General features: G+C 66.5%; 53 protein-coding genes (1 of these 53 running past the window's edge). 26 read left to right on the forward strand and 27 right to left on the reverse strand.

The genetic code is table 11. The features are described 5' to 3' along the window. Positions 1 to 295: 295 nt before the first annotated feature. Together AC07M9_RS07965 and AC07M9_RS07970 are read left to right on the forward strand one after the other, a co-directional pair. Complete coding sequence (locus tag AC07M9_RS07965; protein WP_494882775.1) at positions 296 to 460, forward strand: hypothetical protein; 165 nt, start codon at positions 296 to 298, stop codon at positions 458 to 460. A 187-nt stretch (positions 461 to 647) separates the two neighbouring features. Further along, positions 648 to 1208 (forward strand): MarR family transcriptional regulator, encoded by a 561-nt coding sequence (locus AC07M9_RS07970; protein ID WP_494882777.1) that lies wholly within the window; start codon positions 648 to 650, stop codon positions 1206 to 1208. A 210-nt stretch (positions 1209 to 1418) separates the two neighbouring features. Here AC07M9_RS07970 and eno read toward each other — a convergent pair whose 3' ends face one another. Continuing rightward, positions 1419 to 2705 carry a phosphopyruvate hydratase gene (gene eno, locus AC07M9_RS07975; protein ID WP_494882779.1) on the reverse strand — a complete coding sequence of 429 codons (1287 nt, stop codon included), beginning with the start codon at positions 2703 to 2705 and terminating at the stop codon, positions 1419 to 1421. Positions 2706 to 2885: 180 nt separating this feature from the next. Between eno and AC07M9_RS07980 the strand changes: the two genes are divergently transcribed. The 5 genes from AC07M9_RS07980 to AC07M9_RS08000 all read left to right on the forward strand — a co-directional run bounded on the left by AC07M9_RS07980 (position 2886) and on the right by AC07M9_RS08000 (position 5102). Beyond that, positions 2886 to 3398 carry a hypothetical protein gene (locus AC07M9_RS07980; protein ID WP_494882780.1) on the forward strand — a complete coding sequence of 171 codons (513 nt, stop codon included), beginning with the start codon at positions 2886 to 2888 and terminating at the stop codon, positions 3396 to 3398. A 28-nt stretch (positions 3399 to 3426) separates the two neighbouring features. Then, entirely contained in the window at positions 3427 to 3810 is a 384-nt protein-coding gene (locus AC07M9_RS07985) for a phage holin family protein (protein WP_494882782.1), read from the forward strand. 16 nt (positions 3811 to 3826) lie between these two features. Next, on the forward strand, positions 3827 to 4120 hold the full coding sequence (locus tag AC07M9_RS07990; RefSeq protein ID WP_494882784.1) for a hypothetical protein: 294 nt from the start codon (positions 3827 to 3829) through the stop codon (positions 4118 to 4120). Positions 4121 to 4131: 11 nt separating this feature from the next. Continuing rightward, complete coding sequence (locus AC07M9_RS07995) at positions 4132 to 4752, forward strand: hypothetical protein (protein WP_494882786.1); 621 nt, start codon at positions 4132 to 4134, stop codon at positions 4750 to 4752. 128 nt (positions 4753 to 4880) lie between these two features. Next, positions 4881 to 5102 (forward strand): DUF4170 domain-containing protein, encoded by a 222-nt coding sequence (locus tag AC07M9_RS08000; RefSeq protein WP_494882788.1) that lies wholly within the window; start codon positions 4881 to 4883, stop codon positions 5100 to 5102. A 73-nt stretch (positions 5103 to 5175) separates the two neighbouring features. Here AC07M9_RS08000 and greA read toward each other — a convergent pair whose 3' ends face one another. The 4 genes from greA to carA form a co-directional block, all read right to left on the reverse strand. After that, positions 5176 to 5652: a transcription elongation factor GreA gene (gene greA, locus AC07M9_RS08005; protein WP_494882790.1), complete on the reverse strand. Its 477-nt coding sequence runs from the start codon at positions 5650 to 5652 to the stop codon at positions 5176 to 5178. A 135-nt stretch (positions 5653 to 5787) separates the two neighbouring features. Continuing rightward, positions 5788 to 9111: a carbamoyl-phosphate synthase large subunit gene (gene carB / locus AC07M9_RS08010; protein ID WP_494882792.1), complete on the reverse strand. Its 3324-nt coding sequence runs from the start codon at positions 9109 to 9111 to the stop codon at positions 5788 to 5790. Positions 9112 to 9159: 48 nt separating this feature from the next. Beyond that, complete coding sequence (locus tag AC07M9_RS08015) at positions 9160 to 9537, reverse strand: hypothetical protein (protein ID WP_494882794.1); 378 nt, start codon at positions 9535 to 9537, stop codon at positions 9160 to 9162. Between the two features lie 149 nt (positions 9538 to 9686). Continuing rightward, positions 9687 to 10853, reverse strand: coding sequence for a glutamine-hydrolyzing carbamoyl-phosphate synthase small subunit (carA, locus tag AC07M9_RS08020; protein WP_494882796.1), 1167 nt, complete (start codon positions 10851 to 10853; stop codon positions 9687 to 9689). Between the two features lie 176 nt (positions 10854 to 11029). On the opposite strand from carA, the gene AC07M9_RS08025 reads away from it, so the two are divergent. From AC07M9_RS08025 to rpoD, 3 genes are read left to right on the forward strand one after another with little or no spacing between them, the layout of a single operon-like run. After that, positions 11030 to 11482 carry a GatB/YqeY domain-containing protein gene (locus AC07M9_RS08025; protein ID WP_494882798.1) on the forward strand — a complete coding sequence of 151 codons (453 nt, stop codon included), beginning with the start codon at positions 11030 to 11032 and terminating at the stop codon, positions 11480 to 11482. 22 nt (positions 11483 to 11504) lie between these two features. Then, positions 11505 to 13394: a DNA primase gene (dnaG, locus tag AC07M9_RS08030; RefSeq protein ID WP_494882800.1), complete on the forward strand. Its 1890-nt coding sequence runs from the start codon at positions 11505 to 11507 to the stop codon at positions 13392 to 13394. 40 nt (positions 13395 to 13434) lie between these two features. Further along, positions 13435 to 15462 (forward strand): RNA polymerase sigma factor RpoD, encoded by a 2028-nt coding sequence (gene rpoD, locus AC07M9_RS08035; protein WP_494882802.1) that lies wholly within the window; start codon positions 13435 to 13437, stop codon positions 15460 to 15462. Positions 15463 to 15519: 57 nt separating this feature from the next. Here the strand turns inward: rpoD and AC07M9_RS08040 are convergent, their stop codons facing one another. After that, positions 15520 to 16185: a hypothetical protein gene (locus AC07M9_RS08040; RefSeq protein ID WP_494882803.1), complete on the reverse strand. Its 666-nt coding sequence runs from the start codon at positions 16183 to 16185 to the stop codon at positions 15520 to 15522. A gap of 92 nt (positions 16186 to 16277) precedes the next feature. Between AC07M9_RS08040 and trmFO the strand changes: the two genes are divergently transcribed. Beyond that, positions 16278 to 17636, forward strand: coding sequence for a methylenetetrahydrofolate--tRNA-(uracil(54)-C(5))-methyltransferase (FADH(2)-oxidizing) TrmFO (gene trmFO, locus AC07M9_RS08045; protein ID WP_494882805.1), 1359 nt, complete (start codon positions 16278 to 16280; stop codon positions 17634 to 17636). A 6-nt stretch (positions 17637 to 17642) separates the two neighbouring features. On the opposite strand, the gene AC07M9_RS08050 is transcribed toward trmFO, so the two are convergent. The 5 genes from AC07M9_RS08050 to AC07M9_RS08070 form a co-directional block, all read right to left on the reverse strand. After that, positions 17643 to 18095 (reverse strand): EF-hand domain-containing protein, encoded by a 453-nt coding sequence (locus AC07M9_RS08050; protein ID WP_494882806.1) that lies wholly within the window; start codon positions 18093 to 18095, stop codon positions 17643 to 17645. Between the two features lie 87 nt (positions 18096 to 18182). Further along, positions 18183 to 18878, reverse strand: a complete 696-nt coding sequence (locus tag AC07M9_RS08055; RefSeq protein ID WP_494882807.1) for a hypothetical protein — start codon at positions 18876 to 18878, stop codon at positions 18183 to 18185. A gap of 176 nt (positions 18879 to 19054) precedes the next feature. After that, positions 19055 to 20455: a pyruvate dehydrogenase complex E1 component subunit beta gene (locus AC07M9_RS08060; protein WP_494882809.1), complete on the reverse strand. Its 1401-nt coding sequence runs from the start codon at positions 20453 to 20455 to the stop codon at positions 19055 to 19057. Between the two features lies 1 nt (position 20456). Next, positions 20457 to 21542 carry a pyruvate dehydrogenase (acetyl-transferring) E1 component subunit alpha gene (gene pdhA / locus AC07M9_RS08065; protein ID WP_494882811.1) on the reverse strand — a complete coding sequence of 362 codons (1086 nt, stop codon included), beginning with the start codon at positions 21540 to 21542 and terminating at the stop codon, positions 20457 to 20459. Positions 21543 to 21714: 172 nt separating this feature from the next. Next, a complete protein-coding gene (locus AC07M9_RS08070) occupies positions 21715 to 22026 on the reverse strand; it encodes an FtsB family cell division protein (protein WP_494882813.1) in 312 nt (103 codons plus the stop codon). Positions 22027 to 22237: 211 nt separating this feature from the next. Between AC07M9_RS08070 and AC07M9_RS08075 the strand changes: the two genes are divergently transcribed. Both AC07M9_RS08075 and AC07M9_RS08080 read left to right on the forward strand, forming a co-directional pair. Further along, positions 22238 to 24109, forward strand: coding sequence for an ABC-F family ATP-binding cassette domain-containing protein (locus tag AC07M9_RS08075; RefSeq protein ID WP_494882815.1), 1872 nt, complete (start codon positions 22238 to 22240; stop codon positions 24107 to 24109). After that, positions 24106 to 24567: a GreA/GreB family elongation factor gene (locus AC07M9_RS08080; protein WP_494882817.1), complete on the forward strand. Its 462-nt coding sequence runs from the start codon at positions 24106 to 24108 to the stop codon at positions 24565 to 24567. The genes AC07M9_RS08075 and AC07M9_RS08080 overlap by 4 nt, the downstream gene beginning before the upstream one ends. Positions 24568 to 24648: 81 nt before the next feature. Here AC07M9_RS08080 and AC07M9_RS08085 read toward each other — a convergent pair whose 3' ends face one another. Together AC07M9_RS08085 and AC07M9_RS08090 are read right to left on the reverse strand one after the other, a co-directional pair. Further along, positions 24649 to 26463: a DEAD/DEAH box helicase gene (locus AC07M9_RS08085; protein WP_494882819.1), complete on the reverse strand. Its 1815-nt coding sequence runs from the start codon at positions 26461 to 26463 to the stop codon at positions 24649 to 24651. Positions 26464 to 26644: 181 nt separating this feature from the next. Beyond that, the gene (locus AC07M9_RS08090; protein ID WP_494882821.1) at positions 26645 to 26860 is read right to left on the reverse strand and encodes a hypothetical protein; all 216 of its coding nucleotides are present in this window, start codon (positions 26858 to 26860) and stop codon (positions 26645 to 26647) included. A 172-nt stretch (positions 26861 to 27032) separates the two neighbouring features. On the opposite strand from AC07M9_RS08090, the gene AC07M9_RS08095 reads away from it, so the two are divergent. From AC07M9_RS08095 to AC07M9_RS08105, 3 genes are all read left to right on the forward strand, one after another. Then, entirely contained in the window at positions 27033 to 28814 is a 1782-nt protein-coding gene (locus AC07M9_RS08095) for a tetratricopeptide repeat-containing sulfotransferase family protein (RefSeq protein ID WP_494882823.1), read from the forward strand. Between the two features lie 130 nt (positions 28815 to 28944). After that, entirely contained in the window at positions 28945 to 31335 is a 2391-nt protein-coding gene (locus tag AC07M9_RS08100) for a TonB-dependent receptor (protein ID WP_494882825.1), read from the forward strand. Positions 31336 to 31339: 4 nt separating this feature from the next. Beyond that, positions 31340 to 32641, forward strand: a complete 1302-nt coding sequence (locus AC07M9_RS08105; RefSeq protein WP_494882827.1) for an APC family permease — start codon at positions 31340 to 31342, stop codon at positions 32639 to 32641. Here the strand turns inward: AC07M9_RS08105 and AC07M9_RS08110 are convergent. Further along, the gene (locus AC07M9_RS08110; RefSeq protein ID WP_494882829.1) at positions 32638 to 33234 is read right to left on the reverse strand and encodes a TetR family transcriptional regulator C-terminal domain-containing protein; all 597 of its coding nucleotides are present in this window, start codon (positions 33232 to 33234) and stop codon (positions 32638 to 32640) included. The two genes, AC07M9_RS08105 and AC07M9_RS08110, sit on opposite strands and share 4 nt — an antisense overlap. A 36-nt stretch (positions 33235 to 33270) precedes the next feature. Between AC07M9_RS08110 and AC07M9_RS08115 the strand changes: the two genes are divergently transcribed. Together AC07M9_RS08115 and AC07M9_RS08120 are read left to right on the forward strand one after the other, a co-directional pair. Further along, entirely contained in the window at positions 33271 to 34440 is a 1170-nt protein-coding gene (locus AC07M9_RS08115; protein ID WP_494882831.1) for an aromatic ring-hydroxylating oxygenase subunit alpha, read from the forward strand. Next, positions 34437 to 36041 (forward strand): phytoene desaturase family protein, encoded by a 1605-nt coding sequence (locus tag AC07M9_RS08120; protein ID WP_494882833.1) that lies wholly within the window; start codon positions 34437 to 34439, stop codon positions 36039 to 36041. The genes AC07M9_RS08115 and AC07M9_RS08120 overlap by 4 nt, the downstream gene beginning before the upstream one ends. Positions 36042 to 36151: 110 nt before the next feature. Here the strand turns inward: AC07M9_RS08120 and AC07M9_RS08125 are convergent, their stop codons facing one another. The 3 genes from AC07M9_RS08125 to AC07M9_RS08135 all read right to left on the reverse strand — a co-directional run bounded on the left by AC07M9_RS08125 (position 36152) and on the right by AC07M9_RS08135 (position 40691). Further along, positions 36152 to 37429: a Xaa-Pro dipeptidase gene (locus AC07M9_RS08125; protein ID WP_494882835.1), complete on the reverse strand. Its 1278-nt coding sequence runs from the start codon at positions 37427 to 37429 to the stop codon at positions 36152 to 36154. Next, positions 37426 to 38841 carry a M20/M25/M40 family metallo-hydrolase gene (locus AC07M9_RS08130; protein WP_494882837.1) on the reverse strand — a complete coding sequence of 472 codons (1416 nt, stop codon included), beginning with the start codon at positions 38839 to 38841 and terminating at the stop codon, positions 37426 to 37428. Before AC07M9_RS08130 ends, AC07M9_RS08125 begins: the two co-directional genes overlap by 4 nt. Before the next feature lie 152 nt (positions 38842 to 38993). After that, positions 38994 to 40691, reverse strand: a complete 1698-nt coding sequence (locus AC07M9_RS08135) for a M20/M25/M40 family metallo-hydrolase (protein WP_494882839.1) — start codon at positions 40689 to 40691, stop codon at positions 38994 to 38996. Positions 40692 to 40877: 186 nt separating this feature from the next. Here AC07M9_RS08135 and rpiB point away from each other — a divergent pair, with 186 nt between their 5' ends. The 7 genes from rpiB (at position 40878) to rpsD (ending at position 45331) form a co-directional block, all read left to right on the forward strand. Further along, positions 40878 to 41315 carry a ribose 5-phosphate isomerase B gene (gene rpiB, locus AC07M9_RS08140; protein ID WP_494882841.1) on the forward strand — a complete coding sequence of 146 codons (438 nt, stop codon included), beginning with the start codon at positions 40878 to 40880 and terminating at the stop codon, positions 41313 to 41315. Positions 41316 to 41329: 14 nt separating this feature from the next. Beyond that, on the forward strand, positions 41330 to 42628 hold the full coding sequence (gene glyA / locus AC07M9_RS08145) for a serine hydroxymethyltransferase (protein ID WP_494882843.1): 1299 nt from the start codon (positions 41330 to 41332) through the stop codon (positions 42626 to 42628). Positions 42629 to 42632: 4 nt separating this feature from the next. Then, positions 42633 to 42860 (forward strand): hypothetical protein, encoded by a 228-nt coding sequence (locus AC07M9_RS08150; RefSeq protein ID WP_007682092.1) that lies wholly within the window; start codon positions 42633 to 42635, stop codon positions 42858 to 42860. 29 nt (positions 42861 to 42889) lie between these two features. Then, a complete protein-coding gene (nrdR, locus tag AC07M9_RS08155) occupies positions 42890 to 43366 on the forward strand; it encodes a transcriptional regulator NrdR (RefSeq protein ID WP_494882844.1) in 477 nt (158 codons plus the stop codon). Further along, positions 43350 to 44093: an RNA methyltransferase gene (locus AC07M9_RS08160; protein ID WP_494882845.1), complete on the forward strand. Its 744-nt coding sequence runs from the start codon at positions 43350 to 43352 to the stop codon at positions 44091 to 44093. Before nrdR ends, AC07M9_RS08160 begins: the two co-directional genes overlap by 17 nt. 20 nt (positions 44094 to 44113) lie before the next feature. After that, entirely contained in the window at positions 44114 to 44458 is a 345-nt protein-coding gene (locus AC07M9_RS08165; protein WP_494882846.1) for a hypothetical protein, read from the forward strand. 258 nt (positions 44459 to 44716) lie between these two features. Beyond that, complete coding sequence (rpsD, locus tag AC07M9_RS08170; RefSeq protein WP_494882847.1) at positions 44717 to 45331, forward strand: 30S ribosomal protein S4; 615 nt, start codon at positions 44717 to 44719, stop codon at positions 45329 to 45331. Between the two features lie 114 nt (positions 45332 to 45445). Here rpsD and AC07M9_RS08175 read toward each other — a convergent pair whose 3' ends face one another. From AC07M9_RS08175 to AC07M9_RS08220, 10 genes are all read right to left on the reverse strand, one after another. After that, a complete protein-coding gene (locus tag AC07M9_RS08175; protein ID WP_494882848.1) occupies positions 45446 to 47722 on the reverse strand; it encodes an alpha/beta hydrolase family protein in 2277 nt (758 codons plus the stop codon). A 135-nt stretch (positions 47723 to 47857) separates the two neighbouring features. Then, complete coding sequence (gene tgt / locus AC07M9_RS08180) at positions 47858 to 48988, reverse strand: tRNA guanosine(34) transglycosylase Tgt (protein WP_494882849.1); 1131 nt, start codon at positions 48986 to 48988, stop codon at positions 47858 to 47860. Between the two features lie 19 nt (positions 48989 to 49007). After that, positions 49008 to 50063, reverse strand: coding sequence for a DUF481 domain-containing protein (locus AC07M9_RS08185; RefSeq protein ID WP_494882851.1), 1056 nt, complete (start codon positions 50061 to 50063; stop codon positions 49008 to 49010). Further along, positions 50060 to 50833 (reverse strand): ABC transporter permease, encoded by a 774-nt coding sequence (locus tag AC07M9_RS08190; protein WP_494882853.1) that lies wholly within the window; start codon positions 50831 to 50833, stop codon positions 50060 to 50062. The genes AC07M9_RS08185 and AC07M9_RS08190 overlap by 4 nt, the downstream gene beginning before the upstream one ends. Then, positions 50830 to 51792, reverse strand: coding sequence for an ABC transporter ATP-binding protein (locus AC07M9_RS08195; protein ID WP_494882854.1), 963 nt, complete (start codon positions 51790 to 51792; stop codon positions 50830 to 50832). The genes AC07M9_RS08190 and AC07M9_RS08195 overlap by 4 nt, the downstream gene beginning before the upstream one ends. Positions 51793 to 51871: 79 nt before the next feature. Beyond that, positions 51872 to 52900 carry a tRNA preQ1(34) S-adenosylmethionine ribosyltransferase-isomerase QueA gene (queA, locus tag AC07M9_RS08200; protein WP_494882855.1) on the reverse strand — a complete coding sequence of 343 codons (1029 nt, stop codon included), beginning with the start codon at positions 52898 to 52900 and terminating at the stop codon, positions 51872 to 51874. 88 nt (positions 52901 to 52988) lie between these two features. Next, positions 52989 to 53672 carry a peptidylprolyl isomerase gene (locus AC07M9_RS08205; protein ID WP_494882856.1) on the reverse strand — a complete coding sequence of 228 codons (684 nt, stop codon included), beginning with the start codon at positions 53670 to 53672 and terminating at the stop codon, positions 52989 to 52991. 116 nt (positions 53673 to 53788) lie between these two features. Next, the gene (coaD, locus tag AC07M9_RS08210) at positions 53789 to 54301 is read right to left on the reverse strand and encodes a pantetheine-phosphate adenylyltransferase (protein WP_494882858.1); all 513 of its coding nucleotides are present in this window, start codon (positions 54299 to 54301) and stop codon (positions 53789 to 53791) included. Continuing rightward, the gene (locus tag AC07M9_RS08215) at positions 54302 to 55210 is read right to left on the reverse strand and encodes a polyprenyl synthetase family protein (protein ID WP_494882859.1); all 909 of its coding nucleotides are present in this window, start codon (positions 55208 to 55210) and stop codon (positions 54302 to 54304) included. Positions 55211 to 55213: 3 nt separating this feature from the next. Continuing rightward, the gene (locus AC07M9_RS08220; RefSeq protein WP_494882860.1) at positions 55214 to 55468 is read right to left on the reverse strand and encodes an exodeoxyribonuclease VII small subunit; all 255 of its coding nucleotides are present in this window, start codon (positions 55466 to 55468) and stop codon (positions 55214 to 55216) included. A gap of 131 nt (positions 55469 to 55599) precedes the next feature. Between AC07M9_RS08220 and purL the strand changes: the two genes are divergently transcribed. Continuing rightward, positions 55600 to 57009: the 5' portion of a phosphoribosylformylglycinamidine synthase subunit PurL gene (gene purL / locus AC07M9_RS08225; RefSeq protein WP_494882861.1), read on the forward strand. 750 nt of this gene lie beyond the right edge of the window; 1410 of the gene's 2160 nt are visible here — the first part of the coding sequence; the start codon lies at positions 55600 to 55602; the stop codon falls past the right edge of the window.

The following is a 57009-nucleotide window of genomic DNA, read 5'->3' on the forward strand; positions in this document are numbered from 1 at the left end:
TTTACTTATAGGTGCGAATTTATGAACGAATTTACGTAATTCGTTCACCTCCCTGCAATTCCTCCTGGCGTAAACCAAAGCCCATGGATTGCTCATAACTGGGACATTCGCGAATCCCCGGTTTCCAATTGTCCGTCTTCGTGTAGTCGCTGTGCAAGAACCTCCGATTTTGATCTGAAATGGAGGTGTCTCTTTGACAACCAACACCATGCAAAAATGGTGGGGTCGCTAACCAAGGCTCGAGGATCGGGTCCGGGATCGGGGCAAGCCCCCGCTGCCGATGGAGTACGCTTGGGTGAACACGGACGGAATTGCGAAGTCGCTGGTGACGGAACTGCAGGCGCGGCTGCTGGAAATCGAATCGATCGGAGCCCTGATGGCCGCCGCCCATCTCGAAGCCGCCATCGAAGCGTTGTGCCGGGAGTTCGGTCTCTCGCGCGATGCATCCAATACGGATTAGGCTACGCAAGACGCCAATGCGGATGACTGCCTATGGTTGTATCCGTGGCGGACGAAGCAGATGGGCGAACTCGATCGGGTTAATACTCAACGGTCGTCGCGGCTTTTCTCGCAACATTGGGAATAATCGCCGCGCGATACACTTCCGCTGATGAAGTCGCGCGGCCTGCAACTGGTGACCCTATTCGATGGAGAACACGGACCAGTTGATGCGCAATCGGGCCAAGGCCATCCGGCTGATCGGCATAGCCAACGAACTTCTGGCCATGGCCCGCGAACTGGAAATCGGCGAGAGCCCTTCCACCATCCTCAATTCGCTCGCCAGCGGGCCGGACGAAGGCGGCAAGGTCACGGCGAGCCAGGACCACCCGATCTGGGTCGAACTCGCCCGCCAGACATACGAGGACCGGCGCCGGCGCACCAAGATCTTCCGCTCGGAAGACCTGTTCGGCGAGCCTGCGTGGGACATCCTGCTCGACCTGTTCATCGCCGCCAAGGAGCGCCGCCGCGTCTCGGTGACCAGCGCGTGCATCGGCTCGGCCGTCCCGTCGACCACCGCGCTGCGCTGGATTGCCATACTTGAAAAGCAGGGCCTCCTGATGCGCGAGGCCGATCCCGGGGACGCCCGGCGCGTCTACGTCAAGCTGAGCGCACGCGGCTATGCCGCCATGCTCGAATACTTCGCCTCCGCATCCCGCTCGATCGTGCGGCTGGACGATTCCGCGAAGGAAATCGTCCAGTCCCGCTGACGGGCACCGCCGGGCCATCAGCCCTCTTCGCCCCATGGGAGGAGGTCCGGCGCAGCGCTGCGGGGGTGAGCGGGTGGCCGGGCCTCCGCAGGCGCCGGTCACCCGCGATACAATTCGGCCGTCCATGCGCGGCTGGGCGCAGGACGGCCGTTTGCTCATCCAGCGTCATCGCGTGGGCCGCGAGGCCCCCGCAACGACGGATACCTGCGATCAGGCGCCGAGGCGGCCGAACGCGCTGCGGCCGGCATAACGCGCCGCCTTGCCCAGTTCTTCCTCGATGCGGATGAGCTGGTTGTACTTGGCGAGCCGGTCCGAACGGGCGAGCGAGCCGGTCTTGATCTGGCCGCAGTTGGTGGCGACCGCGAGGTCGGCGATCGTCGCGTCCTCGGTCTCGCCCGAGCGGTGCGACATGACGGCGGTGTAGCCATTGCGGTTGGCGATCGACACGGCTTCCAGCGTTTCGGTCAGGGTGCCGATCTGGTTGACCTTGACGAGCAGCGAGTTGGCGAGGCCCTTCTCGATGCCCATGGTCAGGCGCTTGGGGTTGGTCACGAACAGATCGTCGCCGACCAGCTGGACCTTGTGGCCGATCTTGTCGGTCAGCGCCTTCCAGCCCTCGAAATCGTCCTCGCTCATGCCGTCCTCGATCGAGATGATCGGATAGGCTTCGGTCAGGTCGGCAAGGTAGTCGGCAAACGCGACCGGCGAGAGGCTCAGGCCCTCGCCACTGATCTCGTACTTGCCGTTCCTGAAGAACTCGGTCGAGGCGCAGTCGAGCGCGAGCTGGATGTCGGCGCCGGGCTTGAAGCCGGCCTTCTCGATCGATTCCATGACGAAATCAAGCGCGGCGCGGGTGCTGGCGAGGTTCGGCGCGAAGCCGCCCTCGTCGCCCACGGCCGTCGCCAGGCCCTTCTCGTGCAGGCCCTTCTTGAGCGTGTGGAAGATCTCCGCACCCCAGCGCACCGCCTCGTAGAGCGAGTCGGCGCCGACCGGCATGATCATGAATTCCTGGAAGTCGATCGGGTTGTCGGCATGCTCGCCGCCGTTGATGATGTTCATCATCGGCACCGGCAGGACATGCGCCGAAACGCCGCCGACGTAGGAGTAGAGCGGCAGACCGCGGGCATTGGCGGCGGCCTTGGCGGCGGCCATGCTGACGCCGAGGATCGCGTTGGCGCCGAGGCGCGCCTTGTTGGGCGTGCCGTCCAGCTCGATCATGGCGAGGTCGAGGTCGCGCTGGTCTTCGGCGTCGAGGCCGACGAGGGCCTCGGCGATCTCGCCGTTCACGGCGTCGACCGCCTTGAGCACGCCCTTGCCGAGGTAGCGGCTCTTGTCGCCGTCACGCAGCTCGACGGCTTCGTGCGCGCCGGTCGACGCGCCCGAGGGAACGGCGGCGCGGCCGAAGCTGCCGTCTTCGAGGAGTACGTCCACTTCGACGGTGGGGTTGCCACGGCTGTCGAGAATTTCGCGGCCGTGGATGTCGATGATCGCGGTCATTGGGCGGTTCTCCTCCTGTCGGCGCGCCGGCCGCGCCGTTTGCGGCGGTCTTAGCAGGGGAACTTCGCGTGGCAAGTTGCGTTGCAGCAATATCGTCGCGCAAATTGTGTTACTATGTCCTCATATCGCCTATAAGGGCAGCACCCCCGCGCCAAGGGTAGAAAAGGAAGGAATACCATCATGGTCGATCCCACCATCTCCGCCGGAAACGGCACCGAAAGCGCCAAGAATCACTTCTCGAAGGCCGTCGAAGAGGCGAAGGCCGGTGCCCAGGCGCTGGCCGGCGAATACAAGGACAAGCTGAGCCAGGCCAAGGGCGAATGGACCAGCGAAGCCAAGGTCCGCTCCGAGGAAGCCAAGGACAAGGCCAGCACCTTCGCCGCCGACGCCAAGGTGAAGGCTGCGGAATATGCGGTCGAAGGCAAGGCCAAGACCAGCCAGGCGATCGTTGGCGTTTCCAGGCTGATCGACGACAACGCCGCCCTGATCGACGAAAAGGTGGGCGCCAAGTACGGCGACTATGCCCGCGCCGCCTCGAAGTCGCTGAACGACGCGGCCGCCAAGCTCGACGAGAAGTCGCTCGAGGACCTGGGTGACGATGCGCGCGAATTCGTCCGCAAGAGCCCGGGCACGGCAGTCGGTATCGCCGTGGGCGTCGGCTTCGTCCTCGCGCGCCTGTTCAGAGGCAAGTGAGGGCCCCCGCCCCCGCGTGACGACGACAATGCAGGACACGGACACATACCTCGCCCCCACGGGCGAGGAATTCACCGATCTTTCGCTGGCGCAGGATCTGCGCCAACTGGCCGACGAGGCCAAGGCCTTGGCGCAGACCGAGCTTGCGTTCCAGAAATCCCGCGCGGCCTTCGTCGGCGGCGAAGTCAAGACCATCGCGGTCCTGCTCGTGGTCGGCATGGTCGTGGTGTTTTTCGCGGTCATGGCGCTGGTCGTCGGGACAGTGATAGCGCTCGGGCCGATACTTGGCCCGTGGGGCGCGATGGCGGCGGTGACGATCGGCCTCCTTGCCATTGCGGTGTTCGCCGCGCTCAGCGCCAGGGCCCGGGTCAAACGCATGATGGCCATCGCCGGGACCGGAACCAGGACGTGAGAGGACGCAGGGGGCAATGAACAGGCTGGCAGCCCAGGTCATGGCCGACCGTATCGCGCGGGATGCCGCGCGCCAACGGTTCGACGGGCATTACAGTGCCTTCAAGGCCGACGTCGCGGAGCGCGGCATCGGAGGACGCATCGCGGACGAAGCGATGGAACAGGCCAAGCTCGTGTTCGACGAGGCCGTCGCCGTGGTCGAGGAACATCCCGCCGCGATCGGCGGAACCTTGGCCGCGCTGGTGCTTTGGTTCGTCAGAAATCCCCTCATCGCCTGGATCAAGGACACCTTCGATCCGGGCTCGAAATAAGGAGCCGTCCGGTGAGCACGACCGATCAGACTACACCCAAGAGCACCGGCAAACCTAGGGCTGCGGCCGCCAAGGGTACCGGCGGCACGAATGTCGTCACTCTCCCCGCCAAGACCGCTGAGGAGCGACCCTCCGATAAGGTCATCGCCTTCGTGAAGCGTCATCCCGTGCTCACGGTTGCCGGTGGTATCGCCGTCGGCGTGGCCGTGAGCGCGCTGATCCCGCGCAGGACGAGCCGCAAATTTCTCGGCAAGGCCGTCGATCTGGCCGAAGCTGCGGGCGCGGCGGGCGTCGTGTTCGGCAAGCAGGCGGGCGAAAAGGCCCATGACGTGGGCGTCGGCGCGCGCAAGCAGGCTTCGGTGTTCGCCCACAAGGCGGAAAAGGTCGGCGATGTCGCGGTCCACAGTCTGGAGAAGTACGGGATCGCTGCGCTCGCCGCCGCAAGCGCGCTGGGGAAGGCGACCGCAAAGCGCGCGAGCCGGTTTGGCGATGTCGCGGCTGACGCAGCCCACCGCATCGGCGATGCCGCAGCGGAAAAGGCCCAACTGCTCGGCGAAGCTGCGGCGGAACGTTCCGAAAAGGTCGTCCATCTGGCCGAAGATGTCCGGAAGCGGGCGAAATCACGTCGTTGATTGGCTGCGCTGATAATGCCTTGCATCACCAGATAAACTCCGCATCGCAAGGGCGATCCGCACTTGCGATGCAACCTCGCTAAAATTATAGGGGCCGCTTCTCCCATACAGGAAAGCGGCCCTCTCCCATGCAGAAGCTTCACCTCGTCATGGGCGGCCGGGTCAAGGACCCGCGCAGCCTGGAATTCACCGATCTCGATGCGCTCGACCTCGTGGGCGTCTATCCCGACTTCGCTTCCGCGCAGGAAGCCTGGAAGTCGAACGCCCAGCGCACCGTCGACGATGCGGAAATGAAGTACGTGATCGTTCACCTTCACCGCCTGCTCGAGCCCGGCCTCACCGAGGACTGAGCTGCAAAGGCGCAGACAAACAAAAAAGGCCGGCATCGCTGCCGGCCTTTTTTGTTGTCCCTTGAAGATCGGCTCAGATGAACTCGATCTTCTGGACGAGGTAGCACTTGTCGCCCGAGGGAACGGTCACTTCGACCTCTTCCTCGGCCTTGCGGCCGATCAGCGCCTTGCCCAGCGGCGAGTTGTAGCTGATGCGGCCGACCCGGGCGTCGGCCTCGTAGGGCCCGACGATCTGGTACTTCACCGGCTTGTCGTCATCGTCGAGCAGGGTGATGGTGGCACCGAAGATGATCTTGTCGCCCGAGAGGGTCGCGGGATCGATGATCTGCGCGCGGCTGATCTTGTCCTCGAGGTCGGCGATGGTCGCCTCGACCTGGCCCTGGCGCTCCTTGGCGGCATGGTACTCGGCATTTTCGGAAAGGTCGCCGTGGGCGCGCGCTTCCTCGATGGCGTCCACGATCAGCGGGCGCTCGTCGCGAAGCGCCTTGAGATCGGCGGTCATCCGCTCGTAGCCTTCCGCGAGCATCGGCAGCTTTTCGATACTGGCCATTCTAACGTATTTCCTCCTGCTGCCGCCCCACCCTCGATCGACCTTGCCGGAGACTAGTCTCCTGTCCCGACCCGCCGGCTTTTGGCCGGTTGGGTCAGGGCCGATCTGCAGCGATGTGGGGAGGCGAGATCGATTTCAGCTATAGTAGTCTTGCAACGAACGCACTTCAAGTTGGCTGCCACGAATCGTCGCAATCGCTTCACTGGCGGCCACGCTGGCGGCGGCCGTGGTGAAGATCGAGACCTTGCCCGTGAGCGCCGAAGCGCGGATCGAGGTCGAGTCCTTGAGGCTCTGCCAGCCTTCGGTGGTGTTGAAGATCAGCGCAATCTCGCCGTCGACGATCTTGTCGACGATATGCGGACGCCCTTCCGCGACCTTGTTCACCACTTCGACGGGCAGGCCGGCGTCGGCAAGGTACTTCTGCGTGCCCGAGGTGGCGATGATGCGGAAGCCCTGCTCGATGAGCGTGCGGATCGCAGGCAGGATCATCGGCTTGTCGCTGTTCTTCACCGAGACGAAGACGGTGCCTTCGGTCGGCAGCCTGATGCCCGCGCCCAGCTGCGCCTTCGCGAAGGCGGTGGGGAAATCGGCATCGATGCCCATGACTTCGCCCGTGGACTTCATCTCCGGGCTGAGCACCGGATCGACGCCCGGGAAGCGCGCGAAGGGGAACACCGCTTCCTTGACCGCGACGTAATCCAGCTCGCGCTTGAACGGGGGGAAGGCGGACAGCATCTCGCCCGCCATGACGCGGCTGGCGATCTTGGCGACCGGCTGGCCGAGCGCCTTGGCGACGAAGGGCACCGTGCGCGAGGCGCGCGGGTTCACCTCGATGAGGTAGACCTCCCCGTCCTTCACCGCGAACTGGATGTTCATCAGGCCGCGCACGCTGAGCCCGAAGGCGAGCGCTTCGGCCTGGCGTTCCATCTCGGCGATGATTTCGGGCGAAAGGCTGTAGGGCGGCAGGCTGCAGGCGCTGTCGCCCGAGTGGATGCCCGCTTCCTCGATGTGCTGCATGACGCCGGCGACGACAACCTGCTCGCCGTCGCACAGGGCATCGACGTCGCACTCGATCGCATCGCGCAGGTACTGGTCGATGAGCACCGGGCTGTCGCCCGAGACCTGCACGGCGGTGGTGATGTAGTCGTCGAGCTGCTGTTCGCTGTCGACGATTTCCATCGCGCGGCCGCCGAGCACGTAGCTGGGGCGCATCAGCACCGGGTAGCCGATGCGATTGGCGACGTTCACCGCCTCGTCGCGGCTGCGGGCGATGCCGTTGGCCGGCTGCTTGAGGCCGAGCTTGTCGACCAGCGCGGAGAAGCGCTCGCGGTCCTCGGCGAGGTCGATCGCGTCGGGCGAGGTGCCGAGGATCGGGATGCCCTCGTCCTCCAGCGCCTGCGCCAGCTTGAGCGGGGTCTGTCCGCCGAACTGGACGATGACGCCGACGAGTTCGCCATTCTGCTGCTCGACGCGCAGGATTTCCAGCACGTCCTCGGCGGTCAACGGCTCGAAATAGAGGCGGTCCGAGGTGTCGTAGTCGGTCGAGACGGTCTCGGGGTTACAGTTGACCATGATCGTCTCGTAGCCGGCCTCGGACAGGGCGAAGCAGGCGTGGACGCAGCAGTAGTCGAACTCGATGCCCTGGCCGATGCGGTTGGGACCGCCGCCGAGGATCACGATCTTGCGGCGGTCGGAGGGCATGGCCTCGTCCTCGGGCTCACCGAAGAACGGAGCCTCGTAGGTCGAGTACATGTAGGGCGTGATCGCCTCGAACTCGGCGGCGCAGCTGTCGATGCGCTTGAACACCGGGAAGACGCCGAGCTTGCGGCGCAGCTGGCGCACTTCCTTCTCGCTGGTGGCGCCGGCCATGGCGCGCAGCGCATCGTGCAGCAGCCCCGAGCGCTTGGCCTGGGTCTCGCCCAGACCACCCGCAACGCCGACCGAGCGCACCGCCAGCGTGGCGAGGCGCTTGTCCGAGAAGCCCATTGCCTTGAGGCGGCGCAGGCCTTGGGCGTCGATCGGAAGGCCGTCCTTCATGATCTTCGCTTCTTCTGCGATGATCTCTTCGATGTGCCGCAAGAACCACTTGTCGTAGTGAGTGATCGCGTGGATTTCCTCCACGGTGAAGCCCTCGCGGAAGGCCTGCGCCGCATGGAGGATGCGCTCCGGCGTCGCCTTGGAGAGCGCCGCGGTGATGACGTCGCGCCCTGCCCCTTCGAGCGCGGGCACGCGGTTGAAGCCGTCGAGCCCGGTTTCCAGGCCGCGCAGCGCCTTCTGCATCGATTCCTTGAAGTTGCGGCCGATCGCCATGACTTCGCCGACCGACTTCATCGCGGTAGTGAGGTCGTTCTTGGCGCCCTTGAACTTCTCGAAGGCGAAACGCGGAATCTTGGTGACCACGTAGTCGATGGTCGGCTCGAACGCCGCCGGGGTGGCGCCGGTGATCTCGTTCATGATCTCGTCGAGCGTGTAGCCCACCGCCAGCTTGGCGGCGACGCGCGCGATCGGGAAGCCGGTGGCCTTGGAGGCGAGCGCCGACGAGCGCGAGACGCGCGGGTTCATCTCGATGACGATCAGGCGGCCGTCCTTGGGGTTCACCGCGAACTGGACGTTCGAACCGCCGGTCTCGACGCCGATCTCGCGCAGCACCTCGATCGAGGCGGTGCGCATGATCTGGTATTCCTTGTCGGTCAGCGTCAGCGCCGGGGCGACGGTGATCGAGTCGCCCGTATGGACGCCCATCGGATCGACGTTCTCGATCGAGCAGATGATGATGCAGTTGTCGTGGCGGTCGCGCACGACTTCCATCTCGTACTCCTTCCAGCCGAGCAGCGATTCCTCGATGAGGACCTCGGTGGTCGGGGAAGCGTCGAGGCCCGAGCGCACGATCGCCTCGAACTCGGCCTTGTTGTAGGCGATGCCGCCGCCGGTGCCGCCCATCGTGAAGCTGGGGCGGATGATCGAGGGCAGGCCGGTACGCTCCAGCACCTTGAACGCCTCGTCGAGCGTATGGGCGACGCCCGAACGTGCCGACGCGAGGCCGATCTTGTCCATCGCGTCGCGGAAGCGCTGGCGATCCTCGGCCTTGTCGATGGCGTCGGCGTCGGCGCCGATCATTTGGACGCCATACTTCTCCAGAGTGCCGTCGTTGAACAGCGCCAGCGCACAGTTCAGCGCCGTCTGCCCGCCCATCGTCGGGAGCACCGCATCGGGGCGCTCCTTCTCGATGATGCGGGCGACGATCTCGGGCGTGATCGGCTCGACATAGGTGGCGTCGGCCATGTCCGGGTCGGTCATGATCGTTGCCGGGTTGGAGTTCACCAGGACGACGCGGTAGCCTTCCTCCTTCAGCGCCTTGATCGCCTGGGTCCCCGAATAGTCGAATTCGCAGGCCTGGCCGATGATGATCGGGCCGGCGCCGATGACGAGGATGGAGGAGATGTCGGTACGCTTGGGCATGGGCTGTCCTGGGGTATCCTGTAAGTCTTTTTAGATCGGTCCGGCGGCCTAGGCCACCAGATTGCCGAACGCCTTGTCCCAGTACTCTGGTCCTTGCGTGTTGGCTTGCACGATTATCGGGTTGGTCTTCTGTTCCTCGCGGATCACTTCCCGGAAGCGGTCCGCCTGGAACTGGTGCATCGAGCCGCCGTACTCGCCTTCCTTGGTCGACCAGGCGCCCTTCTCGATCATCAGGTCGATGAAGGCCTTGCCGGCTTCCTTGGAGTGCTTGCGCACCTTCATGCCGAACTTGCGCACGGCGACGGAAACCTTGTCGTCGAAGATGAGCTGCAACTCGCCGTAAGGGTAGAAGCGCGGCGCGACCGAGAGGTCGGAGGCCGGGCCGGCGATGTAGTAGGCGAGCATGTGGTCGATCAGGTCGGGCATTCTTCAAGCACCTTTTGCGGTTGTCAGGTGCCCGAGTGCATAGGCAATCCGGGTGGCCGGGTCGAAAGCTCCATGGACCGCATCGGCAATGATCGCCGATGCGGGGGACAACACGGATGCCGCCTCAGGAGCCATGACCCGAGCCGCCATCAACCCAGCATCCCCACGAACTTGTCGAACAGGTAGAAACTGTCCTGCGGGCCGGGGCTCGCCTCGGGGTGGTACTGGACGCCGAAGGCGCGCTTGCCCTTGATCGCGATGCCGCAGTTCGAGCCGTCGAACAGCGAGACGTGGGTTTCCTCGATGGTGTCGGGGAGCGTCTTGTTGTCGACCGCGAAGCCGTGGTTCATCGAGGTGATCTCGACCACGCCGTCGCCGAGGCGCTTGACCGGATGGTTGGCGCCGCGGTGGCCCTGGTGCATCTTGCTGGTGGTCGCGCCGGCGGCAAGGCCGAGCATCTGGTGGCCGAGGCAGATGCCGAAGACCGGCACGTCGCGCTCCATCAGCGCCTGGATCACCGGCACCGCGTACTTGCCGGTCGCGGCCGGGTCGCCCGGGCCGTTCGACAGGAACACGCCGGCAGGCTCGAGCGCGAGGATCGTATCCAGCGTCGCTTCGGCCGGAACCACGGTGACCCGCGCGCCCGCCTTCACGAGGTTGCGGAAAATGTTGTCCTTGGCGCCGTAGTCGATGGCGACGACGTGCGGGCGCTCATCGCGCGGGCTGCGGCCGTAGCCGGTGCCCAGCGTCCAGGTCGAGCCTTCCCAGCCCTCCTGGATCTCGCGGCTGACGATCTTGGCGAGGTCCATGCCTTCGAGGCCCGGCCAGTCCTGCGCCCGCTTGATGAGCGCGGGAATGTCGAAGTTGCCGTCGGGATCGTGGGCGATCACCGCGTTGGGCGCGCCGGCCATGCGGATGCGGCGGGTCAGCGCGCGGGTGTCTACGCCCGAGATGCCGACCTTGCCCTTGTCCGCCAGCCACTGGCCGAACTCGCCCGCCGAGCGGAAGCTGGAGGCCAGCGTCACGTCCTCGCGGACGACGCAGCCGACGGCGCCGTCGACCTTCGACTCGAGATCTTCCTCGTTCACGCCGACGTTGCCGATGTGCGGGAAAGTGAAAGTGACGATCTGGCCCGCATAGGACGGGTCGGTCATGACTTCCTGGTAGCCGGTCATCGACGTGTTGAAGCAGACTTCTCCCACGGATTCACCGACATGGCCGAAGCCACGGCCCCAGACTACGTGCCCGTCGCTGAGGACGAGCACGCCGGTCGCCCCTTCAGGTTTGGGCGCAAGCGAAGATGCGGCGTCGGCCATGATGGGTCGCTCCGTTGCAGGCGTTTTCTGACGTTGTGTGCTAAGAAGCTGCCGCTAGAGAGGGTTGTCCACCGCGTCAAGGCGCGGAGGTGCAAAATGGGCTGCGCCCTGCTAGTTTTGCAGAGGCATTTGCGCCAGCGAGCACCCGCAACACCAGTCAGGATACCATAAAGACAATGCTTCGTGATTCGATCAAGGCCGCCCAGATCTCCGCGATGAAGGCCGGGGAGAAGCAGCGCCTGGCCGCCGTCCGCCTCATCCTCGCCAAGATCAAGGACCGCGACATCGAACTGCGCACCGCCGCCGCCGCGCCCGACGACGACGCGCTCGTGATCGACGTTCTCCAGAAGATGGTGAAGCAGCGCCGCGAATCGATCCAGCTGTTCGAACAGGGCGGCCGCCCCGAGAAGGCAGCCGAGGAACAGGCAGAACTGGTGGTGATCGAGGAGTTCCTCCCCGCCCAGCTCTCCGAGGAAGACACCAAGGCGGTGATCGAGGCGATCAAGGCCGAGGTTGGCGCCACCGGCATGAAGGACATGGGCAAGGTCATCGCCGAGTTGAAGGCCCGCCACGGCAGCGAACTCGACATGGGCAAGGCGAGCGGGTGGGTGAAGGCGGCGCTGGCCTGACGGGAAGAAGGCGGCAGGCTCCGTGCTAACCCCCCAATGGCTCGACCAGCTCCGCTCGCGCACCACGCTCTCCGCCGTGGTCGGCCGCTCGGTGCGCCTCCAGAAGGCGGGGCGTGAGCACAGGGCCTGCTGCCCATTCCACAACGAGAACTCCCCTAGCTTCTACGTCAACGACGAGAAGGGTTTCTACCACTGCTTCGGCTGCGGCGCGCACGGCGACGCCATACGGTGGATGACGGACCATCAGGGCCTCGCCTTCATGGACGCCGTCAAGGAACTGGCCGCCGAGGCCGGGATGGACGTGCCCGCACCCGATCCGCAGGCGGCAAAGGCCGCCGAAAAGCGAGATTCCCTCCACGACGTGATGGCCGCCGCGCAGGAGTGGTTCAAGGCGAACCTTGGCGCCCCCGAAGGCGACCTGGGCCGCACCTACCTCGGCACGCGCGGCTTCGACGCGCACACGGTCCAGCGCTTCGGCTTCGGCTATGCGCCCGAGGGGCGGCAGTCGCTCAAACAGGCCCTCTCCCGCTTCCCGGAGGCCATGCTGATCGAGGCGGGCCTGCGCATCGAAGTGGAAGGGCGCGACCCCTACGACCGTTTCCGCGCCCGCCTGATGCTCCCGATCGAGGATGCACGCGGCCGGGTCATCGCCTTCGGCGGACGTATCCTCGCCAAGGACAAGACCGATGCGCCGAAATACCTGAATTCGCCGGATACGCCGCTCTTCGACAAGGGGCGCACGCTCTACAACCTGCACCGCGCGGCGCCCGCCGCGCGCCAGTCGGGGCGGATGGTGGTGGTCGAGGGCTACATGGACGTCGTCGCCATGGCCGCCGCCGGGATCGCCGAGTGCGTCGCACCGCTCGGCACCGCGCTCACCGAGCACCAGATCGAGATGCTCTGGCGCCATGTCGAGACGCCGATCCTGTGCTTCGACGGCGACAAGGCCGGCCAGCGCGCCGCGATGCGCGCGATCACCCGCGCCCTGCCGCTGCTGCGCCCCGCCCACTCGCTGCGCATCGTGCGGCTGCCCGAGGGCCTCGACCCCGACGACCTCATCAAGGCCCAGGGCGCCCGCGCCATGGAAGCGCTGCTGTCCGAGCCCAAGAGCCTCGTCGAGGTGCTGTGGGAGGCCGAGCGCGACGCCGTGCCTCTCTCCACCCCCGAGGACAAGGCCGGCCTCAAGGCGCGGCTGATGGCGCATGTCGAGACGATCCAGAACCCCGACATCGCCAGCCTCTACCGCCGCGAGCTGCAGGACCGCTATTCCGGCTTCGCCTTCCCCAAGCGCGAGAGCCGCTGGCAGCAAGGCGCGGGCGGGAGCGGCGGCGGCTTCCAGCAGGGACGGCAAGCGGGAGGCCCGCGCGGCAAATGGAACGGCAAGCCCACCCCTGCCCCTTCCACGCCCGAATCGCTCAGCCGCCTCAACGCGCGCTATGCGCCGGGCGGCACCCGCGACGGCCTGTCCGCAGCGGTCATCGCCGGTCTGATCCGCTGGCCCGCCCTCCTGGTCCGCCATGCCGAGGCGCTGGCCCGCACGCCGGGGCTCGATGCGCGGTTCGAAGTGCTGATCGACTGCTGCCATGCCAGCGCCCCGCTTGAAAGCGCGGCGCTTGAGACCATATTACGAGCAAACGGCGCGGAACCTCCTCGTTCTTCCGAATATTCCGATTTTCCCTTCAGCTTCCTCGAAGCGCAGGGCGACCCGGAGAAATCGGCCGAGGAACTGACGCAGGCCATCCAGCTTTTGATAGAGCGACCCTTGCTCGAAGCGGCTCTGAAACGCGCCACCGAACGGCATGAACGGGAGTTCACCGAGGAAACTTTCGCGGAGCAGCAGCGGCTACGCGAGAGAAAGCTGGAATTTGACAGTCGCCTCAGGCAAATGGCGACCAGACATGCGTCTTCGTGAATTATAATCATACGAAGGCACACGGGATAACGGCGGAAGAATGAGCAAGAACGACAACACCGGCGACACCAACGACGGCACCGATGCGCCACTGATCGACCTCAACGAGGGGTCAATCAAGAAGCTGATCGCCCGCGCCAAGCGTCGCGGGGTGATCACCTATGACGAGCTCAACGAGGCCCTTCCGCAGGACCAGATGTCTTCCGAGCAGATCGAGGACATCATGGCGGCCATCTCCGAGATGGGTGTCAACATCGTCGAGAGCGACGAGGACGCCGACAAGGAGCAGGACGACGACCGCGAGGCGGACGACGCCGACGCCGAGGGCGACGATGTTTCCCCGCGCGTCATGGTCGACGCCGCGAAGAAGAAGGAAACCATCGAGCGTACCGACGATCCGGTGCGCATGTACCTGCGCGAGATGGGCGCGGTCGAACTGCTCAGCCGCGAGGGCGAAATCGCCATCGCCAAGCGCATCGAAGCGGGCCGGGACATGATGATCCTGGGCCTGTGCGAAAGCCCGATCACCTTCCACGCCATCATCCAGTGGTCCGAAGCGCTCAACGCCGGTGAAATGCAGCTGCGCGAGATCCTCGATCTCGACGCCATGCTGTCCAAGGAACCCGCCCCCGAAGCCCTCAACGAGGACGGCGAAGGCGACGACGACGGCGAGATCAGCGAGAAGACCGCCGGTCCTTCCTTCAAGGAAGAAGACGACGTCGAGGAGGAATCCGCCGACGAGGTCGACGAGGACGGCAACCCGGTCACCAAGCGCGCCGAGGAAGAGGACGAGGAAGACAACACCCTCAGCCTCGCGCAGATGGAAGCCGCGCTGAAGCCCGAGGCGCTCGAGAAGTTCATCCTCATCACCGACCTGTTCCAGGCGTTCGAGAAGCTCCAGAACGAGCGTCTCGAAGCGCTGGCGCTGGGCATCGACTTCCCGGCCGCCAAGGAAGAGAAGTACCAGCAGCTTCGCGAAGACCTCACCGCGCAGGTCGAATCGGTGAAGTTCCACGCGACCAAGATCGAATACCTGGTCGACAACCTCTACGCCTTCAACCGCCGGCTCACCACGCTGGGCGGCCAGATGCTCCGCCTGGCAGAGCGTCACAAGGTCAAGCGTACCGACTTCCTCGAGACCTACGTGGGCCGCGAGCTGGACGATTCGTGGCTGCCCGAAATGGCGAAGAAGGACAAGAAGTGGGCCGCCTTCGCCGAGGCTGAAACCGACGCCGTCGAGCGCATCCGCTCGGAAGTCGCCGACATCGCCGCCGCCACCGGCATGGCGCTTCCCGAGTTCCGCCGCATCGTCAACATGGTCCAGAAGGCGGAGCGCGAGGCGCGCATCGCCAAGAAGGAAATGGTCGAGGCGAACCTGCGCCTCGTGATCTCGATCGCCAAGAAGTACACGAACCGCGGCCTGCAGTTCCTGGATCTCATCCAGGAGGGCAACATCGGCCTGATGAAGGCCGTCGACAAGTTCGAGTACCGCCGCGGCTACAAGTTCTCGACCTATGCCACCTGGTGGATCCGTCAGGCGATCACCCGCTCGATCGCCGACCAGGCCCGCACGATCCGTATCCCGGTCCACATGATCGAGACGATCAACAAGCTGGTCCGCACGAGCCGCCAGTTCCTCCACGAGCAGGGCCGCGAGCCCACGCCCGAGGAAATGGCCGAGCGCCTGAGCATGCCGCTCGAAAAGGTGCGCAAGGTGATGAAGATCGCCAAGGAGCCGATCTCCCTCGAAACGCCGATCGGCGACGAGGAGGATTCGCACCTCGGCGACTTCATCGAGGACAAGAACGCGATCATCCCGGTCGACGCGGCGATCCAGGCGAACCTCAAGGAAACGGTCACCCGCGTCCTCGCCTCGCTCACCCCGCGTGAAGAGCGCGTGCTGCGCATGCGCTTCGGCATCGGCATGAACACCGACCACACCCTCGAGGAAGTCGGCCAGCAGTTCTCGGTCACCCGCGAACGCATCCGCCAGATCGAAGCCAAGGCGCTGAGGAAGCTCAAGCACCCCAGCCGATCGCGCAAGATGCGCTCGTTCCTGGACCAGTAAGAGAAAAGCCCCGCTTCGGCGGGGCTTTTTTGTGGCGTCAGGACAGTGAAACCGGCGTCAGACGAACTCGTCGCGCATCCGCAGTTCGCCCGTCACCCCCGTCGCGAGCACGAGGTTGCCGATATAGAACAGCGGCCACGCAGCCAGCGCCTCGACTGTCGCCGAGCCGCCCTCGATCGCCCCCATCGCCGCGATGCCCAGCACGTTACCCGCGACGATCAGCGCCGCGCCCAGCCCGACCCGCGAGCGCGGGAAGGTGCTGATCCACGCCGCCGCGGCCATGCCGCCCAGCGCAAGGCCCAGGAACAGCGGCACGCCCACGCCTGCCCGGTCCGCCGCGAAGAAGCACAGCAACGGCGTCCCCAGCGTGAGCGCAAGCGCCGAAGCGCGGCGGCCTCCGTCCATCACCACGCGGCGATGGATCAGGAACAGGCCAAGTCCGACCAGATAACCCACCAGCAGCAGGTTCAGCGCGATCAGCGGCATCGTGTCCAGCAGGGCCGAACCGAGCCCCTCCAGCACCAGCATCCCCGCCAGCGAGCGGGTGTCGCCCGCCCGGTGACGCAGCACCGCATAGACGGCGAGCAGGAGCAGCGGCGCCGCCTTCAGCACGATCAGGTAGGCGCCCGGCGTCGCCCCGCCCCGCAGCACGACCCAGGCGACGGCGCAGGCCATGCTCGCCAGCAGCCAGGGTCGGCGTTCGATCAGGGCGCGCTTGGGCATGGCTCTCGTCTCGTCGTTCAGGGCAGTTCGACCTGCCATGGCAGATGCACCGCCCCTTTTCCATGGCGCGCATACCGGCTAGGCGCGCAAGGATGACCGATTCCAAGACATACGACGTCCACATCATCGGCGGCGGCCTTGCCGGCAGCGAGGCTGCGTGGCAGCTCGCCCGCCGGGGCTTCCGGGTGCGCCTCTCCGAAATGCGCGGGACCGGGGAGCGCTCTCCCGCCCACCAGACCAACGGCCTGGCGGAGATGGTCTGCTCCAACTCCTTCCGCTCGGACGACAGCGAGAAGAACGCGGTCGGCCTGCTCCACCACGAGATGCGCGCCTGCGATTCGATCATCATGGCCGCCGCCGCCAAGGCGCAGGTCCCGGCCGGCTCCGCGCTGGCGGTGGACCGCGACGTGTTCTCCGCCGAAGTCGAGGCGCGGCTGGCCGCCCTGCCCAATCTCGACATCGTGCGCGAGCGGATCGACGTGCTGCCCGAGGCCGGCCTCACCATCGTCGCCACCGGTCCGCTGACGGGCGAAGCGCTGGCCGGCTCGATCGGCCGGGCCACGGGCGCCGACAGCCTCGCCTTCTTCGACGCCATCGCGCCGATCGTCTACCGAGAGTCCATCGACATGGACGTGTGCTGGATGGCCTCGCGCTGGGATAAGGGCGAGACCAAGGACTACATCAACTGCCCGATGGATCGCGAGCAGTACCTCGCCTTCCATGCCGGCCTCCTCTCGGGCGAGAAGACCTCGTTCAAGGAGTGGGAAGAGAACACCCCCTACTTCGACGGCTGCATGCCGATCGAGGTCATGGCCGAGCGCGGCGTCGATACCCTGCGCTTCGGGCCGATGAAGCCGGTCGGCCTCGACAACCCGCACTGGGCGACGCCCGAACATCCGAACGGGCGCTGGGCCTACGCGGTGGTGCAGCTGCGGCAGGACAACAAGCTTGGCACCCTGTGGAACATGGTCGGTTTCCAGACCAAGCTCAAGCATGCCGAGCAGGTGAAGCTGTTCCGCACAATCCCCGGCCTCGAAAATGCCGAGTTCGCGCGGCTGGGCGGCCTGCACCGCAACACCTTCCTCAATTCGCCGGTGTTGCTGGACCGCAACCTGCGCCTCAAGACCGCGCCGCACGTCCGCTTTGCCGGGCAGATCACCGGCTGCGAAGGCTATGTCGAAAGCGCCGCGATCGGCCTGCTCGCGGGCCTCATGACGGCGGCGGAGCTGACCGGGCGCGAATGGCAGGCGCCGCCGCGCACCACCGCGCTGGGCGCCCTGCTCTCGCACATTACCGGCGACGCAGAGGCGGACAGCTATCAGCCGATGAACGTCAACTTCGGCCTGTTCCCGCCGCTCCATGACGTGAAGAAGAAGTCGCGCAAGGAAGCCTACACCTCGCGCGCCAAGGAAGAGATCGCGCCCTGGCTGGGAAGCCTGATGCCGGCATGATCCGTCTCAGCACTTGCACTTCGCCCTTGGCTTGGGCGGCGGGGCAGTGCTGCGGAACTCTTCCGGGGTAAGGTACTGGTCGTGGTCGGCGTCGGCCTGGCCGAACTTGCCGACAGTGGCGACGGCCCATTCCTCGAACGTCAGCAGATTGTTGTGATCCTTGTCGAGCGCGCGGAAGCCATCGGCGCGGGTCGAGAGCATCTCGCTGCGCGAAATACGGTGATCGCGGTCGCGGTCGTAGCGGAAGAAGCGGCGCTCCTCACGCGTCAGGGCGGTGGCTTCGGGGAGTTCGGGACCGGTGAGGTCACCCGGGTCCGCGCTCGGCAGCGGGGGGGGCTGCGTCGGGGCGACATTGGGCGGCGGCGCGCCGGCTTCCACTTCGGCACGGCCTTGCCACCAGAAGAGGCCGAGGCCCACCATGACGAGCGCGGCCAGTCCGCCGAGCAGGAAGCGATTCATTGCGAGGCCTTTCATCAGGCGCGCAATCTAGAGCTGCCCTGCCCCGCAGCGGAAATTACATCCCTGTAATCGGGCCTGGCCCTGCAATCAGAACCCCAGCAGCCCGAGCCGCATCGCCTTGAGCACGGCGGCGGGCGAGCTGGCAGCTTCCTCGCCCTTGTCGAGGCGGCGGTCGGCGAGGCCGTGGAGCACCATCAACGGGCGCAGCGCACGCGAGAGGCGCACGCCCCTCGCCCGATCGGCGAGGGCCAGCGCGCGTGCGGCCTCGCGCTCGCTCTCATGACCTAGGCGCATGGCGAGGTCCGACAGCGCCCAGGACCGCGCGAGGCGCTGCACAGAGGCCAGTTCGCGATTGCGGCCCAAGGCCTGCGCCAGAGTGGCGAAGGCGGCGGCGCGGCCCTCGGCCATGGTTTCCAGCGCTGATGCGGGCAACGGCGCCGGACCCGTGAGCGCTTCCCAGCCATTGACGAGACTGACGAGGCCGCCATGGTGCCCATTCCAGGTGCGCAGGGCCGCCAGCAGCGGTTCACCCTCGGGCCACTTGTCGGCGGGCTGCGACAGCGACTCGCGCCACCACGAAAGGCGCAGCTGCGCCAGCATCGGCTCGCGCGAATTGCGCAGCAGGCCGGCCAGGCGGGTGTCGAGCGCCAGCAGCGCCAGCGTCTGCATCCTGGCGGACCTCGGCGCATAAGCCAGCGCGAGCCGCGATACCGTGGGCAGGGACTGGACGAGGATGTCCTCGGTGGAAGCGGAGGAGGGTTCGGGAGGAGGGGTATCAGTCACGGAGCCTCCCTAAAGCAGCGGTGGGCCCATGCAAGCTGCACCGAGCATCCAAGCCACCGTGTCCGGCACAACAAAACCCCGTCATTCCCGCGCAGGCAGGGATGACGGGGCTCTGCGTATTGTTCGCGCATTACCGTTGGCGGGGCGGCAGACCAAGCCACCGCCCGCGCTTCAGATCAGCGATAGGTGACCTTCTTGACCGCCTCGACCACGCGGGCGGCGTCGATCAGGGCGAGCTTCTCGAGGTTGGCGGCGTAAGGCAGCGGCACGTCCTCGTTGCAGACGCGCACGACCGGGGCGTCGAGATTGTCGAAGCCTTCCTCCATGCAGATCGCCGAGATTTCCGAGGCGATCGAGCAGACCGGGAAGCCTTCTTCCGCAACGACGAGGCGGTTGGTCTTGGCGAGGCTCGCCAGCACCGTTTCCTTGTCGAGCGGACGCAGGGTGCGCAGGTCGATGACTTCGGCGTCGATGCCTTCTGCCGCCAGCGTCTCGGCTGCTTCGAGCGCGAGGCCGACGCCGATCGAGTAGGACACGATGGTCACGTCCTTGCCTTCGCGCATGATCCGCGCCTTGCCGATCGGCAGGACGTGGTCGTCAAGCTCGGGCAGCTCGAAGTTGCGGCCGTAGACCAACTCGTTCTCGAGGAACACGACCGGGTCGTCGCTGCGGATGGCGGCCTTGAGCAAGCCCTTGGCGTCCGACGCGTCATAAGGCGCGATGACCACCAGACCCGGCACGTTGGCGTACCACGGACCGTAGTTCTGCGAATGCTGCGCACCGACGCGCGAGGCGGCGCCGTTGGGACCGCGGAACACGATCGGGCAGCGCATCTGGCCGCCCGACATGTAGTTGGTCTTGGCGGCCGAGTTGATGATGTGGTCGATCGCCTGCATGGCGAAGTTGAACGTCATGAACTCGATGACCGGACGCAGGCCGCCCATCGCCGCGCCCGTGCCGATGCCGGCGAAGCCGTACTCGGTGATCGGCGTGTCGATGACGCGGGTGGGGCCGAATTCCTCGAGCAGGCCCTGGGTCACCTTGTAGGCGCCCTGGTACTCGGCGACTTCCTCGCCCATCACGAAGACGCGCGGATCGCGGCGCATTTCCTCGGCCATGGCGTCGCGCAGGGCGTCGCGGACGGTCGAGGTCTTCATGTTGGTGCCGTGGGGCAGTTCGGGATCGCGCGCGGTCTTGATCTCGCTGGCGAGGTTGGCGGTGCCGCTCTCGGCAGGCTTCTTGTCCTCGGCCGGCTTTTCGCCCTGCTGGGGTTCCTCGGTGGCCTTGGCTTCCTCAGCCTTGGGAGCCGGCGCTTCGTGGGCCGAAGCGTCCTCGCCCTCGCCCGACAGCGTGGCGATCACGGTGCCGACCTTCACGCCCTCGGTGCCTTCGGCCACGAGGATCTTGCCGACCACGCCTTCGTCGATGGATTCGAATTCCATCGTCGCCTTGTCGGTCTCGATTTCGGCCAGGATGTCGCCGGAGGAGACTTCGTCGCCTTCCTTGACGAGCCACTTGGCCAGCTTGCCCTCTTCCATCGTCGGCGAGAGAGCGGGCATCTTCAGTTCGATCGCCATCTCAGTAGCTCTCCACCAGTACGTCGGTATACAGTTCGGGCGCCGCAGGTTCCGGCGAGTTCTCGGCAAAGTCGGCCGACTGCGCCACCTGCGCGCGGACGCGCTTGTCGATTTCCTTGAGGCTTTCCTCGGTCACCCCCATCTTCTCGATCAGTTCGAGCTTGGCATGTTCGATCGGATCGCGCTTCTCGCGCACGCCCTGTACTTCCTCGCGAGTGCGGTACTTGGCGGGGTCCGACATCGAGTGGCCGCGATAACGGTAGGTGTTCAGCTCCATGAGCACCGGGCCATTGCCGCCGCGCACGTATTCGAGCGCGACTTCCGCGGCCTTGCGGACCTCGAGCACGTCCATGCCGTCGACCGACATGCCGGGGATGCGGAACGCGGTGCCGCGGCGGTGGAAGTGCGTCTCGGCCGAGCCGCGCTTGACCGCGGTGCCCATGGCGTAGCCGTTGTTCTCGATCACGAAGATGATCGGCAGCTTCCACAGCGCGGCCATGTTGAAGCTCTCGTAGACCTGGCCCTGGTTGGCCGCGCCGTCGCCGAAGTAGGCCATCGCGACGCCGCCGTCCTCACGGTACTTGTGCGCGAAGGCGAGACCCGCGCCGAGCGAAACCTGCGCGCCGACGATGCCGTGGCCGCCATAGAAGCGATGCTCCACGGAGAACATGTGCATCGAGCCGCCCTTGCCCTTCGAGATGCCGGCCTCACGCCCCGTCAGCTCCGCCATGATAAGCTTGGGATCGATGCCGTAGGCAAGCATGTGACCGTGGTCGCGGTACCCGGTGATGACCGAGTCCTTCGAATTGTCGAGCGCGGACTGCAGGCCCACGGCGACCGCTTCCTGGCCGATGTAAAGGTGGCAGAAGCCGCCGATCAGGCCGAGGCCGTACAACTGGCCCGCCTTCTCCTCGAAGCGGCGGATGAGCAGCATCTGCTCGTAGAGATGGAGGAGTTCCTCCTTGCTCGGCTCGTAGCGGCGGTCCGCGTCGAGAGCCTGCTGCAGGCTGCGCAGGGCGAAGTCCGCCTCGTCGATCGCGGCTTCTGGATTTTCGGCTACCGGGGCGTCATTCTTGGCTTTGGGCAACGGGTGCTCCCCCATCGTTGGTGCGATAGTTATGGAGGGGCGGTATAGGAACGCCGCTTGAAAAGCGAAAGCGCCGAGGCTCGAAATCAGCCTCCGAACGTGGACTTTTTTGCAACGAGGTTTGCAAAAAACGGCATCGCACCATCTCTCCACCCAGACAACGCGCGAGACCTCAGCGGAGTTGCATCACCATCTCGTCGGGGCGCGCGACGTTGAGGCGGCTGCGCACCAGTTCCCCGGCGAGGTCCGGGTCCATCTTGCGCTGGTCGAGCAAGGCAACGCGATTCTTGAGCCGGTCGCGCTGCGCCTGCAATTCGACGAGCTTGGTGCGGCGTTCTTCAAGAAGGTGCTGGTTCTCGCCCCAGGCGAGAAGGCCGCTGGGTCCGGCGACGCAGTAAAGGCCCATCAACAGGAGCACGGCGAGGGCAAGGCCCTGCACGAGACGATCCCTGGCAATGTTGGCTTCCTGTCGCACGTTCCGCATGGCCTTATAGAATCACAGGTGATTCGGCGTTACAAGCAGAATTGCTACTGGATTTCCGGCATTTGCGACAGTCCGAGGCGATTTTCCCTGGGTCAGGGGCGGCGCCTTTGGTGTTGATAAGTTTTCGCGTCCGTCAAGTGTCCACTGGTAGACATTTTTCCGTGACGTATCGCGGTTCCGATTTGCCGCACTTGCTGCTAGGCGCGGCGCCATGTTGACCATCCGTGACATCACCGTACGCCTCGGCGGCCGCACCATCATCGACGGCGCCAGCGCCACTCTCCCGCAGAACGGCAAGATCGGCCTGATCGGCCGCAACGGCGCGGGCAAGTCGACGCTGGTCAAGACGATCATCGGCGAACTCGATCCCGACGGCGGCTCGGTCGAGATGCCGCGCCGCTCGCGCCTAGGCTACATCGCGCAGGAAGCGCCCAGCGGCACCAGGACCCCGTTCGACGCGGTGGTCGAGGCGGACACCGAACGCACCGCCCTGCTCGCCGAGGCAGAAACCTGCACCGACGCGGACCGCCTCGGCGACGTGCACGAGCGGCTGATCGCGATCGACGCCTATACCGCCCCCGCCCGCGCCGCGCGCATCCTCGTCGGCCTCGGTTTCGATGAGGAGATGCAGGGCCGTCCGCTCGACAGCTATTCCGGCGGCTGGAAGATGCGCGTCGCGCTCGCCTCGCTGCTGTTCTCCGAGCCCGACGTGATGCTGCTCGACGAACCGTCGAACCACCTCGACCTCGAAGCGACGCTTTGGCTGGAGAACTTCCTCAAGAGCTATCCCAAGACGCTGCTGGTCATCAGCCACGAGCGCGACCTGCTCAACACCGTGGTCGATCACATCCTGCACCTCCAGCAGGGCAAGCTGACGCTCTACCCCGGCGACTACGACAGCTTCGAGCGCCTGCGCGCCGAACGCGCCGCGCAGGCCGAGGCCGCGCGCGCCAGCCAGGACGCGCAGCGCAAGAAGCTGTCCGAATACGTCGCGCGCAACTCGGCCCGCGCCTCCACCGCGAAGCAGGCGCAGTCGCGCGCCAAGATGCTGGCCAAGATGCAGCCGATCGCGGCGATGGCGGAAGATCCCTCGCTCAGCTTCGATTTCCCGAGCCCGAACGAACTGCGCCCGCCGCTCGTCACGCTCGACCTCGCGGCCGTGGGCTACGAGGCGGAGAAGCCGATCCTGCGCCGCCTCAACCTGCGCATCGATCCCGAGGACCGCATCGCGCTGCTGGGCCGCAACGGCAACGGCAAGACCACGCTGGCGCGCCTGCTCGCCCGCCAGCTTGATCCGATGGAAGGCTCGCTCACCTTCTCGCCCAAGATCCGCATCGGCTACTTCACGCAGTACCAGGTCGAGGAACTGCCTTCGAACTCCACGCCGCTCGAACTGATGACGCGCGCGATGGAGGGCAAGCCGCCCGTCGCCGTGCGCGGTCAGCTCGGCCGCTTCGGCTTCTCGGGCAACCGCGCCACGTCGGAGACCGGCACCCTGTCCGGCGGCGAGCGCGCGCGACTGGCGCTGGCGCTGGTGACGCGCGACGCGCCGCACATGCTCATCCTCGACGAGCCGACCAACCACCTCGACGTCGACGCGCGCGAGGCGCTGGTTCAGGCGCTCAACGCCTTCGAGGGCGCGGTGATCCTCGTCAGCCACGACCGCCACATGGTCGAACTGGTCGCCGACCGGCTCGTCCTCGTCGATGGCGGACTGGCGGAGAACTACGACGGTTCGATGGAGGACTACGTCAACTTCGTCCTTGGCCGCAACCAGCCCAAGGCCGACAGCGCCGGCGGCAAGTCCGATGGCCCCGCCGTCAAGAAGTCCGGCGCCGTCGCGCGCGAGGAGCTGAAGGCGCTGCGCAAGAAGGTCACCGAGGCCGAGACGCGCATGAAGCGCTTGCAGGTGCAGCTCAACGACATCGACGCCGCGCTCGCCAGTCCCGGCACCGCCACGGGCGTGAACATCGGCGAACTGGGCAGGCGCCACGCCGCCGTCACCCTCGAGATGGCGCAGGCCGAGGAAAGCTGGCTCGAAGTCAACGAGGTCCTCGAAACCCTGATGGGCCGGGGCAAGTGAGCGTCGCCTTCCGCCGGGAAGGCGACGACGAACATCTCGAGCCCAAGTTCGAACTGCCGCTTCCACCGGGACCGAACCTCGTCACGCAGGCGGGGCTCGAGCTGATACGGCGACGGGTCGGCGAGCTGGAGGGCACGATCAAGGCGCTGACCGACCAGACGGCGCTGAAGTCGGCCAAGCGCGACCTGCGCTACTGGCAGACGCGGCTCTCCACCGCCGAGGTGCAGCCCGAGCCTTCGGGCGACAAGGTCATGTTCGGCTCGCGGGTGCGTTTCGCGCTGGATGGCAAGGAGCGCGAGGTTTCCATCGTCGGCCACGACGAGGCGGAGCCGGCCAAGGGCCGCCTTGCGTTCTCCGCGCCGCTGGCCCGCGCGCTGCTGGGCGCCGAAGTCGGCGAGTTCGTCGACTTCAACGGGCGCGAAGAGGCAATAGAAGTTCTGGCGCTTCTGCCAGGCTGAACGCCCGCGCTTTCGTCAACCCGGCGCAGGCCCGGCGACGGTTTCGAGACGGGGCGGCCTCAGCCGCCCCGAACCCATCAATCAGTCAGGACGACCCTTGCGGGGCTTCTTGTGGAACGGCTTGCCGCCGGCCGGGCGATCCGGACGCGGGCCTGAGGTCGACCGCGCACGGTAGGGCGCCTCGCCCTCGCCGCGCGGCTGGGCGGTGTAGCTGCCCTGACCACCGCCCGGATGCGGACGACGGCCGCGGCCCTGCGGGCCCTCGCGGTCGCGGCTGCGGTGCTTGGCGACGTCGCGCGGGGTGTCGGGCGAGCGCTCGATGAGGATGGTCGCCTCGTACTCGCCATCGGGGTTCGCGGTCCGCTGGACGGCGGCCGCGAACTGATCTGCCATCGCGCTCGGGATCTGGAAGTGGGTCTGGTCGGCCGAGATGCGGATCTGGCCGACGGCATCGCGGGTCACGTGACCACGGCGGCACAGGACCGGCAGGATCCAGCGCGCCTCGGCGTTCTGCTGGCGGCCTGCGTCCATGCGGAACCAGACGACATCTTCGAAGCCGGGACGCTCGCGGCGTTCACGGCTCTCGGGCGTGTTGCCGATGAGTTCCTCGGGCTGCGGCATGGCGGCGCGGTGCGCTACGACCAGGGCGGCGGCGATATCCTCGGCGCTCACCTTTTCGAGCAGCACGCGGGCGATCTCGCGGTCGTCCTCCTCGGCCTCGACGGGCGCGAGCAGCTTTTCCATCAGGCGTTCGCGGTCCTGTTCGCGGATCGCCTCGAGCGTCGGCGCTTCGCCCCACTCGGCCTCGATGCGCGCGCCGCGCAGCATCATCTCGACGCGGCGGCGGCGCGGATAGGGCACGAGCAGCACGGCAGTGCCCTTGCGCCCGGCGCGGCCAGTACGGCCCGAACGGTGCTGCAGCGTTTCCGCATCGCGCGGAATCTCGACGTGGACGACGAGGCTGAGCGTCGGCAGATCGATGCCGCGCGCGGCGACGTCGGTGGCGACGCAGACCTTGGCGCGGCGGTCGCGCAGTGCCTGCAGCGCATTGTTGCGCTCGTTCTGCGAGTGTTCGCCCGAGAGCGCCACGGCGGAGAAGCCGCGCTCGACCAGGGTGGCGTGCAGGTGCTTCACGTTGTCGCGCGTGGCGCAGAACAGGATCGCGGTCTCGGCATCGTGGAAGCGCAGCAGGTTGACCACCGCGCGCTCGATGTCGGACGGAGCGACCGTGACGGCCTGGTACGAGATGTCGCCGTGGCCGCGGTTATCGCCTACGGTCGAGATGCGCAGCGCATTCTTCTGGTAACGCTGGGCCAGCGCCTCGATCGGGCGCGGCATGGTCGCGGAGAAAAGCAGCGTGCGGCGGTCTTCCGGGGTCGCGTCGAGGATTTCCTCGAGGTCCTCGCGGAAGCCCATGTCGAGCATCTCGTCGGCTTCGTCGAGCACGATGGCGCGCAGCGACGAGAGGTTGAGCTTGCCGCGCTCCAGATGGTCGCGAAGGCGGCCCGGCGTGCCGACGACGATGGTCGCGCCGCGCTCGAGCGCCCGGCGCTCCTTCACGGGGTCCATGCCGCCCACGCAGGTGACGATGCGCGCGCCGGTCTTGGCGTAGAGCCATTCGAGCTCACGGCTGACCTGCTGCGCCAGTTCGCGCGTCGGCGCGATGGCAAGGGCGAGCGGGCCTTCGGAATAGGGAATGCGGCCGTCTTCGATCAGTTCATCGCCCATGGCGATACCGAAGGCGACGGTCTTGCCCGAGCCGGTCTGCGCCGAAACGACGAGGTCGCGGCCACGGGCTTCGGGTTCGGACACGGCGGTCTGCACCGGCGTGAGCGTTTCGTAGCCATGCGCTGCGAGGGCCTCGGCGAGAGGCTGGGGAAGTTGCGAAAAAGTCATAAGTGGCAAATCAATCCTGCCGCTTGTGCGGCTTTGGCGAGCTTAGGGAGGGCTGCGAGGGTCGCCCGCAGGCGCTCCAATTGAGCCGCCCATAGACGAAAGCGCAGCAATTTGCGCGCACCAATTTCACTTTACTGCAGATTATGCAATCGTGAGCAGAATCGCAGCCTCCGAAAACCCGCTAAATCCGCCCTGCCCACCGCGGATGCGACGCAGGCCCGGCGTCGGCGCGCTGTTCGGGCAGAAGGTCGAAACTGGGCTGGAATCCGAGCAGGACATACATGTCCCGCTCAAGGAACGGCGCCGCGTCGCCCGCGCTCATATCGACCCGGGCGCAGTCGCCAAGGCCAGGCAGGTTGGTTCGAAAAAGCCCTTTGCGTACAGACGTGACGCGCATGAGATTTACCCCTGGATATGTTGGCCGGCACGTGGAGGGCGCCCGCTAACGATCCTGAACCCGGCGATCAAGCCGGCCGGGAGGCTGTCATATTTCCGCAAGACGGGCAAGCCTCCCGGCTGTCCGGCGAACACCTTGAGGTTGCATCGGGTCTTGCGCATAACCACGGTCGATGAAACGTCCCGGCCCCGCCACTTCCATGGCCTCGCTCGTCGCCGCCGACCCTGCCCGCGCGCTGCCGCTTCTGCGCGGCGCGATCCTGCGCAACGAGAACGACGCGCCGGCATACCGCCTGCTCGGCCGGGCGCTTCGCGCGCTGGGCCGCGATGCCGAGGCGGAACTGGCCGAGCGCGAGTCCCTCCGCGCGTCGGCCCACGACCCGGCACTCTTCGCTATTGCCCAGGCGCTCATCGCGGGCGACCTGCCCATGGCGGAAGCCGGTCTGCGCCAGCGCCTGCGCGAGCAGCCGACCGATGTCGCCGCGATCCGCATGATGGCCGAACTGGCGGGACGGATCGGCCGTTACCGCGATTCCGAGGCATTGCTGCGCCGTGCCCTCGAACTCGCACCCGGCTTCGTCGCGGCGCGGGCGAACCTTGCGATCGTCCTCTACAAGCAGAACCGCTTCGCCGACGCCGTGAACGAACTCGATGCCGTGCTGGCGGCGGGCGGCGCGGACGCGGGCAATCTCAACTTGCGCGCAGCCGCCCTGGGCCGCACCGGAGACTACGAGGAAGCGAGGCGCATCTACGCCGACCTCACCGCCGCCTTCCCCGACCATGCGCGTCTCTGGATGAGCTACGGGCACATCCTGAAGACGCTGGGCGAACAGGCGCAGAGCGTCGCCGCCTATCGCCGCGCGACCGCGATCGAACCGGGCCTCGGCGAAGTCTGGTGGAGCCTCGCCAACCTCAAGACCTGGCGGTTCGGGGACAAGGATGTGCGGGCCATGGAAGCCGCGCTGGCCGACGGCGCGGAACTGTCCGAGGACGACCGCCTCCACCTCCACTTCGCGCTCGGCAAGGCGCTGGAGGATCGCGGCGAGGCGGCGGCGTCCTTCGAACACTACGCCGAAGGCAACCGCCTCCGCCGCGACCAGCTGGACTATGATCCCTCGGCGACCGCCGCGCAGGTCGAGAGCGTGATCGCGACATTCACGCCGGAGTTCATCGCCGCGCGGGCCGATGCCGGCCACCCCTCCCCCGATCCGGTGTTCATCCTCGGCCTGCCGCGCGCCGGATCGACGCTGGTCGAGCAGATCCTCTCCAGCCACTCTCAGGTCGAAGGCACCATGGAACTGCCCGACATCCCGGCGATGGCCATGCGAGAGGCCCAGGCCGCCGGCGGCCATGCCCGGGAGTGGCCCGAGGCGCTGGCCGCCCTGCCGCATGAACGCCTGGCGCAGCTCGGCGCCGAGTTCCTCGATCGCACCCGCATCCAGCGCAAGACCGGCAAGCCATTTTATATCGACAAGCTGCCCAACAACTGGGCCTACCTCGGCTTCATCGCGCTGATCCTGCCGAATGCGAAGATCATCGACGCGCGCCGGGCGCCGCTCGACTGCTGCTTCTCCAACTTCCGCCAGCATTTCGCCAAGGGCCAGCCGTTCTCCTATGACCTCGAGCATGTCGGGCGCTATTATGCCGACTACGTCCGCGCCATGTTCCACTACGACGGCGTCCTGCCCGGCCGTGTCCACCGCGTGATCCACGAGCGCCTGCTCGACGATCCGGAGGCCGAGGTGCGGCGGCTGCTGGACTATCTCGGCCTTCCCTTCGAGGAATCCTGCCTCGAATTCCATCGCAACCCGCGCGCGGTGCGCACGGCATCGAGCGAACAGGTACGCCGCCCGATCAACCGCGACGGCGTCGACCAGTGGCGTCCCTACGAGGCCTGGCTCGAACCGCTCAGGTCCGCGCTCGGCACCTTGCCGGAGACATACGCGCGGGACTGACCGCAAGTGCCGCTGTTTGTGGCAGAAATGTCATACAGTGCGATGCACAATGAGGGTTACCCGGCGGACCTATTGTCAAAACTCATGAACTGTGGCGCTTTCCCTCTAGGGCAATATCAGGGGAACACGGGTGATTTCATCGCGTCAGGCTTCTCGTCGCAGCGTCGTCGCGCTGCTTGGGTCTTCCGCTCTTGCTGCAGCGCAACCCGCGCTCGCGCAGCAGGCCCCGGTCGAGGATGAGAGCGACGTCATCCTCGTCACCGCTCTCAAGCGCAGCCAGAACATCCAGGACGTGCCGATGGCGATCACCGCGCTCGGCGGTGAAAAGCTGCGCGAACTGCAGGTCAAGGAACTGCAGGACGCGGTCAAGTTCATCCCTTCGGTCACCATCCAGACCACTCAGCCCGGCTTCAGCCAGGTCTACTTCCGCGGCGTCGCCTCGGGCGAGAACGCCAACCACTCCGGCCCGCTGCCCACCGTCGGCACCTACCTCGACGAAATGCCGATCACGACCATCCAGGGCGCGCTCGACATCCACGCCTACGACATCGCCCGGGTCGAGGCGCTCGCCGGGCCGCAGGGCACGCTCTACGGCGCCAGTTCGATGGCCGGCACGATCAAGATCGTCACCAACGCGCCGGACTATTCCGGCACCTACGGTGCGGTCGACGCGGAACTGAACTCGGTGGCGCACGGCGACATCGGCGGCGTCGCGCAGGGGTTCCTGAACTTCAAGCTGTCCGACCGCTCAGCGCTGCGCGTCGTCGGCTGGTATCGCCGCGACGCGGGCTACATCGACAACATCGCAGGCAGCCGCACCTATCCGGTCTCGGGCATCACCCAGGACAACGCCGACCTCGTCGAGAAGGATTACAACGACGTCGAGACCTACGGCGCCCGCATGGCGCTGGGCATCGAACTGGACGACAACTGGACGATCACGCCGACACTCATGGGGCAGATCCAGAAGACCAATGGCAGCTTCGCGCAGGAACGGTCCCGCGCCGTCAGCAAGAAGCTGCAGACCGTCCAGTACAATCCCGAGGGCAGCAAGGACGAGTGGTACCAGGCCGCCCTCACCATCGAAGGCAAGCTGGGCAACTGGGACCTCGTGGCGACCGGCGGCCTGCTCAACCGCAAGGATCGCACCGAGTCCGACTATTCGGACTACTCGTATTTCTACGACGCCCTCTACGGCTCGGGCGAATTCCTCTACGACAATGCCGGCGACCTGGTCAGCCCGAACCAGTACATCCAGGGCCGCGACAAGTACCGCCGCCAGTTCGGCGAACTGCGCGTGACCTCGCCGCAGGAGAACCGCCTGCGCCTGATCGCCGGCATCTTCGCCCAGCGCCAGACGCACTACATCACCCAGAACTATATCATCGACGGCATCGCCGATTCGATCACCGTGCCGGGCACCGACAGCGACATCTGGCTCACCAAGCAGAAGCGCGTCGACCGCGACTATGCCGCCTTCGGCGAACTCAGCTTCGACATTACCGATGCCCTGACCGCCACCGGCGGGCTGCGCGTCTACAAGTACAAGAACTCGCTGGTCGGCTTCTTCGGTTACAGCGACGGCTACTCCAGCCGCACCGGTGTCGCCGCCTGCTTCGACGATGCCATCGTCAAGGGCTCGCCCTGCACCAACCTCGATGCCAAGACCTCGGACACCGGCTCTATCTACAAGGCGAACCTCACTTACAAGCTGTCGCCCGACTGGCTGGTCTACGCCACATGGTCGCGCGGCTTCCGCCCCGGCGGCATCAACCGGCGCGGCGGACAGCCGCCCTATGCGCCCGACACGCTCGACAACTACGAGTTCGGCTGGAAGAGCCAGATCGGCGCCTTCACCTTCAACTACGCCATGTACCGCGAGGACTGGAGCAACATCCAGCTCTCGTTCCTCGGCGAGAATGGCCTGACCCTCATCCGCAACGCGGGCGCTGCGCGGATCTACGGTGTCGAGTTCGACCTCGGTTACCGCAAGAACGGCCTGACGCTGGGCGCGGGCGGCAGCTACAACGACGCCACGATCACCAAGGATTTCTGCCAGTTCGCCAACAGTTCGTTCGACTGCACGATCCCCGGCCCGGGCGGCGCCGACAACGCCCTGCTCGCGCAGTCGGGAACCCGCCTGCCCATCACCGCCTCGTTCAAGGGTAATGCGCTGGCCCGCTACGAATTCCCGCTCGGCAACTGGCAGGGCCATGTCCAGGGCTCGGTCAACTACATCGGCAAGCGCCGCAGCGACCTTCGCGATGCCGAGAACGCCATCAAAGGCGAATTCGACGCCTATACCACGGCAGACTTCAGCATCGGCGTGAAGAACGATGTCTGGCGCTTTGAAATCTATGCGAACAACGTGTTCGACAGCAACGGCGTCATCAACAGTTCGGTTCAGTGCCTCGAAACCACCTGCGGCGATCCCGACGGCGTCAGTGGCACCGGGGGCGTCTTCTACGACTACGTGATCCGTCCCAGGATCATCGGCCTCAAGATCGGCAGGGATTTCTGAGGCCTTGAACGACGGCACGGGCGACGTTCCACGCAAGGTCGGCGGCGACGGGCTTCTCGGACCCGTCGCCGCCATCGCTCTGGTGATGGGCAACATGATCGGCTCGGGCGTGTTCCTCCTGCCCGCGACGCTTGCACCATACGGCTGGAACGCGGTTGCCGGATGGGTATTGACGACGGCGGGCGCGATGGTGCTGGCCTATGTCCTCGTCGGCCTGACCCGCTCCTTGCCCGAGGCCGGCGGCCCGCCGGGCTTCGTCACCACCGCGTTCGGCGCCGCCGCCGGCTTCTTCGTCAGCTGGATCTATCTCGTGTCGATCTGGACAACGGTGGCCACGATCGCGGTGGCGGCAATCAGCTACCTATCGAACATGATCCCGGCGCTGGCGGCAGGAGCCTTCCGCCCGGCACTGGCCGCGCTTGCGCTGGTCTGGCTGCTGGCGCTGCTCAACCTGCGCGGCGCCAGGGCGGCGGGCGGCTTCCAGGTCGTGACCCTCGCCATCAAGATCATCCCGCTGATCGTCGTCGTCGTCATCGCCGCCATCGTGCTGGGCACCGGCGAGGCGCAGGTGACGCCGGTGACCGCCGTGCCCGTGACGCCGGGCTCGGTCAACGCAGCGGCGACGCTGACGCTGTGGGCGCTGGTCGGTTTCGAGTCCGCCAGCATCGCCGCCACCCGCGTTCGCCATCCCGAAGTCAACATCGCCCGCGCCACATTGTGGGGCACCGCCCTGACCGGTGTGCTCTATCTGCTGGTCTGCTCTGCCATAGCCCTGCTCCTGCCGATGGACGTCGCCGCCGCGTCACCGGCGCCCTTCGCCACTTTCGTCGCGCACTTCTGGAATCCGGGGGCTGCGGCGCTGGTCACACTCTTCGCCGTCGTCAGCTGCATCGGCGCGCTGAATGGCTGGACCCTTCTGCAGGCGGAAATGGCGCGCGACATGGCGGCGCGCCGTCTACTGCCGCAGTGGTTCGCTGCCACCGACACGCGCGGAACCCCGCGGCGGGCGCTGCTGGTCTCGACCCTGATCGCCACTCTGTTCGTGGCGATGAACGGCTCGCGCTCCATGCAGGCGCTGTTCGAGTACCTGCTGCTCCTATCCACCTCGGCGACGCTGTGGCTCTATCTCGCCTGTGCGCTGGCGGCGTGGCGCCTGCGGGTCTGCCGTATGCTCGCGGCGCTGGGCGCCCTCTACGCGCTATGGACCCTGTGGGGCGCCGGTATCGGGGCCAGCGGCATGAGCTTTGTCCTCATGGCGCTTGGCCTGCCGATCTGGCTCTGGACCCGGCGCGCCCGGCGCGCCTAGCCCAGCAGCGCGTCGAGCCACTTCTCCACCAGGCCTTCCGCCTCCGGCGGCGTGAAAGGCGCCTTGCCCAGGCTCAGTTCCAGCCACAGCCCGTCGATCAGCGCGGTGAGCGCGACAGCAGGCAGCCGGGCATCGGTCATCCCCGGCTTCACGGCGAGGACGAGATCCTCGATGCCGCTACGGAACTCGCCGTAGATTTCGGCATGAAGCGCCCCGATCCCGGCGTCCACGGGGGTCATGCTCCAGAACGCCAGCCACGTCGCCAGCAGTTCGCCATCAGCAATAGGTGGACGGAAGCTGGCGGTGAGATAAGCGAGCAGACGACCGCGCGGATGTTCTCCCGCTCCGGCGACGGCCTCGTCCAGCGCCTGAGAAACGCGCGTACCGGTCCAGCGATAGGCCTCGGCTATCGCCTGCGACACGCTGCCGAAGTAATGACGCAGCAGCCCCGGCGAGACCCCCGCCGCCGCGCAGATCGTCCGCACCGAAGTCCCCGCCACGCCCTGCTGCGCGAGACACCGCGCGGTGGCCTCGACCAGGCTCTGGCGACGCTCGTCCGGGTGGGCCCGCGTGAAGGATTGATGCTCGCTCATGATCTTGTTATACGGTCGTATAGCAAGGAGCGCGGGATGGCAACGCAAGCCGCCGACCATAGCATGACCGATCCGCTGGAAGGCTGGAGCCTGCCGGCCTGGACCTATTCCGACGCCGACTTCTTCGAGGCCGAGAAGGAGCGCGTCTTCGCGCCCAGCTGGCAGGTGGTATGCCACGAAAGCGACCTGCCAGGTCCCGGAGACTGGCATACGCTCGACTACATCGGTGAAAGCGTGGTGGTCGTACGCGGTGCCGACGCCGCCTTGCGCGCCTTCACCAACGTCTGCCGCCACCGCGGATCGCGTCTGGTCGATGGCGCCAGCGGCTGTGCGAAGAAGCTGGTGTGCCCCTACCATGCCTGGGCCTACGACCTCGACGGCAAGCTCTCGGGCGTGCCCGACAGCACCAGCTACCCCGCCTTCGACCGCGCCAGCCACGGACTCGCCCAGGTCCAGCTCGAGGTATGGCGCGGTTTCGTCTTCGTGCGCCTCGTTGACGACGGCGGGCCTTCGGTGGCCCAGATGATGGCGCCTTACGAGGCCATGGTCGCCCCCTATCGCTTCGAGGAACTGGAAGCGCTGGGCCGCGTCACCCTGCGCCCGCGCGAGGTGAACTGGAAGAACATCGGCGACAACTATTCCGACGGCCTCCACATCCCGGTCGCCCACCCCGGTCTCACCCGCCTGTTCGGGCGCAGCTACGGGGTCGAGGCCGAGGCCGACGTCGACCGCATGTGGGGCGACCTTATGGACACCCCCTCGCGCAACTGGTCCGAGCGGATGTACCAGAAGCTGCTGCCACCGGTCCCGCACCTGCCGGCAGACCGCCAGCGCCACTGGCTCTACTTCAAGCTCTGGCCGAACGTCGCTTTCGACATCTATCCCGACCAGGTCGACTTCATGCAGTGGCTGCCCACCGGTCCGACGACCGCTCTGATCCGCGAGATCAGCTACGTGCTGCCCGACGACCGCCGGGAAATGCGCGCCGCGCGCTACCTCAACTGGCGCATCAACCGCCAGGTCAACACCGAGGACACCGAGCTCATCACCCGCGTCCAGGCGGGCATGGCCTCGCGCAGCTTCTCCATCGGCCCGCTGTCCGACAAGGAGGTGTGCCTGCGCCATTTCTGCAAGCGGATGCGCGACATCATCCCCGAGGCGCGATCCGAGCGCCGCCCCGTCCCCGGTTGGAGCCAGACCCGATGACCCAGAAGTATGACGCGATCATCATCGGTGCGGGCCACAACGGCCTCACCTGTGCCTTCTACCTCGCCCGCGCCGGCCTTAAGGTGCGCGTGCTGGAACGGCGCGACGTCGTCGGCGGCGCGGCGGTGACCGAGGAGTTCCACCCCGGCTTCCGCAACTCCGTCGCCAGCTACACCGTCAGCCTGCTGCAGCCCAAGGTCATCGCCGACATGCGCCTGGCCGAGCACGGCTACCGCGTGATCGAGCGGCCCATCAGCAATTTCCTGCCGCAGGAGGACGGCGGCTACCTCAAGCTCGGCGGCGGGCTCGAGCGGACGCAGGCCGAGTTCCGGCGCTTCTCCGCGCATGACGCGGCCGTCCTGCCCGCGTATTACGCAGCGCTCGAAGGCGTCGCCGAAGTCCTGCGCGACCTCGCGCTCAAGACCCCGCCCGAGGCCGGCGGCGGCTGGCGCGCGCTGATCGACGCGGCGCTGCAGGGCCGCAAGCTCGCCGGCCTGTCGATCGAGGCCCAGCGCGACGTGCTCGACCTGTTCACCAAGTCCGCGCGCGGTCTGCTCGACGGCTGGTTCGAGAGCGAGGCCGTCAAGGCCGCGTTCGGCTTCGACGCGGTGGTCGGCAACTACGCCTCGCCCGACACGCCGGGCAGCGCCTACGTGCTGCTGCACCACGTCTTCGGCGAGGTGAACGGCAAGAAGGGCGCCTGGGGCCATTCGGTCGGCGGCATGGGCACGATCACGCAGATCATGGCCATGGTCTGCCGCGACCTCGGCGTCCAGATCAGCCTCGAGGCGCCTGTCGACCGGGTGCTGGTCGATGGTGGCAAGGTCTCCGGCGTCCGCCTGGAAAGCGGCGAGGAGATCGCCGCCCCGCGCGTCATCGCCAACGTCGGGCCCAAGCTGCTTTACGGCAAGATGATCGCCCCCAGCGACCTGAACCCGGACTTCGCCCGCCGCATGAAGGGCTTCAAGACCGGCAGCGGCACCTGCCGCATGAACGTCGCGCTGTCCGAGCTGCCGCGCTTCACCTGCCTGCCCGAGCCGGGCGAGCACCACCGTTCGGGCATCATCATCGCGCCGACCCTCGACTACATGGACCGCGCCTTCCTCGATGCGAAGCAGTTCGGGTGGTCGAAGAAGCCGATCGTCGAGATTCTCATCCCCTCGACCATTGACGACAGCCTCGCACCTCCTGGCCAGCACGTCGCCAGCCTGTTCTGCCAGCAGTTCGCGCCCGTGCTGCCCGACGGCCGCGACTGGGACGCCGAAGAGGACAAGGCCGCCGACACCATCATCGACACGGTCGAAGCCCACGCACCGGGCTTCCGCGCGTCGATCCTGGGCCGGCAGGTGCTCAGCCCGAAGGGACTCGAGCGCAAGTTCGGGCTCGTCGACGGCGACATCATGCATGGCAACCTGACGCTCGACCAGATGTGGTCGGCGCGCCCGGTGCTGGGACATGGCGCGTACCGGGGGCCGATCAAGGGGCTCTACATGTGCGGTGCGGGCGCTCACCCCGGCGGCGGGGTCACCGGGGCGCCGGGACACAACTGCGCCCACGAAGTCATCGCCGACAAGGGCAGGTTCGGACGGTTCCGGGGCTAGTTGAGGAAGCGCATGCGTGCGGGGGCTCTCATGGAGCGCCTGCGGCGGCTGGAACGACGATGGAAAGAGGCGCCGCGAGTATGCTGGCTTTGGCGACTTAGGAAAACCGCCTATCGTACCACCGCCCCGCCCTTCATGACATGCACCACGCTTTCCAGCACGCGCACGTCCGCCAGCGGGTTGCCCGAGACCGCGATCATGTCCGCGAACTTGCCCGGCGCGATCGAGCCGAGTTCCTTGTCGTGGCCGATCAGCGTCGCGGCATCGAGGGTTGCCGCACGTATCGCCTGCGCCGGGGTCATGCCCCAGCGCACCATGTAGGCGAACTGGCGGGCGTTGAGGCCATGGGGATAGACGCCGGAATCCGTACCGTAGCCGATCTTCACGCCCAGCTTCACCGCCTTGGCGAAGGCTTCGCGCTGGGCGAGCGTGGTCTCGCGGTTCTTGCGCAGGTATTCCTCGGGCCAGCCTTCGCGGGTGCCCTCCTCGTCGATCCAGTCGCCGTCGTAGACGTCCATGACGAGCCAGACCCCGGCCTGCTTCGCCATGGCCAGCCCCTCGTCGTCGATCAGGCTGGCGTGCTCGATGCTGTGGACGCCCGCACGGATCGCGGCCTTGATGCCGTCGGCTCCGTGGGCGTGGGCGGTGGCGTAGCTGCCATGCTCCCTTGCCACCGCGACGACGGCGCGCATCTCGTCGTCGGTCAGTTCGACCTGCCCCGGCTCGGTGCCGATGGCAAGGACGGCGCCGGTGGCGATGATCTTGATGAAGTCGGCGCCGTGGTCGAACAGGTATTCCGTCTTCTCGCGTGCCTCGCCCGCGTTGTGGACCACGCCGAGCCGCATGTCGGCGGGCAACTGGTCGTTGGGGACGACGCCGTTGAGCTCGCCGCCGCCGCCCGGCCTGGTGATGTAGGCCCCGGCCACGAACATGCGCGGCCCCGGCACCATGCCGCCGGCGATGGCATCGCGCAGCGCCACGTCGGTGAGGCCGCGATAGGTGCCGACATCGCGCACGGTGGTGAACCCGGCGTCAAGCGTAACCCTGGCGTTGTGCGCGCCGATCAACGCGGTCGCTTGCGGAGAGGTCTTGAGCGGCAACGCGAGGTCGGCACTCTGCCCGGCGTCGGCGAGGTGCGTGTGCAGGTCGATCAGGCCGGGCAGCACCGTGTAAGCCGACCAGTCGAGCGCCTCGGCGCCTGCAGGCGGCGCGGTACAGCGCTCGACGCGCACTACGCGCTCGCCCTCGACCAGCACGCACTGCCCGGTCTTTTCCGTACCGCTCGCCACGTCGAGCAGTCGTCCGGCGGTGACGTAGAGCGTGTGCGCTGACGCCGGCACCGCAAAGGTCGCGAGTGCCAGCGCGGCGATTGCAGCCGTGCGCCTCACTTCGACGCCAGGTCCTTGAGCAGCGTCGTGTAGTACGTCACGCCCGGTGCGACGTTGACCAGCGATATGCGCTCGTTGAGTCCATGGGAAAAGTCGTCCGAATCCTTGCCCATCGAGGAGCTGGCGCCGTAGCTCGGCACCCCGAGCGCGCGGTACCACATCGAGTCCGACGCGCCCGAGGACTGCGTGGGAATGATCGGCACCGGGCCCCAGGCCGCCGTCACCGCCTTGCGCGTGGCGGCGATGAAGTCGGCGCGCAGCGGCGATGCAGGGGCCTCGACGGAGTCGTCGCCGGTCACGTCGCTGAACTTGGCGGCAGGCATCGCGGCGACCTTCTGCAGTTCGGCCATGATCTCGGCGCGGGTGTGCCCGGGGAAGATGCGGCAGTTGATGTTGGCGGTGGCGCTCTGCGGCAGGGCGTTCTGGGCGTGGCCGCCGGAGATCATCGTCGGCACGCAGGTCGTCGAGACCTTGCCCACGGTCGCCGGATTGGCGCGCAGCACGGCGAGCGCGGCGGGGTCTTCGGGATTGGCGACGAAGGCCTTCATCGCGGCGGCGAGCTTGGGATCGGGTTCGATCTTCGCGGTCTCGGTCCACGACTGGCGGGTGATGTCGTTGAGTTCGGGCTTGAAGCGGTAGGCGCCGATCTTCGCCATCGCCTCGGACAGCTGGACGATGGCGTTGTCCGGGCGCGGCGCGGAGCTGTGGCCGCCGGGATTGGTGACGTCGACCTTGTAGTCGACATACGTCTTCTCACCGCCCTGCCAGGTCCAGAACAGCGGCTTGCCGGTCTTCTCGTCCAGCGTACCCGAGGAACCGTCGACATTGAGGACGATGCCGGCGTTCTTCAGGCGCTCGGCGATCACCTTCGAGGTGTCCATCGTGGTTTCCTCGTCACCCGAATAGGCGATGACGATGCTGCGCTTCGGCTTGAAGCCCTCGCGCCGCAGTTCGATCACCGAGGAGAGCGCCAGCGCGGCCTCGAACTTGGTGTCGCTGGCACCGCGGCCGTAGAGGTAGCCGTTCTCGACGATGGGGGTGAAGGGATCGCGCTCCCAGTCGGCGGGCTTGGCCTCGACCACGTCCATGTGCGCCGAGAGCACCACGGGGCCGAGCGAGGGATCGCTGCCCTTCCAGGTGGCGATGAGGTAGGCGGTGTCGTCGAGCGGGACGATCTCGATATCCTTCGCGTCCCAGCCGGCCTTGAGCAGCGCGTCACGAAGAACCTGCGCCACCTCGCCCGTCTTGTTGCCGGGGCCGCGCACCGAGCGCAGGGCGATGGTCTGCTTCGACAGCTCCAGCACCTGCTTCTCCGCCTCGGGATGACCCTTGGCCTGAGCGCCGGTGGACGCCAGCAGCGCGAGCGCCGTGGCGGCGCCGAGGGAGACGTGTGCCGGGAAATTGAAGCGCATCGATGATGTCCACTGCCAGGTTGCGACCGGGCCTGCCGTCGCCAGAATCTCAGGCGACACGCGGGCTGGACGCATTCTGTGCGCGTGTTTTGCCCCGCGCAAGGACGCTGATGAAAGACCGGCTCCGAGTTGATGATCGCGCGCCGTCGCGGCTATCCCTTCACACCGAGCGCGCGTGCCTCGCTATAGGTCGGGATACTGTCAGCCGGTGCGTCGAGACGAACCCATAGCGCTATGCCGATGGCGACCAGCATCAGGCCTCCGGCAATCCATGGCTGCCGGGGCACGGGGGGCCAGAGCGGTGCAAAACTCGCACAGATCAGCATCAGCGGCAGCACCGCGACCATCGGGACCATCGGGCCGACCGCCTGCATCAGCGCGAAGCCGAGCATGAGTGCGTATCCGCCGACGACGCCCGCGACCGGAATGCCCGCAGCGGGTCCGCCGCCCCGGACCCGTATCACGGCAGCCGCGCCCCCCAGGAGCAGCGGCACCGTAAGCACGTAAGCCGCGACGGGCGCCAGCGCTTGGAATGCAGCAGCGCCCAGCCAAAGGGGGATTAGCAGCCCGATCTCTCCCGAAGGCCCGGCCGGTTTGCGCCCGATGAACAGCAGCGCGGCGGACAGGCTTGCGCACAGGGCCATGGCCTGGAGTCTCGGGATGGCCGCAAGCCGATCGTAGTAGTCGGCGGGGCCATCGGCTCCCGACAGCAGGTTGAGCAGGAATAGGGCGCCCCCCGCCACCACAACGAGGCCGAACATCCGTGCCACGCCGCCCAGCACCGCGCGCGGCTCGAAGGCGCTCGCCGCCAAGGCCGCGTAGCCCCCGAAGGCCGCCGCCAGCATCACCCAGCCCCACCACACCGGGTAATGGAGCACGAACAGCCCGAACACGTCGAAGAACACGATGTCGGGCGTTTTCCCCGGCAACGCGGTGGCCCGGGACAGTGCGCCGGCGAGGCCCAGGGTCTGCTCCCCCATCTGCTGCAGGGACCCTTGGTCCAGCCGTTCCGCCGTCGCGAGCGGCGAGTGGTAGAACCTTGGTCGTCCGATGAACGCGATGTTCCAGGCCGGATAGCCATGCGCGAGCGCGACGGTCAGGTCGGTGTCGTTGGGCAGGACGCTGTAGATGAACGTCGCCAGCGAGGTCCCGGCCGGATGCGGGGCGGTGCCGGCCCAGAGGCGCGCGACATCGCCATTCATTGCGGAGGTCTGGAACAGGTTGGCCTTGCCGCCCCCGCCCCGCGCCTCGAGATTGACGATCGCGCCGATGCGCCTGGCCTCCGGGGCCTGCGCGAAGAACAGCTTTGCGCCGGTCAGTCCCGCTTCCTCGCCATCGGTCAGGATGACCATGACGTCGCGGCGCCGCTCGGCGTCGAGCGATAGCACCCGGACCGTCTCGAGGATGGAGGCCACGCCCGCGCCGTCGTCGGCCGCTCCGGGAGAGCCGGGAACGCTGTCGTAATGCGCCATCAGCGCCACGGCCGGCAGGCCGGGCTCACGTCCAGGCAGCACGCCGATCACGTTGCTCAGAGGTATCGTCGCATCATGCGTGCCGTTGTGGCGGTTGAACCAATCGCGCATGCTCGCGGGAAACACCCCGTGCTGCGTTCGTACCATCAGCCCCATGTTTTCGAGCCGCCGCAACAGATAGCCGCGCAAGGCGGCGTGTTCCGCGGAGCCACTGGGATGCGGCGCGCGGGCGATGCGCTCGACATCGCCCATCGCCCGCCCGGCGGAAAAGTCCCGTGCAGGAGCAGAAACCGGCAGCGGGCGCGGCGGCGTCGATCCCAGCACTGCCAAACCCAGCGCCAGAACCAGCGCACACAGAAAAGCCTTCGCATTTGCCACTGGATGCTCCCGAACCGAGCCTGTGCCCTTCTCCCTACAATGCCGGATTTACGCGCCGTCGCCAGCCCGTTACCCGTCGTCCGCCACCCGATACCTATGTTGCAACCCGGAGACTCGCCATGCGGTCAACTCGCGACTAAGGGGAGGCGCAAACGAATCCCCGTGAGAAGGACAGGCCCCTCTCCCATGCGCATCGCGATTGCATCAGACCACGCCGCCGTCGACCTCAAGGCCGACCTGCGCGAGTATATCATCGAACTCGGCCACGAAGTCGCCGACCTCGGCCCCGAGACCGCCGACCGCGTCGACTATCCCGACTACGGCTACAAGCTCGCCTCGGTCATCGCCGACGGCACCGTGCAGTTCGGCGTCGCGCTGTGCGGTTCGGGCATCGGCATCTCGATCGCGGTCAACCGCGACCCCGCCTGCCGCTGCGCGCTGGTGTCGGAGCCGCTCTCGGCCGCGCTCGCCCGCGAGCACAACGACGCCAACGTCATCGCCATGGGCGCCCGCCTGACCGGCATCGACATGGCCAAGGCCTGCCTCGACGCCTTCTTCTCGACCGAGTTCGGTGGCGGACGCCATGCCGGCCGCGTCGAAAAACTCTCTAATCCGTCCTTCTGAAGGAGCCAGAACCCATGACCGTAGAAACCGCTATCCGTTCGCCGGGCTTCTTCACCGACACGATCGCCCAGAGCGACCCCGACGTCGCCAAGGCCATCGGCCATGAGCTGAAGCGCGAGCGCAAGCAGATCGAGCTGATCGCGTCCGAGAACATCGTCTCCAAGGCCGTGCTCGAAGCGCAGGGCTCGGTGCTGACCAACAAGTACGCCGAGGGCTACCCCGGCAAGCGCTACTACCAGGGCTGCGAGCCTTCGGACGAAGTCGAGACGCTCGCCATCGAGCGCGCCAAGCAGCTGTTCGACTGCGGCTTCGCCAACGTCCAGCCCCACTCGGGCGCGCAGGCCAACGGCGCCGTGCTGCTCGCGACCGTGAAGCCCGGCGACACCATCATGGGCATGAGCCTCGACGCCGGCGGCCACCTCACCCACGGCGCTCGCGCCGCGCTGTCGGGCAAGTGGTTCAAGGCCGTGCAGTACGGCGTGACCCGCGACACCCACCTGATCGACTACGACGAAGTCGAGGCGCTCGCCCGCGAGCACAATCCCAAGCTGATCATCGCCGGCGGCTCCGCCTATCCGCGCATCATCGACTTCAAGCGCATGCGCGAGATTGCCGATGCGGTAGGCGCGCTGTTCCAGGTCGACATGGCGCACTTCGCCGGCCTCGTGGCCGCCGGCCTGCACCCCTCGCCCTTCCCGCATGCGCACATCGCCACCACCACCACGCACAAGACGCTGCGCGGGCCCCGGGGCGGCATGATCCTCACCAATGACGAGGCGCTGGCCAAGAAGATCAACTCGGCGGTGTTCCCCGGCCTTCAGGGCGGCCCGCTGATGCACGTCGTCGCCGCCAAGGCCGTCGCCTTCGGTGAAGCGCTGCGCCCCGAGTTCAAGGACTACGCCGCGCGCGTGATCGAGAACGCGCAGGTCCTCGCCGCCACGCTCAAGGCGCGCGGCGCCGCGATCGTCTCGGGCGGCACCGACACGCACCTCGCGCTGATCGACCTCTCGCCGCTGGGCGTGACCGGCAAGGATGCCGACGAGGCGCTCGAGCGTGCGGGCATCACCTGCAACAAGAATGGCATCCCGTTCGACCCGCTGCCCCCCATGAAGACCAGCGGCATCCGTGTCGGCTCGCCTGCCGGCACCACCCGCGGCTTCGGTCCCGAGGAATTCCGCCAGATCGGCGAGATGGTCGCCGACGTGCTCGAGGGCCTTGCCAAGTGCGGCGAGGCAGGCGACGCTCAGGTGGAGCAGAACGTGCGCACGCGCGTTGAAGCGCTGTGTGACCGCTTCCCCATCTACGAGGACTGAACCTATGACCGACCCCCAGCGCCCCCAGAACAACGGCGACTTCGTTTCCGACGCTCGCCAGGAACTCGCCGGAATGCTCCAGGATGGGCTCGCCCACCCCTCGACCAAGCCGGTGCTGATCTGGGGCGCTGCGGGCGCGATAGCAGGCGCGTTCCTGCCCTTCGTCTCCATCGGCCTCGGGCTGGCGGCTGGCGCGGGCTACAAGTTCTACAAGCGCGTCCGTCCCGAATGAACGCTGCTTACTCGAAAGTAACTTGCTGAATGCGCTGTCCTTTCTGCGCCCACGACGATTCCCAGGTCAAGGACAGCCGCCCGACCGAGGATGCCACCGCGATCCGCCGGCGGCGCCAGTGTTCGAGCTGCGGCGCGCGCTTCACCACGTTCGAGCGCGTACAGCTGCGCGAAATCGTCGTGGTCAAGAGCAACGACGCGCAAGGTGAGCCCCGCCGCGAGCCGTTCGACCGCGCCAAGATCGAGCAGTCGGTCACGCTTGCCTGCCGCAAGCGCCGGATCGGGCGCGAGCAGATCGACCGGCTCGTCTCGGGTGTGCAGCGGCAGGTGGAGACTTCGGGCGAGACCGAGGTTCCGTCCCGCGTGATCGGTGAACTGGTGATGGAAGGCCTGCGCCAGCTCGACTCGGTCGCCTACATCCGCTTCGCTAGCGTCTACCGCGCCTTCAACGAGGCGAAGGATTTCGAAGATTTTGCAGGGACCGTGCGCGATGTCGGCGTCAACTGAAGTCAAGGCACCCGTCATCGTGCTGGTCCGCCCGCAGCTGGGCGAGAATATCGGCAAGGCCGCGCGCGCCATGCTCAACTTCGGCCTGACAGAGCTGCGCCTCGTCACCCCGCGCGACGGCTGGCCCAATCCCTCCGCCGGCCCGGCGGCGGCGGGCGCCGACGAAGTGCTGGAACACGCCCAGGTCTTCGAAAGCCTTGCCGAAGCGGTGTCCGACTGTGCCAACGTCTATGCCACCACGGTGCGCAAGCGCGGCGTCACCAAGCCGGTCGTCACGCCCGAACAGGCCGCGCGCGAGGTTCACACCGCGCCGGGCCGCTCGGCCTATGTCTTCGGGCCGGAGCGCTCGGGGCTGGAGACGGAGGATGTCGCCCTCGCCCGTGCGATCCTGACGGTCCCGATCAACCCCGCGTTCGCCTCGCTCAACCTCGCGCAGGCCGTGATCCTGTGCGCCTACGAATGGTCGAAAGGGATCGGCCTTTCGCAGCCGACGGTGGAAGATATCCTCCCCCCCGCCCCGCAGGAAGAACTGGAAGGCATGATTGGCCAGTTCGAAACGCTGCTGGCGCCCACCAAGTATTTCTATCCAGAAAGCCGCGCCGGGGCGACTCGGCGCACGCTCCGCAACATGCTGACGAAGCCGGGCTGGAACTCGCTGGAGATTCGTACCATGCGCGGCGTGCTCAGCGCGCTCGGCGGCAACCGGAAGCCGCGTCCGCTGGAATAAAATTGCAGGGACGTTACCAATTGACGACGTACGGCATTTTTATTGGCGGAAGTGTTTCTGATGCATATATTGCGCCGCAACAATCCCTCAGGAGCCGTTACTCGATGATCCGTAGCACTCTGCTGCTCGTGACAGCACTTGCCGCCATTTCGCCTGCCATGGCCAAGGACAAGGCCGAAGACACTGCGCATGCCGACCCTGACAAGAAAGTCTGCCGTTACGAAGGCGAAACCGGGTCGATGATGCGTAAGCGCGTTTGCCACACTGCCGCCGAATGGAAGCAGATTGAAGCCATGAACGGCTCCAGCGCGCGGGATATGATCAACCGCAACAACGCAAACCGCCCGGCCCCCGGCGGCACCTGAGGCCGCTTCGGCGTGAGAATGCCCATGTGGATCGCCGGCGGTGCGCTGCCGGCGATCTTGTTTATTGACATTCCCCGCCAAGCCCCTATGGGCCTCCCCTTCACATGGCGCCTGCGTTTTCGCGCAGGTCGTCCACTCGGCCCCGCACCCCGGTGAAGCGGCGGCCGCATCCAGCGCCTTAGGCTGGATGGTGCGCCCCGGGAAACTATGGATCGCGCCGCCATGTCGGCAGCGCGGCAGCAGAATGGAAGTAGACTTATGTCGAAGCGCAAAAGCGCCAAGTACAAACTCGACCGTCGTATGGGCGAGAACATCTGGGGCCGTCCCAAGAGCTCGGTCAACCGCCGCAGCTACGGCCCCGGCCAGCACGGCCAGCGCCGCAAGAGCAAGGTGTCGGACTACGGCATCCAGCTGCGCGCCAAGCAGAAGCTCAAGGGCTACTACGGCGACGTGACCGAGAAGCAGTTCAAGCGCACCTACCAGGAAGCGTCGTCCATGAAGGGCGATACCGGCCAGAACCTGATCGGCCTGCTCGAGCAGCGCCTGGACATGGTCGTGTACCGCGCCAAGTTCGCGCCGACCATCTTCTCGGCCCGCCAGATCGTTTCGCACGGCCACATCCGCGTCAACGGCGTGAAGTGCAATATCGCCTCGCGCCGCGTGCGCGTCGGTGACGTCGTCACCCTCGGCAACAAGGCCAAGGAAATGGCGCTCATCATCGAAGCCCAGAACCTGCCCGAGCGCGAAGTCCCTGACTACGTCGCCCAGGACGGCACCGACAAGATCACCTTCGTGCGCGTTCCGACGCTCGACGAAGTGCCTTACCCGGTGAAGATGGAACCGAACCTGGTCGTCGAGTTCTACTCGCGCTGATCCGGCTCCTTCGGGATACCGAACGCAAAAAAGGGCGGTCCTTCGGGGCCGCCCTTTTCGTATATGCACCGCACGTTTCCGCACCGGCGATTTACATAAAAAATTACACGATTTTCAGCACTTGTCCGGGAACTGACGCATATTCCGGTGCATTAACGGAGCACCATGACACGCTATCGTTTCATCACCCCGCACCGCACCGGCAAATGGTATTCCGACCTCCAGACCGCGCAGCGCCATGCCTGCGAGATCGGCGCCGGCTTCCTCGATGAAATGACGGGCCGCTTCGTCGCCTACGTGGAGACGATGATTGAAATTGCGGCGGACGAAGACACCGTGCCCATGACTGAGCAAATCCGCACCGCCGCCTGAAACCGTGGAAGGGCGGCGCGCTCGCCGCCCTCGCAGACGGTCATTTGATGCCGAGCGTCCCAGGAAACGGTCGCTGTCGGACAGCACCCGCGTTCTTGCCGCGTTATCGTCGAGCTGGTGCTCCAGGTTCTTGAACTCGACATAGTCGACGGTCTTGCCGGCCGCCTTCAGCTTCGCGTTCATCAACCGCGATTCCTCGACGCCAACGTTCATGTCGAGATCCCCGTGGAACAGCAGCACCGGCGCCTTGAACCTGTCGGCGTGGCGGGCGGGAGAGCCATCGGCGATATGCGGACCACTGCCGATGAAATTCTCCATGATCCGGTGGTTGCTGTAATAGCGAGACTCTTCCTTGAGCACGCCGAGGTCGGTCACAGGCGCAATGGCGACGACCGCCTTGAAGAGATCGGGTTCGAGAACGGCGGACTGCAGAGCCGCATACCCGCCATAGGACCAGCCCACGATCGCCAGCTTGTCCTTCGACGTGATGCCCTGTGAAACGAGCCAGCGCCCCGCATCGTTGACGTCACCGATCGCGGTTTTCCAGGATTGGAAACCGTTCTTCTGGAACCAGCCCGAACCGTAACCCGTGGAGCCGCGATAGTTCGGCTGCAGCACCGCATAGCCCTGGGTGGCGAAATACTGCACCAGCCAATCGAAACCCCATTCGTCGCGCGCAGCGGGGCCGCCATGCGGCATCACGATCGCGGGAAGGTTCTTGCCGGTGCTGCCGGGCGGCAGGGTGAGATAACCGGGGATCATGGTGCCGTCGGCCGCAGGGAATGTGATCGGCTTCATTTCGCCGAACTTCGTGCCGGCCAGGTTTTCGCGCACGCCCATGATCGGGGCGAGCTTCTTGGTGGTCTTGTCGAACAGATAGTACTGCCCGGGATCGATGTCGCTGCCGACGAAGATGATGAGCTTCTTCTCGTCCTTCGTCGCATCGACGATGCTGATCTGCGGATTGCCCGGGAGCGCCTTCCGGAGCGAGGCGGCGAGCGTGGCCAGTTCCTTGTCGAAGTATTCGACGTAACGCTTCTCGGTCGCATAAGTGACGCCGACGATGCGCTGATCTCGGCCGATCCGCACCAGCGCATCGACATCGGCGCGCGGATGCGCGAGCAGCATCTTCGGCTCTCCACCAGCGGCCAGCGGCTTCTCGAAAAGCGCCTTCCTGCCCTGGTAATCCTCGAAGCCCATAACCGAATTGCGATCCGGGGCGACTGCGACGGGCTCGAAGCCCACGCTCCGGCCGCCATCGTACGTGACCGTCGAAAGCTGCTCCCAGCCCGCGCCGACCCTCGGGCGCACCAAATAATTGCTGCGCCGCTCGACATAACCCGAGGCATTGACCGGCATCGTTTCCATCAGCCGGACGTTGCCGAGACCATCCGTCTCGAAGTCCACCACATCGCGCGGCGGCTCGATCGTGCGCCGCTTGAGCGAGTAGATATCCACCGCTTCGACGGTCAACCCACGCTCCTTGCTGGAGACCAGCGAACTCGTGGTGACCTCCGGAGAGACGTAGCGCACCATCAGCACCGAACGCGGATCGCCGGCGACGTTGTAGTCGATGATCCCGCCCCCGTAGCCCACGGAGAAGTAGGCCGACATCTTGGTCGGTGCGGTCAGCTTCTTCATGTCCTTGCCGTCGGCGGAGATCGTCGCCAGGCGGGTCGCCGCGTTGACGTCGCCGCCGGTGCGATCGAACACATAAATGCCGCAGACGACGCGGTCGTCCATCACGAACTGGCAGTGGCTGAGCTTTTCCGTGCCGCCGGTCGAGGATAGGATCGGCACGGCATTGGTCGTCGCCAGATCGACGACGACCGCATTCTCACCGCCGTCGCTGCGGGTGCCGATCATGTAGATCTTGTCGCCGCTGGGCGAAATGCCGAGATCGAGGACGGAGGGCCTGGCCCCGAATTTTGCGGCGGCATCGCCGATTTCGTCCGCAGAAGCCGGCTGTACTGCAAGTGCCGCCAGCGCCGTGCCGGACAGCCACTTCAAAATCGACATGAATCCCCCGATTCCAAATTGAAACGTGCCCGGACGTTAGAACCGGGCGGAAACAAATCAATCCATCCGTCGCTCTTCGCCAACCGCCTGTCGCGCGACGCGCTAGTCATCCTCGCGCACGGCGCAGCGCCATGCCTAGCGATCCGCGAAGTAATCCCGGCGGAAAGTCGTCGCAAACGCTGCAAAGCGCCCTTCGGCAATCGCGTCGCGCATGCCCTGCATGAGCTGCTGGTAGAAAGAGATGTTGTGCTCGGTCAGCAGGATCGCGCCGAGCATCTCGCCCGACTTGTGGAGGTGATGCAGGTAGGCCCGGCTGTAGGTGGCGCAGGTCGGGCATGCGCAGCGCGGATCGACCGGGCCAGTGTCTTCGGCATGGCGGGCGTTGCGCATGTTGAGCGGGCCGTTCCAGGTGAACGCCTGCCCGTTGCGACCCGAGCGGGTGGGCAGCACGCAGTCGAACATGTCGACCCCGCGCTCCACCGCGCCGACGAGGTCGTCGGGCTTGCCGACGCCCATGAGGTAGCGTGGGCGGTCGGCGGGCAGCTGGCCGGGCGCGAAGTCGAGCGTGGCGAACATCGCCTCCTGCCCCTCGCCCACGGCAAGGCCACCGATCGCATAGCCGTCGAACCCGACTTCGGCGAGCGCGTCGGCGCTGGTCTTGCGCAGGCCCTCATCGAGCGCACCCTGCTGGATGCCGAACAGCGCCGAGCTTTCCGCATGCTCGCCGCCCTGGTCGAACGCCGTGCGGCTGCGCCGTGCCCAGCGCATCGACATCTCCATGGAACGGGCGATGACGTCGCGGGGCTGGTCGATCTTGGGGCACTCGTCAAAGCACATGACGATGTCCGAGCCGAGCAGGCGCTGGATCTCCATCGACCGCTCGGGGCTGAGCATGTGGCGCGAGCCATCGATGTGGCTGGCGAAAGTCACGCCCTCCTCGGTGATCTTGCGCAGCTCGGACAGGCTCATGACCTGGTAGCCGCCGCTGTCGGTGAGGATCGGGCGGTCCCAGTTCATGAACTTGTGCAGACCGCCAAGCCGCGCAACGCGCTCGGCGCCGGGGCGCAGCATGAGATGGTAGGTGTTGCCCAGGATGATGTCGGCGCCGGTGGCGCGCACGTCCTGCGGTTTCATCGCCTTGACCGTGGCGGCGGTGCCGACCGGCATGAAGGCGGGCGTGCGGATTTCGCCGCGGCGCATCTGGATCGCGCCGGTGCGCGCCTTGCCACAGGTGGCGGCGATGGTGAACTGGAAACGGGGCTTCATGGGGCGCCCGTTACTAGGATCAGAAGCCGTAGACCAGTGAGAACCGCGAGATCGTGTCCGTCTTGAGCGATCCGTCGGGCGGCGAGGTCTCATGCTCGATCGCGTACGACAGCTTGGCCTTCAGGCCCTTGACCAGCCCGGATTCCAGCGCGGTCAGCGAGGTGAACGTATTGTTGTCCGATCCGACGTAGGCGCTGGCGTCCTGCGTCAGCTTGAGCTGCGGATTGATCTTCCAGTCGAAGTCGATCGAGGTCAGCACCGACCAGGTGGTCTCATTGGGTTCGTCGACGTAGTTGATGCGCCGGACCGCCGGACCGGCTTCCAGCGACAGCGTCTTGGTGCGGCCGTTGAGGACGCGGTAACCGAGACCGCCAGAGAGCGTGTAGCGGTCCTCGAAACCCTGAATGCGATCGCGTTCGTATTGCGTGCGCGCGTAAGTGAAGAAACCATCGTTCAGGGTATAGCGAGGCTGGTAACTGGCGGAATACTGCTCGCGCGTGACCACGCCGCGGTCTTCCTGATAGTCAGCGCGCGCCTGCACGATATGCTCCCACTCGATGCCCTTGCGGTTGAAGGCGAAGGCGGCGGTGAAGCCGAAGTTGTCGGTGTTACCGGTGGAGCGGAACGCGCCGAGTTCGATCTGCCCCTTCCACAGCTCCAGTGGCCCCGAGGCACGGATACGGGCGAGTTCGGCCTCGGTCTTGGCGGCGAGTTCCCGGGCCCGGCGATCGAGGTAGGCCCGCTGGAGATCGCGGATCTCGTCCTTGTCGTAAGGCTGGGTCTGCTGCGCGAACTTGACGACGGCGGCAACGGCGGCGCTGTCGTCCGTCTGCATCGCAGCGTCGAGCATCGCCCGAACCTGCCTGGCAAGACGCGGCTTCTCCACCCGGACGAAGGGCACGAATTCCGGATAGGCAGGCAGGTCCAGCACCAGAGGCGGCGGCGCCTCCGCCGGCAACACGATCAGCGGGTGCTCGTCAGATTCCTGCGCATGGGCGGGAATGGCAAGCATCAGGACGGGGAGGCTGACGAGAACCCTGCGGTGCATCGTCATGGCAGGACCGAACCGCGTCATGTGCGCAGGCGCCATCCGGTGCGGAACACCCAGGAAATGAAGCCCACGCAGAGCGCGAGGAACAGGACCGTGAGGCCCAGCGACAGGGCGATGGGAACGTCGGACGTCCCGTAGAACGTCCAGCGCAGCCCGTTGACCAGATAGACGACCGGGTTGGCCATCGCAATCGAGCGCCACGGCTCGGGCAGCATGTCGATCGAGTAGAACGTGCCGCCCAGGAAGGTCAACGGCGTCAGGATCAGCAGCGGCACGATCGTCAGCTTCTCGAAGCTGTCGGCCCAGATGCCGAGGATGAACCCGAAGAGCGAGAAGCTGGCCGAGACCAGCAGCACATAGCAGAAGGCATAGAAAGGATGCGCGATCGAGTAATCGACGAAGAGGCTGGCGGTCGCGAGGATGATCGCGGCAAGGATCAGCGACTTGGTGGCCGCCGCACCGACGAAACCGACCAGCGTTTCGGCCACGCCCACCGGGGCTGAAAGCAGCTCGTAGATCGCACCGGTGAAGCGCGGCATGTAGATGCCGAAGCTGGCATTGGAAGTGCTCTCGCCCAAGATGGTCAGCAGCAGCAGGCCGGGCACGATGAAGGCGCCGTAGTTCACGCCCCCCACGCCGCCGCTCATCTGGCTGCCGATGGCGGCGCCGAAGACGACGAAGTAGAGCGTGGTGGTCAGCACGGGCGCGAGGATCGACTGCATCGCCGTGCGGAAAGCGCGCATCAGTTCCTGCTTGTAGATGGTCCAGGCGCTGCGGGCGTTGAACAGGCTCATGCGGCCTCTCCCTGTACGGGGGCGTCCGGGCCTTCGAGCAGGTTCACGAAGATGTCCTCCAGGCTGGATTCGTGGATGTCGATCGCGGTGTAGTCGATGCCGGCGCGGGTCAGCGCCTTGGTCAGTTCGGCCACTTCGGCCGTGCCCGCGCTGGAGCCCTCCCCGCCGCCGCCGCGGTAGCAGAGCACCTTGCCGTCCTCGATCAGCGAGACCGGATAGGCAGAAACCGCCTCGGGCACTTCCGCCAGCGGAGCCGCCAGGGTGATCAGCGCTTCGGTGCGTCCGAGGCGCTCCATCATCGCCGCCTTTTCGTCCACCATGAGAATCTCGCCCTTGCGGATGATGCCGACGCGGTCGGCCATCTCCTCGGCTTCCTCGATGTAGTGGGTGGTGAGGATCACCGTCGTCCCGCGTTCGCGCAGGACCGCGATCTGCTTCCACATGTCGCGGCGCAGTTCGACGTCGACACCGGCGGTGGGCTCGTCGAGGAACAGCAGTTCGGGCTCGTGCGCCAGCGCCTTGGCGATCAGGACGCGCCGCTTCATGCCGCCGGAGAGCGTGCGGATCTGGTCGTTGCGTTTCTCCCATAGGCTCAGCGCGCGCAGGATTTCCTCGATCAGTTCCGGCTTGGGCGGCAGGCCGAACAGACCGCGTGAGTGGTTGACCGAGCGCAGGACCGGCTCGAACATGTCGGTGGCCAGTTCCTGCGGCACCAGGCCGACTTTCGCGCGCAACCGGCGCCAGTGCCTGCCCATATCCTCGCCGAACGCATGGATCGTGCCCGAAGTCGGCCGCACCAGCCCGCAGACCGCACCGATCAGGGTCGTCTTGCCCGCGCCGTTGGGTCCGAGGAGCGCGAATATCTCGCCCTTGTTGATGCTGAGGTCGACGCCCTTGAGCGCGGTGAAGCCGCCCTTGTACGTCTTGGTAAGGCCGCGAATTTCGAGGATGGGTTGCATGACGCCTGAATGGGGCGGAATTTGCCGTGGGCCAACCCCCTTCGAACGATAATTTATCCGATAATTTGTGATACCCTTGTCAGGGGACCAGCAAGCTCGAGTCCCCGTAGGAATAGAAGCGATAGCCGTCCGCGATGGCATGGGCATAGACCGCCTGCATCCGCTCCAGCCCCATGAGCGCCGAGACCAGCATGAACAGCGTCGACTTGGGCAGGTGGAAGTTCGTCATCAGTCCGTCGATCGCGTTGAAGCGGTAGCCCGGAGTGATGAAGATCGCGGTGTCGCCCTCGAAGGCGCGGATCACGCCGTCCTCGCCTGTCGCGCTTTCGAGGAGTCGCAACGAGGTGGTCCCGACTGCGATGATCCGCCCCCCGGCGGCCCGCGCCGCGTTCAGACGATCGGCGGTGGCGGCGTTGATCCGGCCCCATTCCGCGTGCATCTTGTGCTCGGCGGTATCGTCAGCCTTGACCGGCAGGAACGTGCCGGCGCCGACGTGGAGGGTCAGCGTCTCGCGCACGATACCGGCGGCGTCCAGAGCCTCGACGAGTTCGGGCGTGAAGTGCAACGCCGCCGTTGGTGCGGCGACGGCGCCCTTCTCGCGCGCGAACATGGTCTGGTAGTCGCTGGCGTCGGCCTCGTCGGTCAGACGCTTGCCGGCGATGTAGGGCGGGAGCGGCATGCGGCCGGCGCGTTCAAGCAGGATCTCGACCGGCTCGTCGCCTTCGAAGGCCAGCGTCCAGCTGCCGTCGTCGTGACGTTCCTCGGCGATCGCCGTGACGTCGGCCGGGAAGGCGATGGCGTCGCCGGGGCGCAGGCGCTTGGCGTTGCGGATGAAGGCCTGCCAGCGGCGCAGGTCGATGCGCTTGTGCAGGGTCGCGCCGATGCGCGCCTCGCCGCGAGTGCCTTCGAGCTGGGCGGGGATCACGCGGGTGTCATTGAAGACCAGCACATCGCCCGGGCGCAGGGCGCCGGGCAGGTCGCGCACATGGCGGTCGGAGAACGGCGCCCCGCCATCGACCACGAGCATCTTCGCCGCATCGCGCGGGCGCGCCGGGCGCAGGGCGATATTCTCGGGCGGGAGGTCGAAATCGAAGAGGTCTACGCGCATGGCGCGGCGGCTAGACCAGTCACGCCGCTTCGACAAGCTTGGGGTGAGCGGGGCGAGGGTTAATCCCTGCCCCGCCCGCCCTCGAGGGTCAGTTGGACTTGGAGTTGCTCAGGTCCGCGGCCGTGGGCACCGCTGCCGCGGGGGCGACCGGTGCCGCAGGTGCGGGCCTGTTTTCCGAGGCGAGCGAGGCTTGCAGGATCTTCGTCGGGTTCTGGGGCGGTTCGCCGCGCTGGATGGTGTCCGCGTAATTCATGCCCGCGATGACGCGGCCGAACACCGTGTACTTTTTGTCGAGCGCGAAGCGCGGATAGAACACGATGAAGAACTGGCTGTTGGCGCTGTTCGGCTCGTTGGTGCGGGCCATCGAGACGGTGCCGCGCAGGTGCGGCATCGAGTTGAATTCGGCCTCGAGGTCGGGCAACGGCGAACCGCCCTGCCCGGTACCCGTCGGGTCGCCGGTCTGCGCCATGAAGCCGTCGATCACGCGGTGGAAGATCTGGCCGTTGTAGAAGCCTTCCTTCGTCAGCGTCTTGATGCGCTCGACGTGGTGGGGCGCCCACTGCGGCATCAGGCGGATGGCGACGCGGCCACCGTTCGACAGGTCGAGCAGCAGCACGTCGTCCGGATCGTGGGCAATGTCGGTATCGATCAGCGTCGGCAGCGCGGCAGGCGCCGGGGCAGCCACCGGCTCCTTGTCTTTCTTCGCGAACGCCGGGGCGGCCACAAGCGCGGCGCCGATCATCAACGCAGTCAGGGGAAGGCGAAACTTCATGGATTACTCACTGCCCAATATTTCCGGATCTGGCCGATCCCAGGCTTGGCGCGATAGAGCGCGGCCGCTGTCGATACAATGAACGAAATTTCCCCGGGTCCGCCAACCCGGCAAACTCAGTAGTCGCCGAGGAAACCGTTCTCGGCAATCCGCGCCATCACGTCCTCGCGCACCGAGGGACTGACGAACTTGCCGATGTCGCCGCGGAACATCGCGATTTCCTTCACGAGCTTGGATGCGATCGGCTGCAGGCTCACGTCCGCCATCAGGAATACGGTCTCGATGGCAGAGTTGAGCTGCTGGTTCATACCGGCCATCTGGTACTCGTACTCGAAGTCGGCGACGGCGCGCAGGCCGCGGATTATCACGCTGGCACCCTGAACCTGCGCGAATTTCATCAGCAGCGCGTTGAAGCCGACGACCGACACGTTGTCGATGCCCATCTTCGCAACTTCGCGCTCGACCATGGCGATCCGCTCGTCGGGCGTGAACAGCGGGTTCTTCGACATATTCGTGGTGACGCCGATGATCAGCCTGTCGACCAGCTTGGCGCCGCGCCGGATGATGTCGGCATGGCCCAGGGTGATGGGATCGAAAGTGCCGGGATAGACGCCGATACGGTCTGCCACTCAGTGATCCCTCTCGATGATATACCGTGCGACGGCGCGCAGCAGGTCAGCTTCCTTGCCATGCTGGGCAAGGTGCCCAACCGCCTGCTCGACGAGCATCCGCGCCTGTTCGCGGGCCCGGTCAGGGCCAAGCAGCGAGACGAATGTCTCCTTGCCGGCCACGGCGTCCTTGCCCACCGCCTTGCCGGCCACCGCCGCATCGCCTTCGTGGTCGATGAGATCGTCGGCGATCTGGAAGGCGAGGCCGATGTCGCGGGCATAGCCGCGCAGGTGTGCCCGCCCCTCGGGCTGCACGCGGCCGAGGATCGCGCCCATCTCCACCGCCGCGCCGAGCAGTGCGCCGGTCTTGAGCTGCTGGAGGCGGGTGACGGTCTGCAGGTCGAACTCGCTGGTCTCGGCGACGAGGTCCATCATCTGCCCGCCCGCCATGCCCTGCGCTCCGCTGGCCTGGCCGAGCGTGCGGACAAGCTCGATCTGGGTGAAGGGGTCGGCGCTGGTGGCCACGTCGGCCAGCACTTCGAAGGCGAAGGCGTGGAGCGAATCGCCCGCGAGCACCGCGGTCGCCTCGTCGAAGGCGAGGTGGAGCGTCGGCTTGCCGTGGCGCAGGGCGTCGTCGTCCATGCACGGCAGGTCGTCGTGAATGAGCGAATAGACGTGGATCGCCTCGATCGCGACGCCGGCGCGGATCGCCGGTTCGCGCTGGACTCCGTACATCTCCGCCACGGCGGCGAGCAGCAGCGGACGCAGCCGCTTGCCGCCGCCGATCGCGGCATAGCGCATGGCCTCGATCAGCCGGGCGCGCGCGTCATCGGGAACGGGAAGCAGCGCATCGAAGGCGCCGTCGATCTCCTCGGCGATGCGCGACAGGCCCTCGGCCAGCAGCGAATCGGTCACGCCCACGGCGCCCATGCGTCAGCGGTCCGGCGCATCGAAAGGCTGGACGCCCGCCGCAGCGCCGTCCGGCCCGGCGACGATGCGTTCGATCCGCGCCTGGGCGGCGTCGAGGCGCTTCTGGCAGTGCTGGCGCAGCTTCTCGCCCTTTTCGTAGAGCGAGATCGAATCCTCGAGCGGCACGTCGCCGCTTTCCAGCTGGCGCACGATGGTTTCCAACGCCTTCAAGGCGTCTTCGAAGCTCAGGGTATCGATGGTTTGCGGTTCGGAAGCCATGCCGCAGCAATGGCGGGACGGATTGGGCCGGTCAAGGTGGGAGCGGGTAAATTACATGTGATCGCCGGACCGGACATCAGATGTCCAAAGCCATCTAGCGCAGGCGCATCGACATGGCTAAGGCGCGTCCCATGAGCACGATCACCCCAGAAGTCGTCGAGGCGCATGGCCTCAACCCCGAGGAATACGCGCGCGTCCTGAGCGCGCTGGGACGAGAGCCGAACCTCGTCGAACTCGGCATCTTCTCGGTCATGTGGTCGGAGCACTGCTCTTACAAGTCGAGCCGCTTCCACCTCAAGAAGCTGCCCACCGAAGCGCCCTGGGTGATCTGCGGACCCGGCGAGAATGCCGGCATCATCGATATCGGCGACGGCCAGGCCGCCATCTTCAAGATGGAAAGCCACAACCACCCCAGCTACATCGAGCCCTACCAGGGCGCGGCGACCGGCGTGGGCGGCATTCTGCGCGACGTCTTCACCATGGGTGCGCGCCCGGTGGCGAACATGAACGCGCTGCGCTTCGGCCGGCCCGACCACCCGAAGATGAAGCACCTCGTCAAGGGCGTGGTCGCGGGCATCGGCGGCTACGGCAACTGCGTGGGCGTGCCCACCGTCGGCGGCGAGACCAACTTCCACAAGGCCTATGACGGCAACATCCTCGTCAACGCGATGACGGTCGGCGTCGCCGATGCCGACAAGATCTTCTACTCGGCCGCCACGGGCCTCGGCAATCCGATCGTCTACGTCGGCTCCAAGACCGGCCGCGACGGCATTCACGGCGCCACCATGGCCTCGGCCGACTTCGGCGACGACATCGACGAGAAGCGCCCGACCGTGCAGGTCGGCGATCCCTTCGTCGAGAAGCTGCTGATCGAGGCCTGCCTCGAACTCATGGCGACCGACGCCATCGTCGCGATCCAGGACATGGGCGCGGCGGGCCTCACCTCCTCCTCGGTCGAGATGGCCAGCAAGGGCGGCGCCGGCATTCGCCTGAACATGAACATGGTGCCGTGCCGCGAAGAGGCGATGACGCCCTACGAGATGATGCTCAGCGAGTCGCAGGAGCGCATGTTGATGGTGCTCAAGCCGGGCAAGGAAGCCATGGCCGAGGCGATCTTCACCAAGTGGGAACTCGACTTCGCGGTGATCGGCGAAGTGACCGACACCGGCCACATGGTGCTGGAATTCGACGGCGAAGTGGTCTGCGACATCCCGCTCGGCCCGCTCGCCGACGACGCGCCGGAATACGAGCGCCCCTACGTTTCGGCCGAGGAATACAAGGCCTGGGCCAAGGTGCCGGCGCTGGGCGACGTGCCCGCCGCCACCGACCTCGGTGCGGACCTGCTCACGCTCATGGGCGGCGCGGACCTCGCCTCGAGGCGGTGGATCTGGGAGCAGTACGACAGCCAGGTCGGCGCCGACACCATGCAGAAGTCGGGCGGCGACGCCGCGGTCGTGCGCGTCCACGGCACCCGCAAGGCGCTGGCGATCAGCACCGACTGCTCGCCCCGCTACTGCTACGCCGACCCCTACGAGGGCGGC

The organism is Novosphingobium sp. GW821-FHT09E05, from assembly GCF_059416165.1.

Bases quoted from the DNA above. Each gene is read 5' to 3' on its own strand.
- AC07M9_RS07970 (WP_494882777.1), top strand. From the start codon at position 648: ATGGAGAACACGGACCAGTTGATGCGCAATCGGGCCAAGGCCATCCGG.
- eno (WP_494882779.1), bottom strand. From the start codon at position 2,705: ATGACCGCGATCATCGACATCCACGGCCGCGAAATTCTCGACAGCCGT.
- AC07M9_RS07980 (WP_494882780.1), top strand. From the start codon at position 2,886: ATGGTCGATCCCACCATCTCCGCCGGAAACGGCACCGAAAGCGCCAAG.
- AC07M9_RS07985 (WP_494882782.1), top strand. From the start codon at position 3,427: ATGCAGGACACGGACACATACCTCGCCCCCACGGGCGAGGAATTCACC.
- AC07M9_RS07990 (WP_494882784.1), top strand. From the start codon at position 3,827: ATGAACAGGCTGGCAGCCCAGGTCATGGCCGACCGTATCGCGCGGGAT.
- AC07M9_RS08000 (WP_494882788.1), top strand. From the start codon at position 4,881: ATGCAGAAGCTTCACCTCGTCATGGGCGGCCGGGTCAAGGACCCGCGC.
- greA (WP_494882790.1), bottom strand. From the start codon at position 5,652: ATGGCCAGTATCGAAAAGCTGCCGATGCTCGCGGAAGGCTACGAGCGG.
- carB (WP_494882792.1), bottom strand. From the start codon at position 9,111: ATGCCCAAGCGTACCGACATCTCCTCCATCCTCGTCATCGGCGCCGGC.
- AC07M9_RS08015 (WP_494882794.1), bottom strand. From the start codon at position 9,537: ATGCCCGACCTGATCGACCACATGCTCGCCTACTACATCGCCGGCCCG.
- carA (WP_494882796.1), bottom strand. From the start codon at position 10,853: ATGGCCGACGCCGCATCTTCGCTTGCGCCCAAACCTGAAGGGGCGACC.
- AC07M9_RS08025 (WP_494882798.1), top strand. From the start codon at position 11,030: ATGCTTCGTGATTCGATCAAGGCCGCCCAGATCTCCGCGATGAAGGCC.
- rpoD (WP_494882802.1), top strand. From the start codon at position 13,435: ATGAGCAAGAACGACAACACCGGCGACACCAACGACGGCACCGATGCG.
- AC07M9_RS08040 (WP_494882803.1), bottom strand. From the start codon at position 16,185: ATGCCCAAGCGCGCCCTGATCGAACGCCGACCCTGGCTGCTGGCGAGC.
- trmFO (WP_494882805.1), top strand. From the start codon at position 16,278: ATGACCGATTCCAAGACATACGACGTCCACATCATCGGCGGCGGCCTT.
- AC07M9_RS08050 (WP_494882806.1), bottom strand. From the start codon at position 18,095: ATGAATCGCTTCCTGCTCGGCGGACTGGCCGCGCTCGTCATGGTGGGC.
- AC07M9_RS08060 (WP_494882809.1), bottom strand. From the start codon at position 20,455: ATGGCGATCGAACTGAAGATGCCCGCTCTCTCGCCGACGATGGAAGAG.
- AC07M9_RS08070 (WP_494882813.1), bottom strand. From the start codon at position 22,026: ATGCGGAACGTGCGACAGGAAGCCAACATTGCCAGGGATCGTCTCGTG.
- AC07M9_RS08075 (WP_494882815.1), top strand. From the start codon at position 22,238: ATGTTGACCATCCGTGACATCACCGTACGCCTCGGCGGCCGCACCATC.
- AC07M9_RS08085 (WP_494882819.1), bottom strand. From the start codon at position 26,463: ATGACTTTTTCGCAACTTCCCCAGCCTCTCGCCGAGGCCCTCGCAGCG.
- AC07M9_RS08090 (WP_494882821.1), bottom strand. From the start codon at position 26,860: ATGCGCGTCACGTCTGTACGCAAAGGGCTTTTTCGAACCAACCTGCCT.
- AC07M9_RS08095 (WP_494882823.1), top strand. From the start codon at position 27,033: ATGAAACGTCCCGGCCCCGCCACTTCCATGGCCTCGCTCGTCGCCGCC.
- AC07M9_RS08110 (WP_494882829.1), bottom strand. From the start codon at position 33,234: ATGAGCGAGCATCAATCCTTCACGCGGGCCCACCCGGACGAGCGTCGC.
- AC07M9_RS08115 (WP_494882831.1), top strand. From the start codon at position 33,271: ATGGCAACGCAAGCCGCCGACCATAGCATGACCGATCCGCTGGAAGGC.
- AC07M9_RS08120 (WP_494882833.1), top strand. From the start codon at position 34,437: ATGACCCAGAAGTATGACGCGATCATCATCGGTGCGGGCCACAACGGC.
- AC07M9_RS08130 (WP_494882837.1), bottom strand. From the start codon at position 38,841: ATGCGCTTCAATTTCCCGGCACACGTCTCCCTCGGCGCCGCCACGGCG.
- rpiB (WP_494882841.1), top strand. From the start codon at position 40,878: ATGCGCATCGCGATTGCATCAGACCACGCCGCCGTCGACCTCAAGGCC.
- glyA (WP_494882843.1), top strand. From the start codon at position 41,330: ATGACCGTAGAAACCGCTATCCGTTCGCCGGGCTTCTTCACCGACACG.
- AC07M9_RS08150 (WP_007682092.1), top strand. From the start codon at position 42,633: ATGACCGACCCCCAGCGCCCCCAGAACAACGGCGACTTCGTTTCCGAC.
- nrdR (WP_494882844.1), top strand. From the start codon at position 42,890: ATGCGCTGTCCTTTCTGCGCCCACGACGATTCCCAGGTCAAGGACAGC.
- AC07M9_RS08160 (WP_494882845.1), top strand. From the start codon at position 43,350: ATGTCGGCGTCAACTGAAGTCAAGGCACCCGTCATCGTGCTGGTCCGC.
- rpsD (WP_494882847.1), top strand. From the start codon at position 44,717: ATGTCGAAGCGCAAAAGCGCCAAGTACAAACTCGACCGTCGTATGGGC.
- AC07M9_RS08175 (WP_494882848.1), bottom strand. From the start codon at position 47,722: ATGTCGATTTTGAAGTGGCTGTCCGGCACGGCGCTGGCGGCACTTGCA.
- tgt (WP_494882849.1), bottom strand. From the start codon at position 48,988: ATGAAGCCCCGTTTCCAGTTCACCATCGCCGCCACCTGTGGCAAGGCG.
- AC07M9_RS08185 (WP_494882851.1), bottom strand. From the start codon at position 50,063: ATGACGCGGTTCGGTCCTGCCATGACGATGCACCGCAGGGTTCTCGTC.
- AC07M9_RS08190 (WP_494882853.1), bottom strand. From the start codon at position 50,833: ATGAGCCTGTTCAACGCCCGCAGCGCCTGGACCATCTACAAGCAGGAA.
- AC07M9_RS08195 (WP_494882854.1), bottom strand. From the start codon at position 51,792: ATGCAACCCATCCTCGAAATTCGCGGCCTTACCAAGACGTACAAGGGC.
- queA (WP_494882855.1), bottom strand. From the start codon at position 52,900: ATGCGCGTAGACCTCTTCGATTTCGACCTCCCGCCCGAGAATATCGCC.
- AC07M9_RS08205 (WP_494882856.1), bottom strand. From the start codon at position 53,672: ATGAAGTTTCGCCTTCCCCTGACTGCGTTGATGATCGGCGCCGCGCTT.
- AC07M9_RS08215 (WP_494882859.1), bottom strand. From the start codon at position 55,210: ATGGGCGCCGTGGGCGTGACCGATTCGCTGCTGGCCGAGGGCCTGTCG.
- AC07M9_RS08220 (WP_494882860.1), bottom strand. From the start codon at position 55,468: ATGGCTTCCGAACCGCAAACCATCGATACCCTGAGCTTCGAAGACGCC.